At 65.4% G+C, this 57,671-nt stretch carries 46 protein-coding genes and 1 pseudogene (2 of these 47 running past the window's edge); 30 read left to right on the forward strand and 17 right to left on the reverse strand.

Annotated features, from left to right (window positions below):
* From BYZ73_RS00275 to lpdA, 5 genes are all read left to right on the forward strand, one after another.
* Window positions 1-2,187, forward strand: partial view of a YhdP family protein gene (locus BYZ73_RS00275; protein WP_112314449.1) — the 3' portion only. The gene continues 1,077 nt to the left of window position 1, outside the view; the window shows 2,187 of its 3,264 coding nt (coding positions 1,078-3,264); its start codon lies off the left edge, out of view; the stop codon is at window positions 2,185-2,187.
* The gene (gene queA / locus BYZ73_RS00280; protein WP_112314450.1) at window positions 2,184-3,293 is read left to right on the forward strand and encodes a tRNA preQ1(34) S-adenosylmethionine ribosyltransferase-isomerase QueA; all 1,110 of its coding nucleotides are present in this window, start codon (window positions 2,184-2,186) and stop codon (window positions 3,291-3,293) included. Before BYZ73_RS00275 ends, queA begins: the two co-directional genes overlap by 4 nt.
* Window positions 3,294-3,329: 36 nt before the next feature.
* Window positions 3,330-4,616, forward strand: coding sequence for an MFS transporter (locus tag BYZ73_RS00285; RefSeq protein WP_112314451.1), 1,287 nt, complete (start codon window positions 3,330-3,332; stop codon window positions 4,614-4,616).
* Between the two features lie 85 nt (window positions 4,617-4,701).
* A complete protein-coding gene (locus BYZ73_RS00290) occupies window positions 4,702-5,280 on the forward strand; it encodes a DUF924 family protein (protein WP_108023299.1) in 579 nt (192 codons plus the stop codon).
* Between the two features lie 119 nt (window positions 5,281-5,399).
* A complete protein-coding gene (gene lpdA, locus BYZ73_RS00295) occupies window positions 5,400-6,794 on the forward strand; it encodes a dihydrolipoyl dehydrogenase (RefSeq protein ID WP_112314452.1) in 1,395 nt (464 codons plus the stop codon).
* Window positions 6,795-6,895: 101 nt separating this feature from the next.
* Here the strand turns inward: lpdA and BYZ73_RS00300 are convergent, their stop codons facing one another.
* Window positions 6,896-7,270, reverse strand: a complete 375-nt coding sequence (locus BYZ73_RS00300) for a rhodanese-like domain-containing protein (protein WP_108023303.1) — start codon at window positions 7,268-7,270, stop codon at window positions 6,896-6,898.
* Window positions 7,271-7,443: 173 nt separating this feature from the next.
* Between BYZ73_RS00300 and uvrA the strand changes: the two genes are divergently transcribed.
* Window positions 7,444-10,302 carry an excinuclease ABC subunit UvrA gene (gene uvrA / locus BYZ73_RS00305; RefSeq protein WP_112314453.1) on the forward strand — a complete coding sequence of 953 codons (2,859 nt, stop codon included), beginning with the start codon at window positions 7,444-7,446 and terminating at the stop codon, window positions 10,300-10,302.
* Between the two features lie 55 nt (window positions 10,303-10,357).
* On the opposite strand, the gene BYZ73_RS00310 is transcribed toward uvrA, so the two are convergent.
* The 7 genes from BYZ73_RS00310 to BYZ73_RS00340 form a co-directional block, all read right to left on the reverse strand.
* Window positions 10,358-10,921: a hypothetical protein gene (locus tag BYZ73_RS00310; protein ID WP_146746238.1), complete on the reverse strand. Its 564-nt coding sequence runs from the start codon at window positions 10,919-10,921 to the stop codon at window positions 10,358-10,360.
* Between the two features lie 109 nt (window positions 10,922-11,030).
* Window positions 11,031-11,363 carry an excinuclease ABC subunit A gene (locus BYZ73_RS00315; protein WP_245943011.1) on the reverse strand — a complete coding sequence of 111 codons (333 nt, stop codon included), beginning with the start codon at window positions 11,361-11,363 and terminating at the stop codon, window positions 11,031-11,033.
* Window positions 11,364-11,519: 156 nt separating this feature from the next.
* On the reverse strand, window positions 11,520-11,708 hold the full coding sequence (locus tag BYZ73_RS00320; protein ID WP_170120294.1) for a YgaP family membrane protein: 189 nt from the start codon (window positions 11,706-11,708) through the stop codon (window positions 11,520-11,522).
* Between the two features lie 138 nt (window positions 11,709-11,846).
* Window positions 11,847-12,506, reverse strand: a complete 660-nt coding sequence (locus BYZ73_RS00325; protein WP_112314455.1) for a Crp/Fnr family transcriptional regulator — start codon at window positions 12,504-12,506, stop codon at window positions 11,847-11,849.
* Window positions 12,503-13,375, reverse strand: a complete 873-nt coding sequence (gene mmsB / locus BYZ73_RS00330; protein WP_108023313.1) for a 3-hydroxyisobutyrate dehydrogenase — start codon at window positions 13,373-13,375, stop codon at window positions 12,503-12,505. Before mmsB ends, BYZ73_RS00325 begins: the two co-directional genes overlap by 4 nt.
* Window positions 13,372-14,418, reverse strand: a complete 1,047-nt coding sequence (locus tag BYZ73_RS00335) for an enoyl-CoA hydratase/isomerase family protein (protein WP_112314456.1) — start codon at window positions 14,416-14,418, stop codon at window positions 13,372-13,374. Before BYZ73_RS00335 ends, mmsB begins: the two co-directional genes overlap by 4 nt.
* Window positions 14,415-15,560 (reverse strand): acyl-CoA dehydrogenase family protein, encoded by a 1,146-nt coding sequence (locus tag BYZ73_RS00340; RefSeq protein WP_112314457.1) that lies wholly within the window; start codon window positions 15,558-15,560, stop codon window positions 14,415-14,417. Before BYZ73_RS00340 ends, BYZ73_RS00335 begins: the two co-directional genes overlap by 4 nt.
* Before the next feature lie 155 nt (window positions 15,561-15,715).
* On the opposite strand from BYZ73_RS00340, the gene BYZ73_RS00345 reads away from it, so the two are divergent.
* Window positions 15,716-16,357, forward strand: a complete 642-nt coding sequence (locus BYZ73_RS00345) for a VPLPA-CTERM sorting domain-containing protein (RefSeq protein WP_112314458.1) — start codon at window positions 15,716-15,718, stop codon at window positions 16,355-16,357.
* A gap of 72 nt (window positions 16,358-16,429) precedes the next feature.
* Here the strand turns inward: BYZ73_RS00345 and BYZ73_RS00350 are convergent, their stop codons facing one another.
* Together BYZ73_RS00350 and BYZ73_RS00355 are read right to left on the reverse strand one after the other, a co-directional pair.
* Window positions 16,430-17,557, reverse strand: coding sequence for a carboxylate-amine ligase (locus tag BYZ73_RS00350; RefSeq protein ID WP_112314606.1), 1,128 nt, complete (start codon window positions 17,555-17,557; stop codon window positions 16,430-16,432).
* 108 nt (window positions 17,558-17,665) lie between these two features.
* Window positions 17,666-18,133 carry a YbaK/EbsC family protein gene (locus tag BYZ73_RS00355; protein ID WP_112314459.1) on the reverse strand — a complete coding sequence of 156 codons (468 nt, stop codon included), beginning with the start codon at window positions 18,131-18,133 and terminating at the stop codon, window positions 17,666-17,668.
* A gap of 94 nt (window positions 18,134-18,227) precedes the next feature.
* Between BYZ73_RS00355 and BYZ73_RS00360 the strand changes: the two genes are divergently transcribed.
* The 5 genes from BYZ73_RS00360 to BYZ73_RS00380 all read left to right on the forward strand — a co-directional run bounded on the left by BYZ73_RS00360 (window position 18,228) and on the right by BYZ73_RS00380 (window position 23,782).
* Window positions 18,228-21,032 (forward strand): bifunctional [glutamate--ammonia ligase]-adenylyl-L-tyrosine phosphorylase/[glutamate--ammonia-ligase] adenylyltransferase, encoded by a 2,805-nt coding sequence (locus BYZ73_RS00360; RefSeq protein ID WP_112314460.1) that lies wholly within the window; start codon window positions 18,228-18,230, stop codon window positions 21,030-21,032.
* On the forward strand, window positions 21,022-21,288 hold the full coding sequence (locus BYZ73_RS00365; RefSeq protein ID WP_342750279.1) for a hypothetical protein: 267 nt from the start codon (window positions 21,022-21,024) through the stop codon (window positions 21,286-21,288). The genes BYZ73_RS00360 and BYZ73_RS00365 overlap by 11 nt, the downstream gene beginning before the upstream one ends.
* A 222-nt stretch (window positions 21,289-21,510) precedes the next feature.
* Window positions 21,511-22,470: an AraC family transcriptional regulator gene (locus BYZ73_RS00370; RefSeq protein ID WP_108023328.1), complete on the forward strand. Its 960-nt coding sequence runs from the start codon at window positions 21,511-21,513 to the stop codon at window positions 22,468-22,470.
* Window positions 22,471-22,604: 134 nt separating this feature from the next.
* Entirely contained in the window at window positions 22,605-22,865 is a 261-nt protein-coding gene (locus BYZ73_RS00375; protein ID WP_108023330.1) for a hypothetical protein, read from the forward strand.
* A 92-nt stretch (window positions 22,866-22,957) separates the two neighbouring features.
* Window positions 22,958-23,782 (forward strand): class I SAM-dependent methyltransferase, encoded by an 825-nt coding sequence (locus BYZ73_RS00380; protein WP_108023332.1) that lies wholly within the window; start codon window positions 22,958-22,960, stop codon window positions 23,780-23,782.
* 145 nt (window positions 23,783-23,927) lie between these two features.
* On the opposite strand, the gene BYZ73_RS00385 is transcribed toward BYZ73_RS00380, so the two are convergent.
* Window positions 23,928-24,740 (reverse strand): IclR family transcriptional regulator, encoded by an 813-nt coding sequence (locus tag BYZ73_RS00385; RefSeq protein WP_108023334.1) that lies wholly within the window; start codon window positions 24,738-24,740, stop codon window positions 23,928-23,930.
* Window positions 24,741-24,872: 132 nt separating this feature from the next.
* Between BYZ73_RS00385 and BYZ73_RS00390 the strand changes: the two genes are divergently transcribed.
* The 12 genes from BYZ73_RS00390 to BYZ73_RS00455 all read left to right on the forward strand — a co-directional run bounded on the left by BYZ73_RS00390 (window position 24,873) and on the right by BYZ73_RS00455 (window position 40,170).
* Window positions 24,873-26,411 (forward strand): M81 family metallopeptidase, encoded by a 1,539-nt coding sequence (locus tag BYZ73_RS00390; RefSeq protein WP_112314461.1) that lies wholly within the window; start codon window positions 24,873-24,875, stop codon window positions 26,409-26,411.
* Window positions 26,412-26,447: 36 nt separating this feature from the next.
* Window positions 26,448-28,049 (forward strand): ABC transporter substrate-binding protein, encoded by a 1,602-nt coding sequence (locus BYZ73_RS00395; protein WP_112314462.1) that lies wholly within the window; start codon window positions 26,448-26,450, stop codon window positions 28,047-28,049.
* Window positions 28,050-28,149: 100 nt separating this feature from the next.
* A complete protein-coding gene (locus tag BYZ73_RS00400; RefSeq protein WP_112314463.1) occupies window positions 28,150-29,091 on the forward strand; it encodes an ABC transporter permease in 942 nt (313 codons plus the stop codon).
* A 1-nt stretch (window position 29,092) separates the two neighbouring features.
* Window positions 29,093-29,980, forward strand: a complete 888-nt coding sequence (locus BYZ73_RS00405) for an ABC transporter permease (protein WP_112314464.1) — start codon at window positions 29,093-29,095, stop codon at window positions 29,978-29,980.
* 1 nt (window position 29,981) lies between these two features.
* The gene (locus BYZ73_RS00410) at window positions 29,982-31,673 is read left to right on the forward strand and encodes a dipeptide ABC transporter ATP-binding protein (protein WP_112314465.1); all 1,692 of its coding nucleotides are present in this window, start codon (window positions 29,982-29,984) and stop codon (window positions 31,671-31,673) included.
* Window positions 31,670-32,839, forward strand: a complete 1,170-nt coding sequence (locus BYZ73_RS00415) for a M20 aminoacylase family protein (protein WP_112314466.1) — start codon at window positions 31,670-31,672, stop codon at window positions 32,837-32,839. The genes BYZ73_RS00410 and BYZ73_RS00415 overlap by 4 nt, the downstream gene beginning before the upstream one ends.
* 90 nt (window positions 32,840-32,929) lie before the next feature.
* Window positions 32,930-34,069: a M20/M25/M40 family metallo-hydrolase gene (locus tag BYZ73_RS00420; protein WP_112314467.1), complete on the forward strand. Its 1,140-nt coding sequence runs from the start codon at window positions 32,930-32,932 to the stop codon at window positions 34,067-34,069.
* Window positions 34,069-35,634: a gamma-glutamyltransferase gene (locus BYZ73_RS00425; RefSeq protein ID WP_112314468.1), complete on the forward strand. Its 1,566-nt coding sequence runs from the start codon at window positions 34,069-34,071 to the stop codon at window positions 35,632-35,634. Before BYZ73_RS00420 ends, BYZ73_RS00425 begins: the two co-directional genes overlap by 1 nt.
* 1,055 nt (window positions 35,635-36,689) lie before the next feature.
* Complete coding sequence (locus BYZ73_RS00435; RefSeq protein ID WP_245943012.1) at window positions 36,690-37,184, forward strand: plasmid mobilization protein; 495 nt, start codon at window positions 36,690-36,692, stop codon at window positions 37,182-37,184.
* A complete protein-coding gene (locus tag BYZ73_RS00440; RefSeq protein ID WP_112314469.1) occupies window positions 37,181-38,491 on the forward strand; it encodes a relaxase/mobilization nuclease domain-containing protein in 1,311 nt (436 codons plus the stop codon). The genes BYZ73_RS00435 and BYZ73_RS00440 overlap by 4 nt, the downstream gene beginning before the upstream one ends.
* A gap of 113 nt (window positions 38,492-38,604) precedes the next feature.
* Window positions 38,605-39,213, forward strand: a complete 609-nt coding sequence (locus BYZ73_RS00445) for a hypothetical protein (RefSeq protein ID WP_245943013.1) — start codon at window positions 38,605-38,607, stop codon at window positions 39,211-39,213.
* A gap of 753 nt (window positions 39,214-39,966) precedes the next feature.
* Window positions 39,967-40,170, forward strand: a complete 204-nt coding sequence (locus tag BYZ73_RS00455; RefSeq protein ID WP_112314471.1) for a hypothetical protein — start codon at window positions 39,967-39,969, stop codon at window positions 40,168-40,170.
* A 28-nt stretch (window positions 40,171-40,198) separates the two neighbouring features.
* On the opposite strand, the gene BYZ73_RS00460 is transcribed toward BYZ73_RS00455, so the two are convergent.
* The 5 genes from BYZ73_RS00460 to BYZ73_RS00475 form a co-directional block, all read right to left on the reverse strand.
* Window positions 40,199-41,485 carry a Fic family protein gene (locus BYZ73_RS00460; RefSeq protein WP_112314472.1) on the reverse strand — a complete coding sequence of 429 codons (1,287 nt, stop codon included), beginning with the start codon at window positions 41,483-41,485 and terminating at the stop codon, window positions 40,199-40,201.
* A 147-nt stretch (window positions 41,486-41,632) separates the two neighbouring features.
* Complete coding sequence (locus tag BYZ73_RS22600) at window positions 41,633-41,779, reverse strand: hypothetical protein (RefSeq protein WP_181497920.1); 147 nt, start codon at window positions 41,777-41,779, stop codon at window positions 41,633-41,635.
* Between the two features lie 171 nt (window positions 41,780-41,950).
* A complete protein-coding gene (locus BYZ73_RS00465) occupies window positions 41,951-42,211 on the reverse strand; it encodes a hypothetical protein (protein ID WP_112314473.1) in 261 nt (86 codons plus the stop codon).
* 32 nt (window positions 42,212-42,243) lie between these two features.
* The gene (locus tag BYZ73_RS00470) at window positions 42,244-43,149 is read right to left on the reverse strand and encodes an ArdC family protein (protein WP_112314474.1); all 906 of its coding nucleotides are present in this window, start codon (window positions 43,147-43,149) and stop codon (window positions 42,244-42,246) included.
* 485 nt (window positions 43,150-43,634) lie between these two features.
* Window positions 43,635-50,066, reverse strand: coding sequence for an NACHT domain-containing protein (locus BYZ73_RS00475; RefSeq protein ID WP_146746239.1), 6,432 nt, complete (start codon window positions 50,064-50,066; stop codon window positions 43,635-43,637).
* Window positions 50,067-50,917: 851 nt separating this feature from the next.
* On the opposite strand from BYZ73_RS00475, the gene BYZ73_RS00480 reads away from it, so the two are divergent.
* Window positions 50,918-52,009 carry a hypothetical protein gene (locus tag BYZ73_RS00480; protein WP_112314475.1) on the forward strand — a complete coding sequence of 364 codons (1,092 nt, stop codon included), beginning with the start codon at window positions 50,918-50,920 and terminating at the stop codon, window positions 52,007-52,009.
* Here the strand turns inward: BYZ73_RS00480 and BYZ73_RS00485 are convergent.
* Window positions 52,004-52,807 carry a hypothetical protein gene (locus BYZ73_RS00485; protein ID WP_112314476.1) on the reverse strand — a complete coding sequence of 268 codons (804 nt, stop codon included), beginning with the start codon at window positions 52,805-52,807 and terminating at the stop codon, window positions 52,004-52,006. The genes BYZ73_RS00480 and BYZ73_RS00485 overlap by 6 nt on opposite strands.
* Window positions 52,808-52,910: 103 nt before the next feature.
* Between BYZ73_RS00485 and BYZ73_RS00490 the strand changes: the two genes are divergently transcribed.
* From BYZ73_RS00490 to BYZ73_RS24090, 5 genes and pseudogenes are all read left to right on the forward strand, one after another.
* The gene (locus BYZ73_RS00490; protein ID WP_220086774.1) at window positions 52,911-54,044 is read left to right on the forward strand and encodes a hypothetical protein; all 1,134 of its coding nucleotides are present in this window, start codon (window positions 52,911-52,913) and stop codon (window positions 54,042-54,044) included.
* Between the two features lie 19 nt (window positions 54,045-54,063).
* The gene (locus BYZ73_RS00495; RefSeq protein WP_112314478.1) at window positions 54,064-54,519 is read left to right on the forward strand and encodes a hypothetical protein; all 456 of its coding nucleotides are present in this window, start codon (window positions 54,064-54,066) and stop codon (window positions 54,517-54,519) included.
* Between the two features lie 4 nt (window positions 54,520-54,523).
* Entirely contained in the window at window positions 54,524-56,245 is a 1,722-nt protein-coding gene (locus tag BYZ73_RS00500) for a type IV secretory system conjugative DNA transfer family protein (protein WP_112314479.1), read from the forward strand.
* Window positions 56,246-56,278: 33 nt separating this feature from the next.
* Entirely contained in the window at window positions 56,279-56,710 is a 432-nt protein-coding gene (locus tag BYZ73_RS00505; RefSeq protein WP_112314480.1) for a hypothetical protein, read from the forward strand.
* A pseudogene (locus BYZ73_RS24090) lies at window positions 56,694-57,671 on the forward strand (recombinase family protein) (its annotated part continues 78 nt past the right edge of the window); the annotation flags it as partial. The gene BYZ73_RS00505 and the pseudogene BYZ73_RS24090, both read left to right, overlap by 17 nt.

Consider the following 57,671-nt stretch of genomic DNA (forward strand, 5'->3'; position numbering starts at 1 on the left):
GGCGGCTGGCCCGAGGCGGTGGTGGCGCAGGTCCGCTTCAGCGAGGTCGGGCTCGACCCCGATGGCGTGTTCGAGCGTCCGGCGGCGTTTACGGGCGGCGCGCTCGACATCAAGTTTCAGCTCGATCCGTTCGAGGCGCGGATCGGGCAGCTGGTGTTGATGGATGGCGATGCCGCCTATCGCGCCTCGGGGCGCGTGCGGGCGCTGCCCGAGGGCTGGGACGTGGCGATGAGCGCCGATCTCGACCGGGTCGACTACCGGCGCCTGCTGGCGCTCTGGCCGGTGACGGTGGCGAAGGGCGCGCGGCACTGGCTGGACCGCGCGCTGTCGGCGGGCGAGCTTTACGACGCCCATCTGGGTCTGCGGCGGCCGCCCGACGGAACGGTGCGGGCGGCGCTCGGGGCGCGCATCCGCGGCGCCGAGGTCAAATTCCTGCCCGAGATGCCGCCGCTGCAGGGCGGGCGCGGCTATCTGGCGATCGACGACCGGACGCTGACCGTGTCTGTCGAGGGCGGCACGGTCGAGGCACCCGAAGGCGGGACGGTGGACGTTGCGGGCTCGACCCTGCAGGTGCCCGACGTCACCGAAGATCCGGCCCGCGCCGTGTTCCGGCTGAAAACCGACGGCACGATCCCGGCGGCTTTGGCGCTGACCGACTTGCCGCCGGTGCGGCTGGGCGCCCGCGTCACCCTGCCCGAGGACCCGGCCGAGGGGCGCGCGCGCCTGTCGGCGGAGCTGCGGCTGCCGCTGATCCGCGACCTTCCGCTGACCGAGATCGGCTATCGGGTCGAGGGGGTTCTGAGCGACGTGGTCTCGGACACGCTGGTCCCGGGCCGACGTCTGGAGGCCGCGGCGCTCGAGTTTCGGGCCGATGAGGACGCGGTGTCGATCGCGGGCGAGGCGGCGCTTGACGGCGTGCCGCTGCGCGCGGCCTGGACCCGGCCGACCGGCGCCGGGGCCGCGTCGCAGGTCACCGGTTCGGTCGAGCTTTCGCAACGCGCCAACGCGGCCTTCGGCCTTGGCCTGCCCGATGACAGCCTGAGCGGCGCCGCGCGCGGGGCCTTCGCGCTGACGCTTGCCCCGGATGCGCCGCCCGCGCTGACTCTGACCTCGGATCTGGCGGGGCTGGGGCTGCGGCTCGACGCGCTTCGTTGGTCGAAGGCGCCGGACCGGACCGGGCGGCTGGAGCTTGCGGCGGTGCTTGGCGAGACGCCCTCTGTCGAGAGCCTGAGCTTCGAGGCGCCGGGCCTCTCTGCGGAGGGCGACATTACGCTCAAGCCCGGCGGCGGGCTCGACGTGGCGCGGTTCTCGCGGGTGCGGCTGGGCGGCTGGCTCGACGCTTCGGTGACGCTGACCGGCCAGGGCGCGGGCAAGGCCCCGGCGGTGGCGATCACCGGGGGTACCGCCGATCTGGCCGGGGCGCCGATCGGCGGCGGCGCGGGGGCGGGCTCGGGCGCGATCGCGGTGGCGCTCGACCGGGTGCGGGTCGGCGACGGGATCGAGCTGACCCGGGTGCGCGGCCAGGTGAACGGCGCCTCGGGCCAGGTGACCGGCCTCGTGGCAGGGGCGGCGCCCATCGAGGCCACGCTGGTTCCGGCGCGCGCGGGCATGGCGGTGCGGGTACGGGCCTCGGATGCGGGGGCGGTGCTCGGGGCGGCCGGGATCTACCGGCGCGCCAGCGGCGGCACGCTCGATCTGGTGCTGAATCCGGCCGGCAAGCCCGGCCATTACGATGGCACCGCCCATATCGAGAATCTCCGGGTCGGCGGCACGCCGGTGACGGTCGAGCTGCTCAGCGCGATTTCGGTGGTGGGGCTGCTGGAACTGCTCGACGGCGACGGGCTCGCTTTCACCAATGTCGAGGCGCAGTTCCGTCTGGTGCCGGGCGCGGTCGAGATCCGCGAGGGCAGCGCCGTCGGGCCGTCGCTGGGGGTGTCGCTGCAGGGGGTCTACCTGACGGGCTCGAAGCGGATGGATTTCCGCGGCGTGCTGTCGCCGGTCTACATGTTCAACGGCATCGGGTCGGTCCTGACCCGGAAGGGCGAGGGGCTTCTGGGGTTCAACTTCTCGCTGAAGGGCAATCCCGCCGATCCCGAGGTCGGGGTGAACCCGCTGTCGATCCTGACGCCCGGCATGTTCCGCGAGCTCTTCCGTCGCCCGGCGCCGACCCTTAAAGAGACGCCATGAAACTTTCCGATTTCGATTTCGACCTGCCCGAGGCGCTGATCGCCACGCGCCCGGCCCGGCCCCGCTCGTCGGCCCGGCTGCTGGTGGCCGAGGGCGACACGATCCGCGACCTGCAGGTGCGCGACCTCGTCGATCTGCTGGGGCCGGGCGACCGGCTGATCCTGAACGACACGCGGGTGATCCCGGCGCGGCTGTCGGGCCAGCGGCTGCGCCAGACGGGTCAGGGACCGGCCGAGGCCCGGGTCGAGGTCACGCTGATGGAACCGGCGGCGGGCGGGCAGTGGCGGGCGATGGCGCGGCCGCTGAAAAAGCTGAAACCGGGCGACCGGATCCGGTTCTCCGACGCGCTCTCGGCCGAGGTCGCGGCGCGCGGAGCCGAGGACGTGACGCTGGCCTTCGACTGTGCGGGGGCCGCCTTCGACGCGGCGCTGGCCGAGGCCGGCGCGATGCCGCTGCCGCCCTATATCGCCGCCCGCCGCCCAGCCGACGCGCAGGACCGCGAGGACTACCAAACGGTCTGGGCCGCGCGGCCCGGCGCGGTCGCGGCGCCCACGGCATCCCTGCATTTCGACGAGCCGCTGCTGGCGGCGCTGGCCGCCAGGGGCGTGGCCTTCAGCCATGTGACGCTGCATGTGGGGGCAGGGACCTTCCTGCCGGTCAAGGTCGACGACGTGTCCGACCACCGGATGCATGCCGAATGGGGCGAGGTGTCCGAGACCGCCGCGGCCGAGATCAACGCCACCCGTGCGGCGGGCGGGCGGATCGTTCCGGTCGGCACCACCGCGCTGCGGCTGATCGAGACCGCCGCCGACGAGACCGGCCGGATCGCGCCCTGGCGGGGCGAGACCGACATCTTCATCCGCCCGGGATACCGGTTCCGGATGACCGATGCGCTGATCACCAATTTCCACCTGCCGCGCTCGACGCTCCTGATGCTGGTTTCCGCGCTGATGGGGGTCGGATGTATCCGGAATATTTACCTTCATGCGGTTGAACATGGGTATCGTTTCTTCTCCTATGGCGACGCGTCGCTTCTGATTCCGCCGGGTCGGGACCGGCTGGACAGCGGTCGCCCGGGGCATCCCCCCTCCGCCCCGACCGCGTAAGACCGCAAGACTGCAAGATCTCGAAAGGACGTTTCCGTGTTGAAGGTGTTGGCCAGCTCCTGGGCCCTGCTGCTGGGCATTCTTTTGCTTATGGTGGGCAACGGCATCCAGGGCACGCTGCTGGGGATCCGCGGCGGGATCGAGGGCTTCTCGACCTACGAGATGTCCATCGTCATGTCGGCCTATTTCGTGGGCTTCCTCGGGGGCTCGCGGCTGGCGCCGGAAATGATCCGCCGGGTCGGGCATATCCGTGTCTTCGCGGCGCTCGGCTCGTTCATATCGGCCGTCCTGATCCTCTATCCGGCCTGGACCGATCCCGTCGCCTGGACCATCGGGCGCGTCCTGATCGGGTTCTGTTTCTCGGGCGTCTATGTCACCGCCGAAAGCTGGCTGAACAACTCCGCCTCGAACGAGACGCGGGGGCAGGCGCTGTCGCTTTACATGATCACCCAGATGGCGGGCATCGTCGCGGCGCAGGGGCTGTTGCTGACCGCCGATCCGGGCGGGTTCATCCTGTTCATCATCCCCTCGGTGCTGGTGTCGATCTCGTTCGCGCCGATCCTGCTGTCGGTCAGCCCGACGCCGCCCTTCGAAACCGCGAAACCCATGAAGCTGCGCGACCTGATCCGCACCTCGCCCACGGGGACGGTCGGGGTGTTCCTGATGGGGGGCGTGTTCTCGGCGCTGTTCGGGATGGCCTCGGTCTTCGGGTCCGAGGCCGGGCTGTCGGTGGCCGAGATCTCGGCCTTCGTCGCCGCGATCTATCTGGGCGGGCTGCTCTTTCAATACCCGATCGGCTGGCTCTCGGACCGGATCGACCGGCGCACCCTGATCCTTGCGGCCGCCGCCACCGGCGCCGCCGCCGCGGGTGCCGCGATGCTGGTCGGCGGCAGCTACAGCGCCCTGCTGGCCGCGGCCTTCGTGATCGGCGGCATGTCGAACCCGCTCTATTCGCTGCTGATCGCCTATACCAACGACTACCTTCAACCCGAGGACATGGCCGCGGCCTCGGGGGGCATGCTGTTTCTCAACGGCGTCGGAGCGATCGTCGGGCCGCTGGTGACCGGCTGGGCGATGGGCACCATCGGGCCTTTGGGCTTCTTCCTCTTCATCGCGGTGCTGATGGCCTCGCTGGCGGTCTTCACCGCCTTCCGGATGACCCAGCGCGCCCCGGTGCCGGTCGACGCCACCGGCAGCTACGCGCCGGTGCTGCCCTCGGCCACGCCGGTCGCGGTCGAAGTGGCCCAGGAAGTTGCCATCGAGGCCGCCCAGGAAGACCAGGGACCGACGCCGCCCTCCGGCCCGGCGCAATCGCCGGGCTGACCGGTTCGACGGCTTGAACCGCCCGGCCAAATCTGAAACGATCCGGGCCAGCACGAACAGGCACCCTACGCGCGAGGAGGATCAGATGCCGCGACGCGAACAGATCATCAGGTTCTGGATGGAAGAGGTCGGCCCCGAGGGCTGGTACAAGGCCGACCCCGAGGTCGATGCCGCCATCACCGAGCGTTTCAAGAGCGACTGGGAAGCGGCCCATTCCGGCGAGTTCCACGACTGGTCCACCAACCCCGTGGGCGCCTTCGCCTTCCTGATCCTGACCGATCAGTTCCCGCGCAACATGTTCCGCGGCGACTGGCGCTCCTTCGCGACCGACGTGCTGGCGCGCGCCGCCGCCAAGCAGGCGATCGAGCATAATTTCGACATGCGCTACCCCGAGCCCGAGCGGCAGTTCTTCTACATGCCGCTGATGCATTCGGAATGCCTGATGGACCAGGACCGCTGCGTCCGCCTGATGCTGACCCGCATGCCCGAGACCGGCGCCGACAACCTGCTTCATGCCAAGGCCCATCGCGAGCTGATCCGCCGCTTCGGCCGCTTCCCGTTCCGCAATGCCGCGCTGCATCGCGGCTCGTCCGAGGAAGAGGTCGCCTTCCTCGAGCGTGGCGGCTACGGCGCCTGTCTGGACGAGATGCGCGCCTCGGCCTGAGGCGGATCCACACAGAAAACGACGCTGCCGGCCCGCCTGCGGGCCCGGCTGCGATACGCGTCGGCTTGGGAAGGCCGCATGCGGGCAAGAGAAAACGGGAACCGGAACAGGGGGGCGCCATGGCTGCGCGTAACTTCGACATGATCGTCATCGGCGCGGGGCCGGGCGGGTATGTGGCCGCGATCCGCGGCGCCCAGCTGGGGCTCAGCGTCGCCGTCGTCGAACGCGAGCATCTGGGGGGCATCTGTCTCAACTGGGGTTGCATCCCCACCAAGGCGCTGTTGCGCTCGGCCGAGGTGTTCCACCTGATGCACCGCGCCAGGGAGTTCGGGCTGAAGGCCGAGGGCATCGGCTATGACCTGCCCGCCGTGATCAAGCGCTCGCGCGGGGTGGCCAAACAGCTGGCCTCGGGCGTCGGGCATTTGCTGAAGAAGAACAAGGTCACCGTGGTGATGGGCGAGGCCACGCTGCTCGCCAGGGGGCGCGTTTCGGTCAAGACCGACAACGGCACCGAAGAGCTGACCGCGAAGGCCATCGTTCTGGCCACCGGCGCCCGGGCGCGGAACCTGCCGGGGCTCGAGGCCGACGGCAAGCGGGTCTGGTCCTACAAGCACGCGCTGCAGCCGCCGCACGAGCCGAAGAAGCTGCTGGTCATCGGCTCGGGTGCCATCGGGATCGAGTTCGCCAGCTTCTTCAACACGCTCGGCGCCGAGACCACCGTGGTCGAGGTGATGGACCGAATCCTTCCGGTCGAGGATGCCGAGATCTCGGCTTTCGCGAAGAAACAGTTCGAAAAGCAGGGCATGACCATCCGCGAGAAGGCAACGGTCAAACAGCTGGATCGCGGCGCCGACACGGTCGTCGCCCATGTCGAACAGAACGGCAAGACCGAGAAGATCGAGGTCGATACCGTGATTTCCGCCGTCGGCATCGTCGGCAATGTCGAAGGGTTGGGGCTCGAGGATCTGGGCGTCAAGATCGACCGCACCCATGTCGTCACCGACGAGTATTGCCGGACCGGGGTCGAAGGGCTTTACGCCATCGGCGACGTGGCGGGCGCGCCCTGGCTCGCCCACAAGGCCAGCCATGAAGGCGTCATGGTGGCCGAGCTGATCGCGGGGCAAAAGCCCCATCCGATCAAGCCGGGCTCCATCGCGGGCTGTACCTATTGCCATCCGCAGGTCGCGAGCGTCGGGCTGACCGAGGCGAAGGCCAAGGAGAAGGGCCACGAGGTCAAGGTCGGCCGTTTCCCCTTCATCGGCAATGGCAAGGCGATTGCCCTTGGCGAGGCCGAGGGCATGGTCAAGACCGTCTTCGATGCGAAGACCGGCGAGCTTCTGGGCGCCCACATGATCGGCGCCGAGGTTACGGAACTGATCCAGGGCTATGTGATCGGCCGTCAGCTGGAGACCACCGAAGCCGACCTGATGGAAACCGTCTTCCCGCACCCGACGCTGAGCGAGATGATGCACGAATCCGTTCTGGACGCGTGGGATCGCGCGATCCACTTCTGAGCCTCGGACCGATCGGGTATCCCGAAGACGAACGAAAGGCCCGGGCGATATGTCCGGGCCTTGTTGCGCGTCGGGACGAGTCCGCCCTTCGGGACGGGCGGTTACTTCTCGACCGGCAGCTTTGCGTTCAGCCACTCGCGGAAGGCGCCCATGCAATAGACGTCGTCAAAGCCCATCTTTTTCATCATCCGGGCCGCCTCGATGGCCTTGTTGCCGGTCTCGCAATAGATCGCGAAGCTCTTGCTGGGATCCAGGGCGGGGTCGTGATGTGGGCTTGCGGCATTGGCCTTGTGACGGATCATGATCAGCGGGATGTGGATCGCACCCTTGGCCTTGCCGAAGCGGGCGACCTCGTGGGCCTCGCGCACGTCGATCAGGGTCAGTTCGCCCTTTTCGGCGTGGACGCTGGCATCCTTGGGGCGAATCTCTTCGATATATGGGTAGACTCGCGCGATGAGGTCGAACCACTTGAACATTGTGCGCTCCTGTCCTGGATTGGTCGCCCGAAATATATGATTCCCTGCCCGAATGTTAATCCGGCATCCCGACGCAGTCAGAGGCACGGAAATGTTCGCGGCCTGTTCTCATTTTCCGGTTGGAGATCGCCCTTGGGTCAACTATTTCTTCACCAGTATTTTCGGGGGCAGCGATGGCCGAGCTGAAGCAGATCGAAGTGCGCGGCGCGCGCGAGCACAATCTCAAGAACGTCGATGTCGACATTCCGCGCGACGCGCTGGTGGTGATCACCGGGCTGTCGGGCTCGGGCAAGTCGAGCCTGGCCTTCGACACCATCTATGCCGAGGGCCAGCGGCGCTATGTCGAGAGCCTGTCGGCTTATGCGCGGCAATTCCTCGACATGATGGAAAAGCCCGATGTCGATCATATCAGCGGGCTGAGCCCGGCGATTTCCATCGAACAGAAGACGACCTCGAAGAACCCGCGCTCGACCGTTGGCACGGTGACCGAGATCTACGACTATTTGCGGCTGCTCTTTGCCCGGGCGGGCACGCCCTACAGTCCCGCGACCGGCCTGCCGATCGAGGCCCAGCAGGTACAGGACATGGTCGACCGCGTCCTAGCGATGGAGCCCGGCACCCGCGCCCATCTGCTGGCCCCGATCATCCGCGACCGGAAGGGCGAATACCGCAAGGAATTCATCGAGCTGCGCAAGCAGGGCTTTCAGCGCGTCAAGGTCGACGGCCAGTTCTACGAGCTGGACGAGCCGCCGACTCTCGACAAGAAGTTTCGCCACGACATCGACGTGGTGGTCGACCGGATCGTGGTGAAGGAGGGCATCGGGACCCGGCTCGCCGACAGCTTCCGCACCGCGCTGGATCTGGCCGACGGGATCGCGGTGCTGGAAACCGCGCCCGCCGAGGGTGACCCCGAACGGATCGTCTTCTCCGAGAATTTCGCCTGTCCGGTCAGCGGCTTCACCATCCCCGAGATCGAGCCTCGGCTGTTTTCCTTCAACGCGCCCTTCGGCGCCTGCCCCGATTGCGACGGGCTGGGGGTGGAGCTTTTCTTCGATGAACGTCTCGTGGTGCCCGATGCCGCGCTGACCGTTTATGACGGCGCCATCGCGCCCTGGCGCAAGGGCAAGTCGCCCTATTTCCGCCAGACTATCGAGGCCATCGCCCGGCATTACGGGTTCCAGCGCGACACGCCGTGGAAGGACCTGCCCGCGAAGGTGCAGCAGGTCTTCCTGCGCGGCTCGGGCGAGGAGGAGATCCCGTTCCGCTATGACGAGGGCGGGCGGGTCTATCAGGTCACGCGCCCCTTCGAGGGGGTGATCCCCAACATGGAACGCCGCTACCGCGAGACCGACAGCGCCTGGGTCCGCGAGGAGTTCGAGAACTACCAGAACAACCGCCCCTGCCAGAGCTGCGGCGGCTACCGTCTGCGGCCCGAGGCGCTGGCGGTCAAGATCGCCGGGCTGCATGTGGGCCAGGTGGTCCAGATGTCGATCCGCGAGGCCCATGCCTGGGTGCAGACGGTGCCCGAGCACCTGACCAACCAGAAGAACGAGATCGCCCGCGCGATCCTCAAGGAAATCCGCGAGCGGCTGGGATTCCTGAACAATGTGGGGCTCGACTACCTGACGCTGGCGCGGAACTCGGGCACGCTGTCGGGCGGCGAAAGCCAGCGGATCCGGCTGGCCAGCCAGATCGGGTCGGGGCTGACGGGCGTGCTGTACGTGCTGGACGAACCCTCGATCGGGCTGCATCAGCGCGACAACGGGCGGCTTCTGACCACGCTGAAGAACCTGCGCGACCAGGGCAATTCGGTGCTGGTGGTCGAACATGACGAAGAGGCGATCCGCGAGGCCGATTACGTGCTGGATCTGGGGCCCGGCGCGGGGGTGCATGGCGGGCAGATCGTGTCGCGCGGCACGCCCGAGGAAATCGCGGCCGACCCGGCCTCGGTCACCGGGCAGTACCTGTCGGGCACGCGCGAGATTGCGGTGCCGGCCGAGAGGCGCCCGGGCAACGGCAAGGCGGTGACCGTGGTCAAGGCCACCGGCAACAACCTGCACGAGGTGACCGCGCGCTTTCCCCTGGGCAAGTTCGTCTGCGTCACCGGCGTGTCGGGCGGCGGCAAGTCGACCCTGACCATCGAGACCCTGTTCAAGACCGCCTCGATGCGTCTGAACGGCGCGCGCCAGACGCCCGCGCCCTGCGAGACGATCAAGGGGCTGGATCAGCTCGACAAGGTGATCGACATCGACCAGCGGCCCATCGGCCGCACGCCGCGGTCAAACCCCGCCACCTATACCGGCGCCTTCACGCCAATCCGCGACTGGTTCGCCGGGCTTCCCGAGGCCAAGGCGCGCGGCTATAAACCAGGGCGCTTCAGCTTCAACGTCAAGGGCGGGCGCTGCGAGGCCTGCCAGGGCGACGGCGTCATCAAGATCGAGATGCACTTTCTGCCCGATGTCTATGTGACTTGCGAAACGTGTCATGGGGCACGGTATAACCGCGAAACCCTTGAGATCCGGTTCAAGGGCAAAAGCATTGCCGATGTCCTCGACATGACGGTCGAGGATGCGCAGGACTTCTTCAAGGCGGTACCCTCGATCCGCGAGAAGATGGACGCGCTGATGCATGTGGGCCTGGGCTATATCAAGGTCGGCCAGCAGGCGACGACGCTGTCGGGCGGCGAGGCGCAGCGGGTGAAGCTGTCGAAGGAACTGTCGAAACGTGCGACGGGGCGCACGCTTTACATCCTCGACGAACCGACCACGGGGCTGCATTTCGAGGATGTGCGGAAATTGCTCGAGGTGCTGCACGAGCTGGTCGATCAGGGCAACACGGTCGTGGTGATCGAGCATAACCTCGACGTCATCAAGACCGCCGACTGGATCATCGACATCGGCCCCGAGGGCGGCGATGGCGGCGGCCGGATCGTGGCCGAGGGCACGCCCGAAGAGGTCGCGGCCTGCGAGGCCAGCCATACCGGGCGCTATCTCAAGGACATGCTGAAGCCGCGCCAGGTCGCGGCCGAATGACCGTTTGCCCCGCGCCTTACCCCGCGCGCCACCGGAATGGCGCGCGGGGCATGGGTCAGTTCGACATCGCGGCGATCATGCCGACGACGCCCAGCACCGCCAGCGTGTCGGGGTTCACCTTCAGCACGATCCCGTCATTGCGGGTATAGTAGCGCGCGTTCGGGTCGAGCCCGTGGCGTTCGGGATTCTGCATCGGCCGGAAGTCCTTCGGCACATGATGGCCGACCGCCACGCCCTGCGGCATCGGCGCCGGACGGATCTCGCCGCCGCGCGGCGCCTGTCCGGTGCCCCCGGCGCCCTGGGCCGGGCGCGGGCCGGGTTGGCCCATGGCGGGCGACCCGCCGGCCTGCATCTTGCCTTGCGGTCCCGGCTGGCCCTGCTGGGGCTTGGCGTTCGGTTTGCCCTTGCCGGGCGGCTGGCCGCCGGGACCCGGCTGTTGCTGTGCCCCGGCCTGCGGTTGGCCCTTGCCGGGCGGCTGCTCGCCGCGCGGTTGGGTCTGGGCGCACTGACCGTTCTTCATCGCTTGCCCGGGCGGGCAGCCCTGCGGCTGGGCCTGTGCCAGGCTCAGCCCGGCGGTCAGGGCGATCGTTGCCGCGAGCCCGGTCGTCAGAAATCGCATCTTGTCCTCCATGATCGGCGTTCCGGGGACAATACGGCGCCCGGGTCCGGCTCCGTCGGCGGGTCTTGGGCGATGCGCCGGTTTCGGCCGACGGGTCGGGCAGCAGGGGTCAGTTCACCAGCGCGTCGATGGCGCCGATCAGGTCCAGCACCTTGCGGGTCTCGGGATCGACGCGCACGACCCAGCCGTCGTCGCGCACGTAGTAGCTGCCGCGCGGGTCAAGCCGGTAGTGGCGCGGATCGGTGAGAGAGCGATAGCGGCCGTCGACCGGGTACCCCGCAACGATGCCATGGCCAAGCTCGGCGCCCTTGCGGGCCTGACCGGGGGGAACGCAGGCCGGGCTTTTCTTGGCGAGGCCCGGCGGGCAATGCCCGGGCGAGGCGGTGGCGAGGGCAGGGGTCAGGGCGAAGGCGGTCATGGCCGCCAGCAGGATCGGACGCATGCGGGGTCTCCGGTTATGTCTCGGAACAAAACGTCCGGGCGGTCAGACGGGTTCAAGCGGCGCCGAAAAACCCGGCCGCTTCGGCGCCGATCCGCCACCCGAGCGGCAAGGGGCAGGGCGCCCCGACGCCCTGCCGCTGTCGTCCTTGCGGGCCTGTCAGTCCTTCTTGCAGGTGTTCAGCCCGATCAGCGAATAAAGCGGGCAGGTCGACATCAGGCCGGTGGCCAGCGGCACGACGCCGATCAGCAGCCATTTGCTGTAGCCGATCAGCGCGGCGATCACCATCAGCGCGCCGATGACGATGCGCAGGGTGCGGTCGATGCCGCCGACATTCTTCGAAAGCAGGGATTGGGTGGTCATGGATGGGTCCTCCGATGGATGGGTCCGACTCGTCCGGCAGTCCCGGACAGGATGGCCCCAGTTTGCCCCGGGCCGCGCGGCCCGTCTGTGACTGTGTCACCCAGCCGCGAGACGTCTGACGGATCACCGGGCCCCGTCGGCGGTGGCAAGCCGGGCCAGACCCGGCGCGTCCTCGATGGTGACGCAGCCACGGTCGAGCCGCACCATCCCCGCCCGGGCCAGCGCGTCGAGCCGGCGCGAGACGACCTCGCGCGCGGTGCCGATCCGGGTCGCGATCTCCTGATGGGTGGCGTGGACGGCGCCATCGGCCGCGCGGTCCAGCAGATCGGCGGCCAGCCGGCTTTCGACCTTCTGGAAGGCCACCCGTTCGAGCAGCGCCATCACCGATTGCAGCCGCTGCGCGAAGGCTCCGAAGACGAAGCGGCGAAAGACCGGGCTCTCGTCCATCAGCGCAAGGAAGATGTCCTTCGGCACCAGCACCGCCTCGCAATCGGTGGCTGCGACCGCCTCGCCGGTATAGTCCTCGCCGCCCAGAAGCCCCAGCGTCGACTGCACGCAGGATTGCCCCGGCTCGATGGCGTAAAGCAGGATCTCGCGCCCCGTCGGGCCGATCAGAAAGACCTCGACTCGGCCGGTCAGAAGGATGGTGAAGCCGCGCGCCGCCTCGCCGGGGCAGAACAGCACCTTGCCCTTCGGCAGCGGGCTGACCGGCAGCGTTCCAAGCCGGGCGGCGATGCCCGGCTCGATGCCCTCAAGGCCTTCGGCGCGCGCAAGCCAGCTCATCCGCGCCCGCGTTTCTCGAAGCGGGGCAGCATCGCCGAAAAGTCGCGCCCGGCGCCGTCCTCGGCTTCGACGAAGGTCGCGTAAAGCTCGGCCGCGCGGGCCCCCATCGGCGTGTCGGCATCGGCGGCTTCGGCCGCCTGCTGCGACAGCCGCAGGTCCTTCAGCATCAGATCGGCGGCAAAGCCGGGCTTGTAGCCGTTGTCGGCGGGGCTGGCCGGGCCGATGCCGGGGGCGGGGCAATAGGCGTTCATGGACCAGCTGTAGCCCGACGAGGTCGAGACCACATCGAACATCTTGTCGCGTGCAAGCCCCAGCTTGTCGGCCAGCGCGAAGGCCTCGCAGGTCGCGATCATGGTGACGCCGAGGATCATGTTGTTGCAGATCTTGGCGGCCTGCCCGTTGCCCGAAGGCCCGCAATGGACGGCCTTCTGACCCATGATGTCGAACAGGGGCCGGACCGTCGCGAAGGCCGCGTCGCTGCCGCCCGCCATGAAGGTCAGGGTGCCCGCCGACGCGCCGCCGACGCCCCCCGAAACCGGCGCGTCGACCGCCATCAGCCCCGCCGCCTCGGCCGCGGCCGCCACGGCACGCGCGCTGTCGACATCGACGGTCGAGCAGTCCAGAAGCACCGCGCCCGACGCCATCGCGGGCAGGATCTCGGCCGCGACGGCGCGCAGGATCTGCCCGTTCGGCAGCATGGTGATGACGACCTCGCGGCCCTGGGCCGCCGCCGCCGCGCTGTCCGCCATGGCGACGCCCTCGGGGGCGGGGGCTGTCAGGTCGAAGCCCGTCACCTCATGGCCCGCCTGCACGAGGTTCGCCGCCATCGGCGCCCCCATGTTGCCGAGCCCGATGAACCCGATCTTCATTGCAGTTCCTCCTCCAGTTTCAGCCCGTGTTCGCCCAGCGGCATCAGCATGCGCGCCACATCGGCGCCGGGCACGGCATCCAGCCCCGCATGTTTCCAGCGCGGCTTGCGGTCCTTGTCGATGATGGCCGCGCGGATGCCTTCAAGGAAATCCGAATGCTCCGGCGCGCGATAGGTAAAGCGGTATTCCAGCGCCAGCGCCCGGCGGATGTCGTCCGAGCCCTTCAGCCGGTGCTGCATCTCGATGGCGCAGGCCATGGCCAGCGGGCTGTTGCGCTCCATCACCTTCAGCGCCGACAGCGCAAAGTCCGATCCGTCGGCCGTCAGCGCATTGACGATGTCCAGCAGCCGCTCGCCCGCGAAAAGCGCGTCGATCCGGGGTTGCAGCGCGGCCAGCTCGCCCGGCGGCGGCGTCCGGGCCGCGCGGTCGACGGCCTCCCAGTCGCCGGTTTCGACCAGCGTCCCGGTCAGCGCGGCCCAGTCGGCCTCGGGGATGAAGTAATCGGCAAAGCCCGCGAAGATCGCATCGGCCGGGCCCATCCGGCGGCCGGTCACGCCCAGATATTCGCCCAGCCGCCCCGGCGCACGGGCGAGGATCAGCGAGCCGCCCACATCGGGCACGAGGCCGATCCCGCATTCGGGCATGGCGACCTGCGAGGTTTCGCCCACCACCCGGTGCGAGCCGTGACAGCCGACGCCGACGCCCCCGCCCATCACGAAGCCCTGCATCAGGCTGACCACGGGCTTGGGGAATTCGAAGAGCTTGGCGTTCATCCGGTATTCGTCGCGCCAGAATTTCTGTCCATAGGCATAATCGCCCCGGGTGCCGGTCTCGTACATCACCGCGATGTCGCCGCCCGCGCAGAACGCCTTGTTCCCTTCGGCGTCGATCAGGATCATCCGCACCTCGGGATCGGGCGCCCAGGCGTCCAGCGCGGCCTCGATGGCCAGACACATCTCGTAGCCGAGCGCGTTCAGCGCCGCCGGACGGGTCAGGGTGATGCGGCCGATCCGGCCCTCTTTCCGGATCTCGATCTCGCTCATCCGCGCGCCTCCAGCAACTGGCGCGCCACGATCAGCCGCATGATCTCGTTGGTGCCCTCGAGGATCTGGTGCACGCGCAGGTCGCGCACGATCTTCTCGATCCCGTAATCGGCCAGATAGCCATAGCCGCCATGCAGTTGCAGGCAGGCATCGGCCACCTTGGATCCGGTCTCGGTCACGAAGGCCTTGGCCATGGCACAGAACTTGGTGGCATCGGGCGTGCCCTGATCGAGCTTCCACGCCGCCTGGCGCAGGAAGATGCGCGCGGCCTGCAGTTCGATCTCCATGTCGGCAAGACGGAACTGCAGCGCCTGGAACCGGTCAAGCCGCTGGCCGAAGGCCTGCCGGTCGCCCATATAGGCCAGCGTTGCGTCAAGCGCCGCCTGCGCCGCGCCCAGCGAACAGGCCGCGATGTTCAGTCGCCCGCCGTCGAGCCCGGCCATGGCATAGCGAAACCCCTTGCCCTCTTCGCCCAGCAGGTTGGCCGCGGGAATGGTGCAATTGTCGAACTGCACCTGCCGCGTCGGCTGGGCGCGCCAGCCCATCTTGTCCTCGAGCCCGCCGAACGACAGCCCCGGCCGCCCGTCCTCGACCAGAAAGGCCGAGATGCCCTTCGGCCCGGCCTCGCCGGTGCGGGCCATGACGACATAGGCGTCGGAATAGCCGCCGCCCGAAATGAAGGCCTTGGTCCCGGTCAGCGCCCAGCCGTCGGTGCTGCGCACCGCGCGGGTCTTCAGCGCCGCCGCGTCCGAGCCCGAGCCCGGTTCGGTCAGGCAGTAGGACAGCACGGTCCGCAGCGGCAGCGCCTCGGGCAGCACCCGGGCGCGCATCTCGTCCGACCCGAAGGTGTCGATCATCTTGGCGCACATGTTGTGGATCGACAGGAAGGCAGCCACGGCCGGGCAGGCCATGCTGAGCGCCTCGAAGACCAGCGTCGCATCAAGCCGCGTCAGCCCCGCGCCGCCCGAGCTGTCGCGCACGTAAAGCCCGCCGAAGCCCAGCGCGCCCAGTTCGGGCCAGAGCGTCTTGGGGATCGTGCCCTCGGCCTCCCACTTCCGGGCATGGGGCGCGATATGGTCCGCGCCGAAATCGCAGGCCATGTCAAAGATCGCCGTCTGTTCCTCGCTTAGCGCAAAATCCATGGTCGCTGCTCCCCCGTCGCGAAAGAAATGAACACCCGTTTAGTTAGCGACCGGGGAGGGGGTCATGCAAGCGTCCGCGCCAGAGATTTCCTTTGCGTCAAATTCGTGGCGGAATTAAGAAATCGGTATGGAATCATTTTAATGGGGGATTTCCCTTGAAAAGGCTTTTCCTGATTTCCGCCGCCGCTGCCGGGTTTATCGCAGCGGCCTCGGCCGGGTCCGCGGCCACGATCAGCTTCGATCTTGCCGACCAGAGGGGCAGCGACCCGATGAAAACCACCGTCACGCTGGAAGACGTGGCGGGCGGCGTCAAGATGAGCTTTCTGGTGACCGATGCGGTCAACCAGGGCGACATCGCGGCGGTCTATTTCGATCTGGGCGGTGACGGATCGGTCGACTCGATCAAATGGACCGACCTTGGCCCGACGCTTGGCTTCGCCACTGACACCAAGAATGCCCAGGCCGGCAATATCGGGGCCGAGTTCGATATCGGCATCGCCATCGGCGCGGTCGGGTCCAGCGGGGATTTCTACAATTCCTTCAGCTTCCTCGTCTATGGCGCCGATCTCGACGTGACCGATTTCATCGGCCAGAGCTTCGCGGTGCGCGGCCAGACCGTCGGATCCTGCGCCAATCCGGGTCCGGCCCAGTGCAGCGGCAGCGGGTCGTCCAAGATGTTCGGCACGGTGCCCGAACTGCAGCCCGACCCGGCGCCGGTGCCGCTTCCGGCCGCGGGCGGTCTGCTGCTGGCCGGGCTGGCCGGGTTCGGTGCGCTGCGCCGCAAGCCGCGCGGCTGACAGACCCCGGGGAGGGCCGGGTCCCGGGCGGGCGCCGGCCGGGGCGTTCGTCTTGCGTTTCACGGCATGCGCTCAGAGATCGGCGCCGAATTCCTCGATCAGCCCCTGCACGACAGCGCGCATCGCGCCCTCTCGGTCGGCCCCCGCGGCCAGCGCCGTGGCATGGATGGCGCGCTGGCGTTCGGCGCTGGTGCCATGGGCGATGACGGCGCGCGCGGCATTGACCTCGTCGAGACAGCCCAGCGCCGCCGCATCGGCCTCGACCAGCTGGATCAGTTCTTCCAGCAGATCGGCGAAGGGTACCAGTTCCTTGCGACCGAAATCGACCAGCCCTTCGGACACGCCATAGCGCTGTGCCCGCCAGCGGTTCTCGCCCACCAGAAACCGTTCATAGACCCGCCAGCGCAGGTTCTCGCCCGCAAGCCGCCACAGCATCCTCAGCGTGCACTGGATCAGCGCGGCCAGCGACAGCGTGTGATCGAGCCGGGGGCACATGTCGCAGATCCGGGTCTCCAGCGTCGGAAACCGGGCCGAGGGGCGCAGGTCCCACCAGATCTTGGTCGCGTCCTCGATCAGACCCAGCCGGGTCAGCGCGCCGACGGAGCGTTCGTAATCGGACCAGCTTTCGAACCGCGGCGGCAGCCCGGTGCGGGGCAGGTTGTCGAACACCGTCAGCCGGTAGGAGGCAAGCCCGGTATCGACCCCCTTCCAGAACGGCGACGAGGTCGACATGGCCAGCAGATGCGGCAGGAAATAGGAAAACTGCGCCATCAGGTCGATGCGCTGGTCGGGATCGGGGATGCCCACATGCACATGCATGCCACAGATCAGCATCCGCCGCGCCACCGCCGCCAGCGCCCGGTCGAGATCGTTATAGCGGTCCTTGTCGGTGTGATTCTGGTCGAGCCAGTCGGCCGAGGGGTGGCAGGAGGCGGCGATCGGCGCCAGCCCGTAGCTTTCGGCATGCCGCGCCACCGTCGCGCGCAGCCGCCTGAGGTCCTCGCGGGCCTCGGATACGGTGCGGCAGACCCGGGTGCCGACCTCGATCTGGCATTGCAGGAATTCCGGCGTGACCTGATCGCCCAGGTCGGCGGCACAGGCCTCCATCAGCCCTTTCGGCGCCTGCGCCAGCGCGCAGGTCTCGCGGTCGACAAGAAGGTATTCCTCCTCGATGCCGATGGTGAAATCGGGTGCCGTGATGCCCATTGGTCGCCCTCCCGCCCGGTCCTCGGCAAGAGTGTCTGCCGGAAAGGCAGGCTCCCGCAAGCGCCTGTTCGCCTCCGGGCCGATGATCTGGCGTCGCAGCGCCTAAAGCGTGAAGTCGGCCGCCTCGGCGCCGGTCAGGCCCGGCAGCACATGCGGGTCGAGCGGGAAGACATGACGCGGCGTTCCGGCGGCCGCCCAGACCGTTTCGAAATCAAGAAGGCGCGGGTCGAGAAAGGCGCGGATCGGGCCCAGATGGCCGACCGGGGCGACGCCGCCGATGGCAAAGCCGGTCTGGGCGCGGATCAGCGCGGCATCGGCCTTGCCCAGCGGCTCGCCCGCCAGCGCCGAGGCCTTGGCCTCCGACACCCGGTTGCCGCCCGCAGTCAGGAACAGGATCGCGGTACCGCTGTCCTCGCCCCGGAAGATGATCGACTTGGCGATCTGGTCAAGCGCGCAGCCGACCGCTGCCGCGGCCTCTTCGGCGGTGCGGGTCTGGCCCAGTTCGCGGATGTCCGCGGGCAGCCCGGCCGCCTCCAGCGCCGCGCGCACCCGGTTCAGGCTTTTCGACATCGCATCCTCCTTCGGTCGGTGCGGACTATCGGCACCGCCGCCGCCCGGTGCAAGCCCCGTTGACCGGGCCGCCCGCGCGCGGCATCACTCGGCCATGAGCTTCGCATCCCGACTGACCCGCGCGCCCCTTGCCTACGAGCCCGACCGCGCCGCCGAGGCGGCCGACCGCTTCGCCGCCCAGCCGCCCGAGATCCGCGCCCTGCTGGAGGGCACGGCCGGGTGCAGTCCCTATCTGTGGGGGCTGATGACGCGCGAGGCCGACTGGCTGGAGGATCTGCTGGCGGGCACGCCCGAACCGGTCTTCGCGGCGCTTCTGGACGAGGTCCGGGGCCTCACGCTCGACGCGCTGAAGCCCGGGCTGCGCCAGGCCAAGCGCCGCGCGGCGCTGTTGATCGCGCTCTCCGATCTGGGCGGGCTCTGGCCGCTCGAGGCGGTGACCGGCGCGCTGACCGATTTCGCCGATCTTTGCGTCGACGTCACGATCCGGCGGCTGGTCGCGGCCGAGATCGCGCGCGGCAAGCTGCCCGGCCTGACCGAGGCCGATGCCGGGACGGCGGGCGGCATGGTGGCGCTGGCCATGGGCAAGCAGGGCGCGCATGAGCTGAACTATTCGTCAGACATCGACCTGATCTGCCTCTTCGATCAGGACCGCTTCGATCCCGCCGATTTCCACGAGGCGCGCAGCGCCTTCGTCAAGATCACCCGGCGGATGACCGCGATCCTGTCCGAGGCCACAGGCGAGGGCTATGTCTTCCGCACCGACCTGCGGCTGAGGCCCGACGCCTCGGTCACGCCGGTCTGCATGTCGATGGAGGCGGCCGAACGCTATTACGAGGCGCTCGGGCGCACCTGGGAACGCGCGGCCCATATCAAGGCACGGCCCTGCGCGGGCGATATTCAGGCCGGCTGGGCCTATCTCGACCGGCTCAGGCCCTTCGTCTGGCGCAAGCATCTCGATTTCGCGGCGATCCAGGACGCCCATGACATGCGGCTGAGGATTCGCAGTCACAAGGGCCTGCATGGGGCGCTGTGCCTTGAAGGCCATGACATGAAGCTGGGGCAGGGCGGCATCCGCGAGATCGAGTTCTTCACCCAGACCCGGCAGATCATCGCGGGCGGGCGCGACCCGGACCTGCGGGCCCGGGGCACGGTCGAGGGGTTGGCGCGGCTGGCCGACAAGGGCTGGGTCCCGCGCGAGATCGCCGGGACGCTGACCGAGGACTACCGCGCCCATCGCGAGGTCGAACACCGGCTGCAGATGGTCAACGACGCCCAGACCCATCTGCTGCCGAATTCGCCCGAAGGGATCGAGCGGATCGCGCGGTTCTGCGGCGCGGCCGAGACCGGGCCCTGGCGCGACGCGCTGGCCGCGCGGCTGCGCCGGGTCGCGGGCCTGACCGAAGGTTTCTTCGCCCCCGGCAAGCCCGCCGAGGATCTGCCCGAGATCCCGGAGACCGCGGCCGGGATCGTCGAACGCTGGCCCGGCTATCCCTGCCTGCGCACCGCGCGGGCGCGCGAGATCTTCCACCGGCTGAAACCCGATCTCTTCTCGCGCTTGACCAAGGCGCCACGCCCCGACGAGGCCTTCGCCGCCTTCGACGGGTTTCTCGCGGGCCTGCCAGCGGGGGTGCAGCTGTTCTCGCTGTTCGAGGCCAACCCGCATCTGATCGACCTCTTGATCGACATCACCAGCGTCTCGCCGGAACTGGCGCAGTACCTGTCGCGCAACGCCCGGGTGCTGGACGCCGTCATCGGCGGCAGCTTCTTCGAGGCCTGGCCGGGACGCGCGGCGCTGACCGGGGCGCTGGCCGACCGGCTCGGGACGCTGGGCGACTATGAGGCCCAGCTCGATGCCGCGCGGGCCTGGGCCAAGGAATGGCATTTCCGGATCGGGGTCCATTTCCTGCGCGGCCTGATCGACGCAGAGACCGCGGGCGCCGAATATGCCGATCTGGCCGAGGCGGTTCTGGCCGCGCTCTGGCCGAAGGTCGTCGCGCAGTTCGCCGCCAAGCATGGCGCGCCGCCCGGCAAGGGGGCCACGGTGCTGGGCATGGGCTCGCTCGGCGCAGGCGCATTGACCTCGCGGTCCGATCTCGACCTGATCGTGATCTACGATGCCGACGGGGTCGAGGCCTCGGACGGCCGCCGCCCGCTGGCCTCGCGCGCCTATTACGCCAAGCTGACCCAGGCGCTGGTGACGGCGCTGACCGCGCCGATGGCCGAGGGCCGGCTTTACGAGGTCGACATGCGGCTCAGGCCCTCTGGCAATCAGGGGCCGGTCGCGACCTCGCTGCAGAGCTTTCGCAGCTACCAGCGCGACGAGGCCTGGTCCTGGGAACATCTGGCGCTGACCCGCGCGCGGCCGGTGGCGGGCGACAGCGCGCTTGGCGCCGAGGTCGAGGCATTTCGTCAGGCGCTGCTGCGCGACAAGGCCGATGTGGCGCGCACCGTGGCGGGCGTTGTCGACATGCGGCGGCGGCTGGCCGAGGCCAAGCCCGCGAAATCGGCCTGGGACGGCAAGCAGGGGCCGGGCCGGGGCCAGGATATCGAACTGATCGCCTCGGCCGCGGCGCTGATCGCCGCCCACCCCGCGACCTCGGTGCCCGACCAGCTCGATGCCGGGGTTGATGCGGGCTGGCTCGAGGCCCCCGAGGCGCAGACGCTGATCGCCTCCTACCGGCTGCAGCGCCAGGTGCAGGGCGCGGCCAAGCTGATCGCGGATCTGCCGCTCGACCCTTGCAGCCTTGGCGAAAGCGGGCGGGCCTTCCTGTTGCGGGGCACGGGGCTGGCCGATGCCGGGGCGCTTGCGGCCCTGCTGGACGACCGGCGCGCTGCGGCGGCCGAGGTGATCGAGGCGGCGATCGGGCGCAGCCCGCAGGAGGACGATGATGCGGATTGAACTGGCGGACCCGCGGGGGCTGATCCGGGAATCCTACCGGATCGAGGGGATCGGCCCCTCGGAATGCCGCTCGATCTTTCTCGACTGGGCGCTGGGGCTGCCCGAGACGGTCGACACAAGCCGCGCCCTGCGCCGGCTTCTGGCCGAATACGGCCCTGGCGCGGCCGATCATCCGATGACAGCCGTGCTGCGCGCGGGGCTTGCCGAAGAACCCGCCGCCCGCCGCCGGGGCGGGCCGCGCGGCCGGCGCAGCTAGCGCCGCCCTGTCGCGCGCCCCGCGCCGGTCGGAGGGCGCTGCGTCGTGGCATTGCCAGGACCGCCGCACCGGTCGCCGACCGCCGGTTCGGCCCGCGCGAAAAGAATCGCCGGGGCCGCCGCGAATTCGTGCGATAGTGCCGCCCCATCCGAGGAGGAACACCGCAGGGGGGGCGGCCCAAGGACGCCCGTGGCGAGGGGACAGACTGGTGCGGGCACGCGCATGCTATCCGATCCGCTGACGGCGATCGTCCGGTCCCTCGATCTTGCGGGCGGCGTCTTTCTGGAGGGCGTACTGACCGCGCCCTGGGCGATCCTTGCCCGGATATCGCCGACCGATTGCCGCCCGTTCATGGACGTGCCGAAACAGGTGATCGCGTATCACATCGTCACCGAAGGCGCGATGCGGGTCGGGCTGGAAGACGGCTCGGTGCGCGAGGCAGGCCCCGGCGATGTGGTGTTTCTGCCCACCAACGCCCGGCACAGTCTTGCCAGCGGGCCGGGGCTCGATCCGGTCCCCGGGCGGGACCTGATCCTTCCGCCGGACCGGGACCGGCTGGCGCGGATCAGCTTTGGCGGCGGGGGCGATGTCACGCGGCTCCTTTGCGGGTTCATCGCCGCGAATGCCGGTCCCACGCCGCTGCTGGATGCCTTGCCGACGCTGCTGGTGATCCGCACCCAGCATGTCGCGACGCTGCAATGGATCGAGGCCTCGATCGGGATGGTCGCCCGCGAACTGACGGCCGGGCGGATTTCTTCGGCTGCGGTCATGGCGCAGCTGGCCGAGTTGCTGCTGGTCGAGGCGTTGCGCCTTTATCTGGAGCGGACGCCCCGGCCGCAGGGCTGGCTGGCGGGCATGGCCGATCCGCGGATCGCGCGGGCCCTGGCGCGCATCCACCAGAGCCTCGCGGCCCCGGTCTCGGTCGGCGCGCTGGCGGCAGAGGCCGGGATGTCGCGGTCGGCCTTCGTCGCGCGCTTCTCCGACCTCATGGGATCGGGGCCCGCCCGTTATGCCCTGGCGCAACGGATCGAGGCCGCGCGCCTGCTTCTGCGCGACACCGACCTCACCGCCGCCGAGATCGCCTTCCGCGTCGGCTACGAGGCGCCCGAAGCTTTCTCGCGCAGCTTCAAGCGCGAAACCGGTCTGTCGCCCGCAGACTGGCGGGCCGCGCAAGCGCCCTGAGCCCAGTGCCGGACCCGCCGCCGAACCCGCCGCCGCGCGGGGCCGGACGATCGGTCATGTCTTCGGGCCGTGCGGTCATTCGGAAACCGGCCCTCTGGCCGTATGTCTCGGCGGTCCAGAGAGAGGAGAGGACGATGACCTTCTGGAAACACCCCGGTCTCGGCCGGGACCGTTCGTGCGCGCCGCCCGGGGGCGGCCGCACCCGCGAGGCCGGGACGGGGCCCCTGGGCCGGTTCCGCCGCTTGATGAAGTGCCGCTCCGACCGGGTGCGCAAGGCGCGCCAGAGGCGGGGGATGGCCAAGCTCGGCGATCACCTGCGCAAGGATATCGGCCTGCTGCGGGTGCCGGAACTGGGGGGGCTGCCTTGCAGGGCGCCGGGCCTGCCGGCGACCTGATCCCCGAAGCTGTCCGGTCAGGCGGCCCTTTCAGGCGGCGTCCCCGGTCAGGCGAAAAGCGATTTGAGACATAGTTCACGGGATTTGAAATCATGGATACCAGACTTGACGTCCAACCGGATTTCCCGGCGATCAAGGCGCAACAGAATGCCGCCTGGTCCTCGGGCGACTATGCCGTGATCGGCACGACCTTGCAGATCGTCGGCGAAACCCTGGCCGAAAGCATGGACCTGCCCCCGGGCGCACGCGTTCTCGACGTGGCCGCGGGCAATGGCAACGCGACCCTCGCCTTTGCCCGCCGATGGCATCGTGTGACCTCGACCGACTACGTTGCCGCGTTGCTTGACAAGGGCAGGGCGCGGGCGCAGGCCGAGGGCCTCGACGTGAGCTTCGGCCTGGCCGATGCCGAGGCGCTGCCATTCGGGGATGCGGCCTTCGATGCGGTGGTCTCGACCTTCGGCGTGATGTTCGCGCCGAACCAGCAGAAGGCCGCTGCGGAACTGGCGCGCACCTGCCGTCCCGGCGGCCTGATCGGCCTTGCAAGCTGGACCGCCGACGGGTTCATCGGGCAGCTGTTCCGCACGCTCGGCGCGCATGTCGCCCCGCCGGCCGGGCTCCGGTCGCCCGCGATCTGGGGCGACCGCGACTGGATCGAGCACACCTTCCGCCCCGTCGCCGCCGCGATCGATGTCACCCCGCGGCAGTTCGTGTTCCGCTATCGCGCGCCCGGCCATTTCATCGAGGTCTTCCGCAGCCTCTATGGCCCGGTCCACAAGGCGTTCCTGTCGCTGGACGACGATGCGCAAGCGGCGCTGGAGACGGACCTTCTGGGGTTGATCGCACGGTTCGATGTGGCGCGCGACGGGACGATGTCGGTCCCGGGCGCCTATGTCGAATGTGTGATCCGCAAGGCGTGACGCGAAGACCGACACGGCCTGCAGCGGCGTTCCGGGCGCCGCTGCAGGGACTCGTCCGGTCCGGGCCGAGGCGGATGGATGGACAGAGCCGCCGCCTGGGGCCCGCGTCGGCAAGACGGTCCGGGATGGGCTTCCGGGCGTTCCGCTAGAGGCTGCCATTGATGGCCCGGGCGGCCTCCGTCGCCACCGGTGCGGCGTGGCGCACGAAGGCCTCGGGCGTCCATTCCGACAGCGACCCCGCAACGTGGATCGCGCCGAGCGGCGCCCCGTCGCGGCCCGCGACCGCGACGCCTATGGCAACCTCGCCCTGTACGAATTCGTCGACCACGACCGCATAGCCGTCGGACCTGGCCCGGGCGATCAGCGCCAGGATGGCGTCGGGATCGTTGACGGTCTTCGAGGTGAACTGGTGCAGGCGCGACCGCATCACGACCTCGCGGGCGGCCTCATCGGACAGCGCCGACAGCACCGCACGCCCCCCGGCGGTGCAGAAGGTCGGCACGCTGTGGCCCACGAGGGTCGCATAGAAGGTCTCGCGCTTGCTCTGCATGCGCAGCGCATAGACCAGCCGGGTCTCGTCATAGAGGCTGAAATCGACGCGCTCGCGCACGGTCTTGCGCAGTTCCAGCAGCACGGGCGTCGCCTTCTGCACCACCGGATCGAGCCGCAGCACATCGAGCGTGTGATCCAGCAGCCGGATCCCCGGCAGATAGCCCCGGTCGTCGGGACTGCGCCGCATGTAGCCCAGCTTGACCAGCGTGTGGACAAGCCGCTGGACGGCCGAGCGATCGAGCGCGGCCCGGGCCGCGATCTCGGACAGGCTGAGAGGCCCGCTGGCGTGGTGAAACGCGCTCAGCACCCGCATCGCCCTGCCGGCCGCGCGCACGAAAAGTTTGTCTTCTTCCGCTGCCTGAAAATCGGTCACCTGCGCCGGCTCGGCGCGAAGAATGCTCGCCATCAAAATCTCCGGCTTGACGAACCCAAAAACGGGCCAGTACGCTCTATTGGCAATACTAGTGTATCGACAGTCGATATACAAGCCAATGTCGGCGCAAAGACCGGCAAGGCCCACCAACAGCGGAGACACAAGATGCGGGTTGCCCTGGCCGGCTTCCTTCACGAGACGAACACCTTTGCGCCGACCCCGGCGGATCTTGCAGCCTTTCGGCAGGGGGGCGGATATATCCCCATGTCCCGGGGGGCCGGGATCGCGGCGGTCGCGCAGGGGGTGAACCTCGGCATATCGGGGGCACTTGCCGTCGCCGGGGAGCTGGGCTGGGACGCAGCCCCCATCCTCTGGACCGGCGCCATCCCCTCGGCCCCTGTCACCCGCGAGGCGTTCGAAACCATCGCCAACGAGATCGTCGCGGGCCTTGCCGGGGCAGGCACGCTCGATGGCGTTTTTCTCGACCTGCACGGCGCGATGGTGGCCGAACATCTGGACGATGGCGAGGCCGAGATCGCGCGCCGCGTGCGCGCCACGGTCGGGCCGGATGTGCCGGTCGTGGCGGCGCTCGACCTGCATGGCAATATCTCGGCGCCCTTCGTCGAGGCCCTGGACGCCTGCGTCGGCTTTCGCACCTATCCGCATGTGGACATGGCGGCGACCGGGGCGGCGGCGGCGCGCCTGCTCGACCGGATGATGCGGACAGGCACCCGGCCGGCCAAGGCGTTCCGGCAGATGTCCTATCTGGTGCCGATCCCGTTCCAGACGACGATGATGGCCCCGGCCGACGGGCTTTATGCCGAACTCGACGCCGAGGAGGCCGCCGGCGCCTGGTCGGCGTCGCTTTTCATGGGCTTTCCCGCGGCCGACATCCCCGATTGCGGGCCGAGCGCGGTGGCCTATGCCGCGACCCAGGCCGAGGCCGACCGCGCCGCGGACCGTATCGCCGCAGCCTATGAGGCGGCAGAGCCGCGCTTTGACAATCGCACCTTTTCCGCCGAGGCGGCCGTGGCCGAGGCGGTGCGGCTGGCGGCGCAGGCGACAGGCCCGGTGGTGATCGCCGACACCCAGGACAACCCCGGGGCCGGAGGCGTTTCCGCGACCACCGGGCTCTTGCGGGCGCTGATCGCGGCCGACGCGCAGGATGCGGCCATCGGGCTGATGGTGGACCCCGCCGCCGCGGCAGCCGCCCATGCGGCCGGCCTCGGCGCGACCGCGCGGTTCCGGATCGGCGGCCATCCCGGGCTGCCCGACGACCGGCCCGTCGAGGCCGTGGCCGTGGTCGAGGCGCTGTCCGACGGGTCGCTTCAGGCGACCGGCCCCTATTACGGCGGCACCCGGCTGGATCTCGGCCCCTCGGCCTGCCTGCGCATCGGCGGCGTGCGCGTCGCCGTGACCAGCCAGATCGCGCAGATGGCCGATCGCGAGATGTTCCGCTTTGTCGGGATCGTGCCCGAGCACCAGTCGATCCTGGTGGTCAAGAGCTCGACCCATTTCCGGGCCGACTTCGCCCCCGTCGCCGGGGCGATCCTTGTGGCCTGCGCGCCGGGCCCGATGCCCTTCGATCCCGCCGACCTGCCCTTCAGGCGGCTGCGGACGGGGCTGAGGTTGTCTCCGAACGGCCCCGCCTTCGACCCGGCGGGCGGCCGCGCGGACCCGGCCGCCGCAGCCGCGCGCCAATAACGCCCCAACACCGCGACGACCAACAGAGAGGATCCCATGCCGACCTTGAGACCCAATTTCCGCGGAACCCGCCACCTTGCGGCCGCGCTTCTGGCCGGGGGGGCGCTGCTGGCCCCCGCCGCCGCCTTCGCCGAGACCACGATCACCGCCGTCATGCATTCGGCGCTGCGGGTGCTCGATCCGGTGATTACCACCGCCCATATCACCCGCGACCACGGCTACATGATCTATGACGTGCTGACCGCGGTGGACGAGACCTTCACCCCCCGGCCTCAGATGGCCGACTGGACGGTCTCGGAGGACGGGCTGGTCTACACCTTCACCCTGCGCGACGGGCTGATGTTCCATGACGGCGCACCGGTCACCGGCGAGGATGTCGTGGCCTCGCTGACCCGCTGGGGCAAGCGCGACTCGGGCGGCCAGCTGATTTTCGACGTCACCGCGAGCCTGGAGGCGCCCGACGACAAGACCGTCGTCTGGACGCTGAGCGCGCCCTTTCCGCCGCTTCTGAACGTGATCTCAAAGCAATCGGCGGTGCCGCCCTTCATCATGCCCGCCCGCGTCGCGGCGACCTCGTCCGACGAGACCATCACCGACTATGTCGGCTCGGGTCCGTTCAGGTTCGTCGAGGACGCATATGAACCGGGCGTGTCGGTGACCTATGAGAAGTTCGACGACTACGTGCCGCGGGACGAACCCGCCTCGTGGATGGCCGGGGGCAAGGTCGTCAATGTCGACCGCGTGGTCTGGACGACCATGCCCGACAGCCTGACCGCCATCAACGCGCTGGCCGCGGGCGAGATCGACTATCTGGAACAGGTGCAGGTCGACCTTCTGCCGATCCTCGACGGGGCGCCGGATGTCACCGTCGAGATGCGCGACCCGCTGGGCTTTGTCACCATCGGGCGTCCGAACTTCCTGCATCCTCCCTTCGACAACAAGAAGGTGCGTCAGGCCGCGAACCTTGCGCTGAGCCAGGAAGACGTCCTGGCCACGATGATGGGCTCGCCCGACTATTACACCGTCTGCGGCGCGATCTTCGGCTGCGGCACGCCGCTGGGCGACGAGACCGGGTCGGAGCCCATCACCTCGGGCGCGCATCCCGAAGAGGCGAAGGCCCTGCTGGAAGAGGCCGGCTATGACGGCACGCCGATCGTCCTGATGGCGCCGACCGACGTGATCAGCCTGACCAACCAGCCGGTGGTCGCCGCGCAGGCGCTGCGCAACGCGGGCTTCAATGTCGACATGCAGCCGATGGACTGGCAGTCGGTCGTTCAGCGCCGCGCCCAGCAGAACCCGCCCTCCGAAGGCGGCTGGAACATCTTCTTCACCAACTGGATGGTGCCGGAGATTTCCGACCCGCTGATCAACGTCATGGTCAACGGCCGCGGGAACGAGGCCTGGTTCGGCTGGCCGTCCGACCCCGAGATCGAGACGCTGCGCGCCGAGTACGTGCAGGCCGCGGACGATGCCGCCCGCAAGGCGGTCGCGGTCAAGATCCAGGCGCATGTGATGGACAACGTCAACTACATCCATCTCGGCGAATACAAGATGCCCCAGGCGCGGCAGAACACGATCCAGAACATGATCCCGTCGCCGGTTCCGGTGTTCTGGGCCATGACCAAAGAGGCGGACTGATCCGCCGCAGGCAGAGGTGCACCGCGCGCCTCTGCCTGACGTCTTCGATTTGCGCCCGCTGGCGCCGGCTTCCACGATCTTCCGGCAAGGAGTGCCGTCCATGTTCGGCTACATTCTCAAACGGGTGCTGGCGACGATCCCGGTGATGGTCATCGTCGCGATCTTCGTCTTCCTGCTGCTGAGGCTGACCCCCGGCGATCCTGCCGCGATCCTGGCGGGCGATGCGGCGACGCCCGCGCAGCTGGAGCGCATCCGCGACCGGCTGGGGCTCAACGACCCCTTGCATGTCCAGTTCGTCACCTGGGCGGGCCAGATCCTGAGGGGCGATCTCGGCGTGTCCCTCATCTCGAACACCTCCGTTTCGGGCATGATCGCGGACCGGCTGGGGCCGACGCTGAACCTTGCGGTCATGACCATCGTGATCTCGGTTCTGCTGGCCGTGCCGATGGGCGTGATCGCGGCCTGGCGTCACCGGACCTGGGTCGATTTCCTGGTGATGTCGTTCTCGGTGCTGGGCTTTTCGGTGCCGGTCTTCGTGATCGGCTATATCCTGATCCAGATCTTCGCGATCGAGCTGCGCTGGGTCCCGGTGCAGGGCTACAAGCCGCCCGCCGACGGCATCGGCCCGTTTCTGGCGCGCGCGATCCTGCCCGCGCTGACCCTGGCCACGATCTATGTCGCGCTGATCGCCCGGATGACCCGCGCCTCGATGCTGGAGGTGCTGGGCGAGGACTACATCCGCACCGCCCGGGCCAAGGGCGTGCGCGAAAACGTGGTGCTTTTCCGCCATGCGCTGCGCAATGCGGCCGTGCCGATCCTGACCATCATCGGCACCGGCTTTGCGCTGCTGATCTCGGGCGTGGTGGTGACCGAAAGCGTCTTCAACATTCCCGGCATCGGGCGGCTGACCGTCGATGCGATCCTCGCCCGCGACTATCCGGTGATCCAGGCGATGATCCTGCTGACCGCCGGGATCTATGTCGTCGTCAACCTGGCGGTCGACATCTCCTATTCCCTCTTCGACCCCAGGATCCGCTACTGACATGGCCAAGGCTTCCCCCTCCCGCCAGAGCGCCTTTCACGTCCTGACCGGGCTGTTTTCCCTGCCCGCGGGCGCCCGGCTCGGGATCGGCCCGACGATTGCGGCCGCGATCCTTCTGGGCATCGTCGCCGCGTCGGTCTGTGCGCCGCTCTATGTGCCCTACGACCCCCTGGCGATGGACTCGCTTTCCCGGCTGCGGCCGCCCTCCGACGCGCATCTTCTGGGCACCGATCAATATGGCCGGGACATCTTCAGCCGGGTGATGACCGGCGGGCGGGTGTCGCTGCTGATCGGCGTTGGCGCGGCGCTGGTCAGCGTGGGGCTGGGGCTGGCGATCGGGCTGGTCGCGGGCTTCTTCCGCGCGGCCGACGGCCTCATCATGCGGATCATGGACAGCCTGATGGCGATCCCCGCGATCCTTCTGGCCATCGCGCTGGTCGCGCTGAACGGGCCGAGCCTGGGGTCGGTCATCATCGCGATCACCATCCCCGAGGTGCCGCGGGTGGTGCGCCTCGTGCGGTCCGTCGTGCTGACCGCGCGCGAGGAACCCTATGTCGAGGCCGCCATCGCGCTGGGGTCCTCGATGCCCAGGATCCTGATCCAGCACCTGATGCCCAACACGCTGGCGCCGCTGATCGTGCAGGGCACCTATATCTGCGCCTCGGCGATCCTGATCGAGGCGATCCTCAGCTTTCTCGGCGCGGGCGTCTCGACCGAGATCCCGACCTGGGGCAACATCATGGCCGAAGGCCGCAGCTATTTTCAGATCAAGCCGGGGATGATCTTCTGGCCCGGATTGCTGCTGTCGCTCTGCATCCTCGCGATCAACCTTCTGGGCGACACCGCGCGCGATCTGCTCGATCCGCGCCTGAAGAAGCGGGAGGGCTGAAATGGAGTTCAAGTCCAGAGATTTCTCCGATGCGGCCCGGGTGCTGAAGATCCGCGGGCTCAAGGTGGGCCTCGCCGGCCGGCCCGAGGCCGCCCCGGTGATCGACGGCATCGACCTCGACATCCGCGCGGGCGAAACCCATTGCCTCGTGGGCGAAAGCGGGTCGGGCAAGTCGGTGACCTCGCTGGCGATCATGGGGCTTCTGCCCAGGGGCGCGCTGGAAGTGCGGGGCGGGTCTATCGACCTCGAAGGGGTCGAGATCACCCAGGCCAGCGCGGCCGAGATGCGCGGGCTGCGGGCGATGCGGCTGTCGATGATCTTTCAGGAACCGATGACCGCGTTGAACCCCGTCCTGCGCGTCGGCGAGCAGATCGAGGAGGTGCTGAACATGCACACCGATCTGTCCGCCGCCGATGCCAGGCAGCGCACGCTCGACATCATGGAACAGGTGCATCTGCCCGATGTCGAGCGGATCTATCGGGCGTTTCCCCATCAATTGTCGGGCGGGCAGCGCCAGCGGATCATGATCGCGATGGCGCTGGTGCTCGACCCGCATCTGCTGATCGCGGACGAACCCACGACGGCGCTCGATGTCACGACGCAATTGCAGATCCTCAAGCTGATCGCGGAATTGCAGGCCCGCAAGGGCACGGCGCTTCTGTTCATCACCCATGACATGGGCGTCGTCGCCGAGATCGCCGATACGGTCAGCGTGATGCAGAACGGCCGGATCGTGGAACGCGCACCGATCCGCGAGCTGCTGACCGCGCCGAAAGAGGACTATACCCGCAAGCTGCTGACCGCGGTGCCGACGCTCGCCCCCCGGGCGGCACGGCCCGATGCCAGGGGCGCGGATGTGCTGAAGGTCGCGGACCTTGAAATGGTCTACGGCGGCGGCGGCGTCCTGCGCCGCGGCGGAGGCGTCACGGCGGCCAGCGAGGTAAGCTTTGCCATCGGCCCGGGCCGCACCCTCGGGATCGTGGGCGAAAGCGGCTCGGGCAAGTCCACCGTCGCGCGCTGCATCATGCGGCTGATCGACCCCACCGGCGGCGCGGTCCATGTGGCGGGCACCGAAATCTCGCGGCTTCCCCGCCGCAGTCTGCGGCCGCACCGCAAGCATCTGCAGATCGTCTTTCAGGACCCCTACCGCTCGCTTAACCCGCGCTGGACCGTTGCGCGGAGCCTCTGCGAAGGCCCCATCAATTTCGGCACGCCCAGGGCCGAGGCGCTGGCCCATGCCGCCGAACTGATGGAGATCGTGGGTCTGCCGCGCGACGCGCTCCGCCGCTATCCGCACCAGTTCTCGGGCGGGCAGCGCCAGCGCATCGCCATTGCCCGGGCGGTGGCGATGAAGCCGGATCTGCTGGTGGCGGACGAGGCCGTCTCGGCGCTCGATGTCAGCGTGCAGGCGCAGGTGCTGGACCTGCTCGACGACGTTCAGGCCAAGTTCGGCATCGCCATGCTGTTCATCACCCACGATCTGCGGGTGGCCGCGCAGATCTGCGACGAGGTGCTGGTGATGCAGAAGGGCCGCGTGGTCGAACACGGACCCGCCGCCAATGTCCTGTCCGATCCGCACTACGCCTATACCCGGACCCTGATCGAGGCGGCGCCCGGGCGGCATTGGGACTTTGCCAATTTCCGCGCCCTCGACACCGCTCCCGCCCCCGGCCCGAAAGGAGAGACCGCATGACCGTCCTGCCGAAGATCCAGGATTTTGCCGCCGAGCTGACGGCGCTCTTCCAGGATTTCCACACCCATCCCGAGCTTGGCTTCGAAGAGACCCGCACCGCGGGTATCGTCGCCGACAAGCTGCGCAGCTTCGGCGTCGACGAGGTGCATGAGGGCATCGGCGGCACCGGCGTCGTGGGGCTGATCAAGGGCAAGGGCGGCGGCAACCGCCGGGTGGGGCTGCGCGCCGACATGGACGCGCTGCCGATCGTCGAGGCCTCGGGGCTGCCCTATGCCTCGCGGAATGCCGGGCGGATGCATGCCTGCGGCCATGACGGCCATACGACGATGCTGCTGGGGGCCGCGCGCTATCTGGCCGAGACCCGCGACTTCGACGGCACCGTCGTTCTGATCTTCCAGCCCGCCGAAGAGGGTCTGGGGGGCGCCCGCCAGATGATCGCCGAGGGGCTCTTCGAACGCTTCCCCTGCGACGAGATCTACGGCATGCACAACGACCCGAATGCCGAGCCGGGCACCGTCACCGTGACGCCCGGCCCCGCGATGGCCGGGGCCAGCTTCTTCGACATCACGGTCAGGGGCACCGGCAGCCATGCCGCCATGCCGCACCAGTCGAAGGACCCGATCGTGATCGGCACCGCCCTGGTCCAGCAATTGCAGACCGTGGTCAGCCGCAACACGCCGCCGACGAAGCCGGTGGTGATCTCGGTCACCACCTTCAATGCCGGATCGGCCTATAACGTCGTGCCCGATACGGCCGTGATCACCGGCACGATCCGCTATTTCCACGACGAGGTGGCCGAGATGGCGCATGAGCGGATCCGCGCGCTTTGCGCCGGGATGGGCCAGGCCCATGGCGTCGAGATCGAGGTCGATCTGCGCAATGTCTTCGACGTGCTGGTGAACGATCCCGAGCTTTCGACGGCCTATATCGCCGCGGCCAGCGATGTCGTCGGCGCGGGCAGGGCGGCCGAGATCGCCGACCAGATGACCGGATCGGAAGATTTCGCCGACATGCTGAAACTGGTGCCCGGCGCCTATTGCCGGATCGGCCATGCGGGGTCCGTGCCGCTGCACAATCCGGCTTTCGTGCTGGACGATGCGATCCTGCCCGTGGGTGCCTCGGTCTATGCGCGCATCGTCGAAACCCGGTTGGCGCCCACAGGCTAGACACAAGGCCCGTTTCCCTTCCCGGCGGGGTCAGCCCCGCCCCTTCCCAACGGCCCCTGCTCCGGGCGCCGAACCAAGAGGTATTGCCCAATGACCAATCCGCTCGATCTGCCCTTCGATACCGACGAGATGCTGGCGGGACTGAAACCCTGGATCGAGACCGAAAGCCCGACCTTCGACGCGGCGGCGGTCAACCGGATGATGGACCTGGTCCAGCACGAGCTGGCCGCGCTGGGCGCGCGGGTCGAGCGCATTCCGGGCCGGATGGGCCTTGGCGACAGCCTGCGTGCGACGATGCCCCACCCGCGCGCGGGCGAAGGCGGGATCCTGCTCTTGGGCCATATGGACACCGTCCACCCCATCGGCACGCTGGAAAAGCTGCCCTTCCGGGTCGAGGGAGACGTCTGCTACGGCCCCGGGCTGATGGACATGAAGGGCGGCAACTACGTCTATCTGGACGCGCTGCGCAAGCTGCTGGCGGCGGGCGTCGAGACGCCGCTGCCGGTCACGGTCCTGTTCACCCCCGACGAGGAAATCGGCACCCCCTCGACCCGCGCGCTGATCGAGGCCGAGGCCCGGCGCCACAGGTTCATCCTGGTGCCCGAACCCGCCCGTCCCGATGGCGGCGCGGTGATCGGCCGCTATGCCATCGCGCGGTTCAACCTGCAGACGCGCGGCAAGCCCAGCCATGCGGGCTGGCAGCTGTCCGAGGGCCGCTCGGCGATTGCCGCGATGGCAGGGAAGGTGGCCGAGATCGAGGGCATGACAACCGATGACTGCACCTTTTCCGTCGGGGTCTTCCGTGCCGGTCAATGGGTCAACTGCGTCTCGTCGGTCTGCGATGCCGAGGTGCTGAGCATGGCCAAGACCCAGGACCTGCTGGACGAGGGCGTGGCCAGGATGATGGCGCTCAATTCCGACGCGGGCGAGGTGGTGATGGAGGTCCGCCGCGGCGTGACGCGCCCCGTCTGGGAGCCCGACCAGCCCGGCACCATGGCGATGCTGGCGCTGGCCCAAGAGATCGCGGGCGAGATCGGCTTCGAGATCACCGGGGCTTCGGCGGGCGGCGGCTCGGATGGCAATTTCACCGGCGCGCTCGGCATTCCGACGCTCGATTCCATCGGGGTCTGCGGCAAGGATCTGCATACGCTGAACGAGCACATCCTGCTCGACAGCCTTGTCGAGCGGGCGAAGCTTGCCGCGGCCCTCTACTGCCGGCTCGGCGCCTGATGTCCGAGGCCCTGTCGCGGACGATGGAGATCCGCAAGCATGTGGTCGAAACCGACCGCGGCGTGGTCGCGGCCCAGCACCGCCAGGCGGCCGAGGCGGGGGCCGAGGCGCTGCGCGCGGGCGGCGACGCGGTCGATGCCGCCGTCGCCTGCAGCTTCGTGCTGGGGGTGCTGGAGCCCTGGATGTCCGGCCCCGCCGGGGGCGGCGCGGCGCTGCACTGGCGCGCCGATACCGGCCGTGCGCATGCGCTGAATTTCGGCATGCGCGCGCCCGCCGCCCTGCGCATCGAGGATTTCCCGCTGTCGGGCGAAGGCGTGGCGGACGATCTTTTCCCCTGGGACCGGGTGGTCGAGGATCGCAACGTGATGGGCGCCAGGGCGGTCGCGGTGCCGGCGCTGGTCGACGGGGTCGAGGCCGCGCACAGGCGCTGGGGCCGGATGCCCTGGGCCGAGCTTGTCGCCCCCGCCATCGCCGCCGCGCGCCGGGGGCTGGCCATCGACTGGTATGCCGCCCTCATCATCGCCGGGGCCACCCGCGATCTGGCCCGCGACCCGGACGCGGCGGCGCTGTTCCTGACAGGCGGCCAGTGGCCGCGCGCCTTCTCCTGGGCCGTGGGCACCGAGGACCGGCTGGACCAGTCCCGCATGGCCGACAGCCTCGACATCCTCGCGCGCGAGGGCGCGGCGGCGCTGCATGGCGGCGATCTGGGGGCGGCCCTGGCGCGGGATGTGCGCGACAAGGGCGGCTATCTTGGCCTCGACGATCTGGCCCGCAACCGCGCGCGGTTCGAGACCCCGCTTGCCGTGCCCTATCGCGATGCGCTTTTCCATGTCATGCCGGGGCTGACCGCGGGTCCGACCTTCGCCCGGGCGATGGAGGATCTGGCAGCCGAGACCCTGTCCGGCCCCGACAGTGCCTGTCCCGCCTATGCCCGGGCGCTGATCGCCGCCTATCGCGACCGGCTGGGCGGGATGGGGGCCGATGGCGAAATCTCGGCCGCCCCCGGTTCGACGACGCATTTTTCCGTCGTCGACCGCGCGGGCAACATGGTGGCGCATACCCAGACGCTGCTGTCGCTGTTCGGCGCGCGCGTGGTCTCGCCCGCGACCGGGTTGCTGCTGAACAACGGCATCATGTGGTTCGACCCGGTTCAGGGGCGCCCGAACTCGCTGGGTCCGGACCGGCCCTGTCTGATGAATGTCTGCCCCGCGCTCGGCCATGCGGGCGGCCGGCGGTTCGCCCTGGGGGCGGCGGGCGGGCGCAAGATCGTCGGTGCGGTGACCCAGCTTGCCTCCTTCCTCACCGATTTCGGGATGGATCTCGAGGCCGCCTTCGCGCGGCCCCGGATCGACGTCTCCGGCACCGACCGGATTATCGCCGACGACCGCATCCCGGGCGCGACGCTTGACGAACTCCGGATGGTGGCCCCCGTCACCGTCACCCGAAAATCGATCCTGCCTTACCCTTTCGCCTGTCCGTCCGGCGTCCTGCAGGAGGCCACGAGGCGGTCTGGCGTGACCGAACCCACAAGCGCCTGGGGCGATGCCGTTGCCGAGCAGGACTGACCGGCCGTCCGCCAGGCGAGACTGACATATCCGATGCCACCGGCCTCGCCGATCTCGGCGCCCTCGAAGCCCGCCGCCTGACCGGCCGCGGCAAGCCGTCCGCGGAAGAACGGGCGCGGGCCTGCATCGCCCGGACCGATGCCATCAATCCCGAGATGGACGCCGTCGTCTTGCAGCGAGGTCGACGGGCAGGCTGATGCGGACCGCACGGCCGGGCGTCCGCTCTGTGCGCCGCACGGGCGTCCGGTGCCCATCGAGGGCATGAACGTTGTCGCGGGCCGGAACGGGCAATGGCCCGACCGGCCCCTGCGCTGGCACAAGCCGCGGCGGGTCTTCGCCTGCGCCCGTGGAGATCTGTTCCACCCGGCCGTGCCCGACGCATTGGTCGGCCGGGTGTCCGCCGTTCAGGCGCCTTGCCCCAGCCCGCGTCTCAGGTGGAGACGAAGCGAGCGGACCGCATGCGGGCGCGCACGGCATGCGCGACCCGTGTCAGGCAGCGGGCGTGGCCTTCTTCTTCAAGCCGTGGGGTGAACGGGATCTGCGTCGCGGCTTTGCCTGCCCCCACTGTCTCTGGAAGGATGGATGGCATCATTTGACCCTGAGGGCTCGATGCGCCGCTTCGGCAAGCGCGCCGCCGGTCGCTGCTCGACGGCAGAAGCCGGGATGAATGCCGGAAGGAAGCGATGACTGACCGCGCTCCGCACCCCATCTGCGTCCGACCGCGGGATCCAGAGGCGATGTTCGGCGTCGGCCGAACGGCCTGCCATCGTGATCCTCAAGCGCCGGAACATCGGGCCGATCCGCCGGAAGGATCCAACACTGGCTTGAGGTCCGCAACCAATGACAGCGGGCGGATAGGCCAGGTGGCATTCTGGCGGGGCGCATCGCCAAATTTGCAATGGCCAGATTTCGCAATGGAACCGATCTATTCTGGCGCGCCCTGAGGGAGATACTTCAAACTCCCTGAGCGAGGTTTTCGAAGAGCTGGAACGCTGGGAGGCTTACCTTAAACACCTTGATATTCCTGAGTTTTCCGAGGGGCCGGAGGTGGGGCCGTGACGGAGATCAGGACCCCGGACCTGCAAGAACCGCTTCGCCTCACGGAGGATATGCGCGCGGCGGCGCAGCAAGCTGCAGGGCACAAGAAGAAGGCGCCGCCGCCATTCTCGATACGCTTTACCTTTGAAGAGCGCGCCAAGCTTGAACAGGCAGCGGCGGGGAGGTCGCTCGGGGCGTATATCCGCCAGAAGCTCTTCGACGGGGAACTGACGCCGCGCCGCACAAGAGGCCGGAGCCCGGTCAAAGATCATGCCGAACTGGCACGGGTGCTGGGCGCGCTTGGGGCCTCGCGCCTGTCCAGCAACCTGAATCAGATCGCCAAGGCGGCTCATATGGGCGCACTGCCTGTCACCCCGGAACTCGAAGAGGAACTGAACGAAGCCTGCGCCGCCGTGCGCAGCATGCGGGGCGATCTCATGCGGGCACTCGGCTTTCCGGATGCGGAGGGGCCGTCATCCTCCTCCGCTGAAGCTCCGGAGGACGTGCCATGATTCTGAAAGGCTCCCAACGCGGCGGCGCATTGCAACTGGCCCGCCATCTGATGAACGCCGAAGACAACGAGCATGTCGAGGTCTATGAGCTGCGCGGCTTTGTGTCCGACAAGTCCCTGGCGAATGCCTTGCAGGAGGTGGTCGCCATCTCGAAGGGGACGCGCTGCCAGCAGGTGCTGTTCTCTCTCAGCCTCAACCCCCCGGTCGGTGAAAGCGTCTCGATTGCGGATTTCGAGGCGGCGATTGGCCGGGCCGAAGAGAAGCTGGGCCTCAGCGATCAGGCACGGGCGATTGTGTTCCACGAAAACGAAGGCCGCCGTCATGCCCATGTCGTCTGGTCGCGGATCGATACGGAAGAAATGAAGGCGATCAACCTGCCGCATTTCAAGATGAAGCTGAAAGACCTGTCGAAGGAGCTGTTCCTCGAACATGGCTGGCACCTGCCGGAAGGGTTCCGGGACCGGTCGGCCCGCAATCCGATGAATTTCAGCCGCGAGGAATGGCAGCAGGCGAGACGGGCGAACCAGGACCCGCGCGAACTGAAGGGGCTGTTTCAGGAGTGCTGGGCGCGCTCGGACGGGCGCGCCGCGTTCGAAAAGGCGCTGGAAGAGCGCGGGTTCTATCTGGCGCGCGGTGACCGGCGCGGCTTTGTTGCGCTCGACTATCGCGGCGAGGTCTATGCGCTCTCCCGCTGGACCGGACAGAAGACGAAAGCGCTGAACGGCAAGCTCGGGGATGCGAAATCCCTGCCAAGCGTCGAGGACACGAAGGCGCTGATTGCCGAGCGCATGACCGGCCTGATCCAGCGCTATGTCTGCGAGGCCGAGACGGCGCTCGGGGCGAAAGAGAACGCGATGGCGCTGAAGAAAGCGCAGATCAAGGAACGTCATGTCGCTGCACGGCAAAAGCTGATCGAGCGGCAGGCCGAACGCTGGGCAGCGGAAACCGTCACGCGTGCGAACCGCGTCCGCAAGGGTGTTGCCGGTCTGTGGGACTGGCTGACCGGCAAGTCGCGCAAGATTTCGAAAGAGAATGAGAAAGAGGCCTATGCGGCGATCAAGCGCGACGACCAGGAACGCGACGCGCAGCGCGAGAAACAACTCGCGGAGCGCCGCGCGTTGCAGAAAGACCTCGATGTCCTGCGCGCGAAGCATTCCGAAGAAGTGGCCGCGCTCAAGGCCGACATTGCCTCCTATCTCGATCTACGCAGCGCGGACACGCCTCAGCGGGGTGATGCGAGTGCCGGACAGTTCCATGACCGGGACCGTGTGGCGGACCGCAGCCGCGAGGGCGACTTCGAAATCTAGGGCGAGAAGGAACGCCGCATGATAGAACCGCTGAGCATACTACGCGATATCTGCAAGGTGGTTATCAAGCGAATCTGGTACGATTTCTTCTGAGTGATCTTTGGAGGTTGGGGATGGCAAAACGCCGCACGTTTGAAGAACTGGTCGGGAAAGAATTTCGCTGGCCTGAACCTGGCGATGATCCTTTCGATGTTCATGACGATGAAGAGAACCACGCTTGCATTGCAGGAGATGATTTTTCTCGCTTCGTACTGATGGCTGAGGGATACCGGCAATCCGCTGATGCGCTTGTTGATATGGCTCTCGCGGACTGGCGCGAGAAGGACATCCTGATCTATCCGATCCTGTTCCTGTATCGCCATGCCTTAGAATTGAACTTGAAGTATATCATCAACGTGTACGGTCGCTACGTTGGGATCGACCCCGTCTGGAACAGCCATGATTTTCAGGTTCTCTGGCCGCGTTTTTTGGAGGTTCTCGACCACTTCGGTACCGATGATCCCGACAAAGCGGACCAAATCGTCGGCGGTGTCATCGCGCAGTTCGGAAATGTTGACCCAGGGTCGTTCTCTCACCGATACCCCTATGACAGGTTCGGGAAACCAATTCCGCTTGTGCGCGACCGAATGAATCTTACCACGTTGAAGGATGTGATGGATGGCGTGTTTGGGTATTTTACCGGGACGGACGGATACCTGAGCGATTTGGCGAAAGCATCTTGAGCAATCACGGCGGTGATTTGGCCGGAGCCGCAAACAAACGGTGAAAAGGGGGCGCTACGCGCGCCCCTCTTGCTTGTGGTGACACTTTGCGCGGCTGGCGCAGGGCGATCCGTCCGCCGATGGGAGAGCATCTCAAGCTGCAGCGTATAGCCTGCCCCGTCCTTGTGTTTCCATGCGGCTCCGACCTTGCTCCAGTAGGATTTCCGCCCTTTCGGGCCACGTGCCATGCGAGGAATTCCGGGGCGTTGGCGGGGTGCTGGTTGGAAATCGTCTCTTTTCTGTGTGCTATGATCTTATCTCCTGTGTTCGGGGTTGGCGCTTCATGCCGTTTCGAAAGAGCGGACAGAGAAGGACGGCGGTCAGGTCCTACACGGCCTGACCACCGCGGGCGGTGGTTAGGGTGGTGCGGGCCGGACCTTGACGGGCGTCCGCGTGCGGTCACGGACGAGGTATGCGAAGAAGAAGCGCTGACCCACAGACACTGTGGGATGTCAGAACCACCCCCAAGCATGAGACGATCTGCCGATCAGGGCTCCATCGCCTCCGGCGTCTTTCACAGACGCGGTCCCCACCGGACCTTTCATCGAAGAAATCTGTCCTTCGCACAGAGCAGGGAGAGTCTGGAAACAAGGGGCAGGCCCTGCTGCACATATGTTGCGCCCGCAGGCGGTGTATCGTCTCCTGCTTCCGTGCCGTGGCCGATGTCAGAAAGGCCCGGATGTTCCGGGTCTCCTGGCAAACACAGAGGCCATCATGTCCCTGATCTTCAATTCCCTCGCCATGGAGGGCTTGTCCGACGCCGCGCTGGAGTGGCTGCGATTCGCTCTCTTTCAAATGCTCGGCTCTGCCCGGCTGACGGAAGCGGACTGTCAGGTCCTGCGCACCGCACTCGCCCGCATCGAGAATATCCTGCGCGCCCGGCGGGAATTCCATCCGCCGGAGGGACCGGCGCCATAGGTCCCCGCGCGCCTTCACCTGAGAGGGGTCAGCTCAAGTCCACGCCGTCGAGGTCTTCGGTCTTCAACCGGTAGCGGATGAGATTTCCTTCATGTAGCCCCCTGAACTGCTGGTGCACATAGGACACCACCGCGTCGCGCTCGTCTTCCGGGATGCCATGCGCCTCAGCCATGGCGAGGATGTCATCCGGAACGAACGCCTTTGCCTCCAGAACGCAGTGGCGAACGGCATCGCGAACGAAACCGCGATAGGCAAGCGCGGCTTTTTCCGGCGCTTCGACTTCGGCTCGCAAGACGCGGTACTTGTCGGCAGAAGCCAGATAGCTCTCGATATAGACCTCGCGCAGAAGCGCCACGTTGTTCAGCTCATAAATGCCGATCAACCCGTCGATATAGGTCGCGTCATCCATGGTGAGGAACGACATGGGGGCAAGGTCGGCTTTTAGAAGCGGGATGTTGGAGGCCACGCGCGACGTGCGCTTGTTGATATCGACGAAGGCCTGCAGATAGGGAATGTGAACAAGCAGGAAGAACGACTGCTCAAACGGATCGTCGATTTCTGAGGCCTTGTGGAGGAGGATATCGAACTCCTCGCCGATGACCACCGCGTCGTCGAGCGGCGTATAGCTTGAATGAGAAATACCGACCGCCATGGCACGCAGCCGTCCGGCCATCGCCGGATCGGCCAGCAAGCCATCGGCCAGTAGTGCATGGATGTTGAAAAGATCGGGGCGGCTCAGGCCGATGTCGGCGAGGTTGTTCACCACATACTGGATCGCTTCCTTGTGGTTGAGGATCATAAGCGCTTCCTTGCGATCCTTGCCCTCGGCGGCTTCGCCGAACCGGATCAGCCGCTCGGTCTGCAGGATGTCGTAGGTGTTCCCTTCCATGCGGGAAGAGGCCCAGGACAGATCGACAAGGAGTTGTTCGAGGATGCGCCGGGCGTAGGTTCCGGCGGGGATGGGTCCGCCAATCGGTCGCCCGGCCTCATGGAGCCGGGCGCGCTCAGCTTCCGGCAGATAAAAGCTGCGTCCCGGAATGTAGGCGTCGAGGAACTCCGGCTTGTAGGTCACGGGCGGGCGTCTGTTATAGGGCGTTTGCAGGTGCGCCCGGACCACCGCCGATCCGGCAATCGTGTAGTTGGTCGCGCGGCCCTTGCCTGCAACCTGCAGCTTGCCGCTATCGACCAGACGGCGGAGAGCTCGCCAGATCGTGGTGTCACTTGCCTCGCGTGCCACCTCGCGGCGGATCGTTTCGCGCTGCGAACCGGGGTGTGCGGCGATGTAGTCGAGGATGGCCTGATCGAGGGAGGGCATGAAACGTAACGGCAGCTTGGAGAAATATTTAAGTACATATAATATATGTATTCTTCAGGATACGCAAGCAATCGTTTCATGTAAAATGAAACGCAAAATCTGTCCCGTCCGAATGAAACGAGAGAGGAGGCACATGCAACGCTTATCCTATTGATAAGAAACGACCTTCTGCTCACGCCATGAAATCATTTCGCCGCCGCTGAAACGTTTGCGGCCCTGGAAAGCACAGTCCGCCTCTATGATCTTCGGATCATATTCCGGTTTTATGATCTCCACGCCATACGGATGAGCCATGAACCGGCCACAACATCCTCACGGACGCGCGTAAGCCATTGCCATCAATTGGTAATTCAAAGCTCTGAAAGCGGCCAGAGATGAGGACCTTAGGATGGAAGACGCCCGTGAGGTTCGGTAAATACAGGAAGATGCGCCCGCCCTGGCGGGCGCGAAAATTTCCTGCACCGCTCAAAACAGCCTGAGCTGCGCGCCACTCCAGCCCGTGCGCTCGGCCTCAAAATCCAGCCATGCGGAGACAAACGCGACCGCGCCGCCATGGGCGGCGACGGTCCCGACCGGCAGAAAGTGTGAGCGGCAGCCGGTCTCGGTGACGGGCAGCGCGACCCGCCCCTCCGTCATTAGCTCTATGTGATCGGCCATCCCGAATTTTTCCGGCGTGAAGGTGATGGCGATTTCGATCCCGCGCCATGTGATACTGTGATGTTCCATAGGTTGCCCTCCGATAAGGTGGAGACCGCCGCTTACGCGGCGACCCCTTCCTTGTGCTGTTCGGTGTTGGTTTGCAGGCCGTGCAGGTAGTCGGTCGCGCGCTGCGCATGGGCGGCAGCGGAGAAGATTGCCCGCTTGTCCTCCTTCAGCACCTTCAGCCAGTTCTGGATATAGGCGGCATGGTCCTCGCCCGGCTCAGGGGTCAGGGCCAGATCGGCGCAGAGAAACGCCGCGCCCAGCTCGGCAACCAGTTCCTCGCGCGCGTAGCCTTCATCGCCCCAGCGCTTGCGCCCGAAATCCCGGTCCAGCCGGTCCTTGTGCTTCGTCCAATGGGTCAACTCATGGGCCAGGGTGGCGTAATAGGCTTCGGGGCTGTGGAAAGATTCGAACACCGGCATCTGCACATGATCGGAGCCGCCGCTGTAGTGGGCGCTGTTTCCGCCATGACGAATGTCGGCGCCGGTGGCGGCAAAGAACGCCTCTGCATGCGCTATCCGCTGCGCAGGGTCGATCAACGGCTCGGGCTTGGCGTAATAGTGCTCGGGCAGCCCTTCGATCTGTTCGACGTTGAAGACGGTATAGCCCTTCATGAAGGGGATTTGCCGCTCCTCTTCCTCGCCGCCCTCCTGTTCCTCGGTTCTGGTGATGGTGCTGGCATAGACGACCAGATTGCCGCGCTCGCCCTTGCGCACATGCGCACCCATCTCTTTCGCCTGTTTAAAGGTCATCCAGTGCGGGGAGAGAAAGCCTGCCTCAACGGCGGCCCCCCAGAGCATCAGCACGTTGATTCCGTTATAGGGCACCCCGTTATGGCGCAGGGGCCGCACGATCCGCCCTTCCATGTTCCCGGCGGACCATGGCTTCAGCCATGTGAGTTCGCCCTTCTCCAGATCGGCGATGATCTTGTCGGTGACTTTCTGATAAATATCCTGTTTCATTGGCTTTTTCCTTTCCTGAATTGCCGGTTGCGCATGCAACCGGGACTAGGCCCGCGCCAATGAGCGGGGGGACGGCTGTCCAGACCGGGACCGGCGGAGGGGGATCACCCGGCCTGCACGACCGGAATGCACATGAAGGGAGGAAGGCTGGGGACACCGCCGGGCACGCCCGAGGCCTATGCCGAGGGCCTGGTCTTGACAGCCAGGGGGCCGCAGGCCCCAAAACAACGGAATTCAGGCGTCAGCCCGTCAGGGCTGGCCGTGTTCTGAAATGCGCAAGGGATGGAAGCCCACAGGCCGAGACCCGCCGTCGCCGAAGGCTATGGCGAGGGCTCGGTTCACGACAGCCCGACCCGAAGGGGTGCTCTCATCGGATTAGTTCGCCCTAATCCGGAGTTTGAATTCGTTTGTTTCCTTGGCAAACAGACGAGATCAGGCGGTTCATCATGGGTGGGATTTTAGAAAGACATGGTGAACAAAAAGATTCAGTATATTCTCCGTGACGCTTTCTTCGCATGCCAATATCTGAAATTGCCACTCATCAATCTCAGTCCAACGTAAACAGCGCGAACGCCAGTTTCGTCATCATAATCCTTATAAGAAGGCGACTTGCTGAAATTGATACTGTAGGCGAGCGCCATTCCAAGCTTTGAAAGTGACGCGTCAAGCCACAGAGGTGAGGCCCATAGAATTGCGCCTTCATTCTGAAACTGTCCGCCTTCACGATCAGGCTGCCACCCACCCCAAACCTGACTTCTCATGCACGCTTGGCCACTTTCGGTAAACCACGTTGAGCAAGCGTCGTCCGCTTTAAGACAAAGCTCGTTCGCGACCAACCTCCCGAGACGCGGGCGGTTTGCTGCACCTCTTGTGGCTAGCTCGTCTCCTTCATCGATGCCGATTGGATAGGCCTCTCGCTCCCAAATCCACGCATCGAATGGCGGTTTCTTTCTGTGATCGCTTGCGTACCCGTCCGATTCTAGCATCGGCATCCAAAGATCATGGTCCTCTTGTTTTACGAATGCCTCGGTGCTTTTTACTGCGCCACGGTTTTTTGTGAGTGTTGATACTATTCGTACATATACGCCATCTCTCGATTTCCAATGGCCATAGATTGGCACCCACTGAGAAGGTACAGCGCGGAGCAGACCAATTCTCGTAAGAAGGGTTTCCGCGCCCTGAAGGGTTTCCTTTCTATCGATCCTGGGTCCCAAGAGAGACTCAAACGCCTGTATTGGCGCTCCGTCTTTGCGGTCGGCAAGCCACGATCCTTCCTCAAAGTGGATATCATGCTCACTCAGCCATTCAACCCAAGGGCAAGAGAGTGGCGAGTCGTAGCTCGCACGCACGATAGGCTTTGTCTTGAGCAACGACGTTGCTGCCTGCAAAAGAGCGTGCATTTGCATATGCTCGCGGAATGTCTCGGTCCGGTCATGTCGATCCCTGCGGAATCGATCATGTCCTGGAGCTTGGTCCATGCTGGTGACTTCGGGCCACCGCAGCATGATCTCGCGGCCAAGCGCGTCCTGCGCTTCGTTCTGTGAGATGCCAAACAACCGCGCCAGCCCCGCGATCTGGTATTTGTCGAAGTCGTACTCGAACGAGAAGTCGGATTTTTCGGGGCCTTCTCCGGGCCACTCACCTCGTTCAGTACATCCGTGGGGAGGAATGTTGATTTCCTCCCAAAGAGGCATGAGGGAGGCATTCGGATCAGCCTCCTCACTGAGGTTCCTGAGACAACGCGCTATGTGAAGCTTGTGGATCGCATGTAGATCATCGCGAGAAGATAGCTCTACAAGCTTGGGCTTCAGAACGGCAATGCGGTCTTTTTGCATGAGGGCCGCACGAGATAGCCCCATGAGAAGCCAAAGTTGAGAATTTTGGAATGCAAGGTACTCGTTTTCGGATTTCAGGCTCTTGACCTCCCTGCAGTCAAACCGCGCCAAAAGCTCACATAGATCGTCCAGGAGACTTAGCTCAGCAAGAGACGCCACAGCACGCGCCGTGGACCATCTGATAAAAGCATCAGGATGGCCAAGAAGGTGCCAGAGCGCGTCGGCCATCACCCCTTGCTCGGTTTTTGCCGGGAGCATTCGCTCTTGGAATGCGCCTTCTCCAATATCATCGCCAATCTTAGCGGCCGGCCCCGCAAGAAGGTCCTCAAGTGAACCGAGCGCTGCTTCGGGAGAAGTGGTGGCGCAGATGCTTGCTGCCACTTCAAGCCACTCATCGCCGCTCAGCTCTACCCCTTCGTTTGCAATGGCGGATAGGACCAGGCCAATGATCAGTCGCCGGTCACCTGTTAGCGCTGCCAACCGAGAAATAGTTCGAGAGATGCCTGAATATTTAAGGTCGAAGATTTCTGAACCCCTATGCTCAAACAATCGCTCAATGAATAGGCGAGCATTGTTAGCTAAAAATATCGAAGATGATCGCCACGATTCGCAATTCTTAATAATGTGGTCGACGATGTCGTCAATCCGAAGTTGATGAACCTCGCAAAGCGCATAGGTGAAACTGATGCGTGACTCAGAGTCAAGACACGTCTCGCGCAGTCTCTCAACAAACTCTCTCTTGGCTCCGTACGAAAATGACTTGTCTTCTTCTATTTGACCGAGCGACTCATCGATTGACGAAGCCGAGCTCACATCGCAAGTCTGTACGATTTTCGCAAATCGGTAGTCCACTACATGTGCATTGAAATCTTCTTCCCGGCGGTGCAAGGGCTCGGAGGCACTTTGGTAGCTGCGAGCTTGGTCCTCTTTGCGGCGCAGGTGTTCAGATATCTCCGCCATTCGTTTGAGATCAGACAGCACTTCCTCGCTGAGGGCGCCCGGAAACTCGTCCTCTACGTCGATGAGGGCTTTCCATCCCGACGACCAGCCTCCGCCCCAATGCTCCTCAAGAAGTTTGCGTACGACTACATGGGAAATGGGAGCGCGTTGTTCGGTTTGGGATGCCCGCAGAGCGTCTGACAAGCCTCTCGCAACCTGCCACTCGTGCCAGCCATGGTCGTCACAGACCGTTAGGAGGACAGCTGCGCGCCGGGGGTCGAGCGAGCCGTTACTTGCCAGGAAACAAGCAAGTTGGGGCAGACCATACGAAAAGTCCGCAACGTCCTGATCTCCCCAGCGGATCAGCTTGTTGATGGCCGAGAAGCCGATCGATCTGGCGGCGGCACTGCCGAACAATGTCCAACCAAATTTGCTGGGCTCCTGGTAACAGATGATCTGACAGAGGTTCATAAGCCGCTGGCCCAACTCCGGCTTCAAGAAGCCTCCGTGCTGTACCTCCGCATATCGCAATATCGAGTAGACAAGATCATAGTCGTCTCCGCCCATCTGGTCTAACTGGGACAACCCAATCTTGTAGTACTCTTTGGCTTCATCGCGCCCAAGCTGGAGCGCAACCTCAGCAAGTTTGACGTCGTTTTCTCCGCGTTGCTCAATCGACTCATCTGCATTTATTTGCGCGGAAAGCGTCTCTGCGAAACTTCCCGCGACGTCGCCGAGATTGTCCCGGCGTGACAGCAAATCAAGTACTTCCAGACGTTCAGATATTGAGAACCGTGGGCCAGAAATTATCTCTACAATCGTATTTGCATCTTCGACGTCAACATAACTCGAAAGCCGGAGCAAGACCTTTGCAAGCTCTACACCAATAGCCCTAACTAGGATATCACTAGCTTCCTCGGACCTCCAATGAATACCGGTCCGAATGCTTGCCTTCCAAACCACAACAAAGTCATGCAAAAGTGTACGATCTATGGGCTTCTTCTCAAGCACCGCCGCCTCAAGGGGACGAGAAAGCGCCAAAGCGAGGTCCACCCCGTCTGCGATTCCATCGCACTCACGTTCAGAATATTGCCGTTCCCATTGTTTCTTGACACTTCTGCGAGAGTTTCTTGGCGTCCGATACACCTTTAGTCCGGCGAGGTAGTCACGAAACTCTTTACGTGATGACACCCCCCGTAGGGCCGCTGTTTGACCAACTTCGCTCGGTGCGAGGTGATAGTAGGTTGCCGAAGTCCCTTTGGTCCACGCACTCAGATAGGAGAAGAGAACGGGCGTCCAGATGCGTGATGGTCCATGCCTTTCGCCATAGTCAAAGTGCCTAGGCCGTGCGGTGGGTGCGGTTGCGAGAATCCGGGTGGCAGACTGTCGTGAGTTAAAAAGAAGCGCAACGAGGGCAGCAGAGCCTACCTCGTTCTCAAGAGAGCGAGTGTGGTCGTAGTCGCGACCTGTATCATTGAGTTTCGGATTATCCGCCGCGGTCGAACTTGAGGCCCTGGCTATCCTGCGATATTCATCCGGCTGCAAGCAGCGCCCCTGCGAGAGCAAGCTAAGCTGTAATGCAATCGATCTACAGTTCTTACTGCCCGCAAATGCAGCAATCCTATTCAGAAGACCACCATTGCTGGAAAGATCGAATTGATGAACTTGTCCGATTAGGTCCTTGACAACGGAGAAGGCAAAGCGCGGACCAAGCGTCGACAGATTTCTTGAAACGAGCTCAAACTTACCGGACACGAGCATGTGCATCAATACTGCGCTAAAGTCGCGTGCCCTAGGCCCGGAGCGATTGTAGCGCTCGTCGTCGGAACGGTTGTCTAAATACCATCTTATCCAGCCCCCTGTTCTATTTGCGTGAATTGCTGCCTCTTCTATCTCTCCTTGAAAGATATGGGACACGGTCAATCTCGCGTTTCGAGCGCCGTGCCACCCTGTACGGTCGTTGAATAGACGCCTGGAAACGTCGCGGTCACCGAGAAGGACAGCAAGTGAAGGAGAAAGCCTTATGAAGTGGTCACCTTTGGCATTCGCGGACGCTACCTCAACAAGCTTCATGATCAGTCGGAGGACGCGATCATTGTCTGCCGCCGTCACGGCCAATCTGAACGCGGCAAATAGCCTTGCCTGTCTCAAGCGACGTCGGCCATAGGCGGATTGAACACTCGTCGGATATGCCGAAGAGCCCGCGAGCAGAAAAGCCCTGTCGCTGTCATTGATGGCAACGAGGAAGTTTGGCAGAGCCTCGGCTGCATACAAGGATTGGGATTGACGCACCGACAGGCGCTCAGCAATGGCCTGCTGGGACTGGGTGTCCGTCGAGTAGGTATCATGAATATAAGTTTCGGTTGGTTCATCTCGAAAAATTGCTCCTTGTATCTGGACTTCAAGCATTGGGGCAAGATCAGAAGCCGCACTATCGACCTGAGAGAGAGGCCAGCCGAGTGCATTGGCCAATTCTTCCAACGGAACAGGGGGAGGGAGCAGTGAAATCGCTGCAAAGAACTCACGGATTTCTTTGTCTGGCCAGCCCTTTACGTGAAGGTCGGCAAAAATTCTGTCGCACTTCTGCGCGATCAATTTCTCGGCAGTTATTTCCTGCTCGCCTGCCATTCCACGAACGTTCAATTCCCAGCTGTCGACAAGATGCTCCAACACGCGGGCATTACCTCGTGACCGTGTGATCGCAGTCTGGATTTCTATGGGCGTCGCATTCGCCTTGCGCGTCCTTAGAAACTCCTTTGACTCAGACTCAGAAAATGGACCTAAGGCGAAGCGCTCAACTTGGTTTCGGCCAATTACATCTTCCATACGATGTGAGCGGGCAGTAAGTAACAGCTTCACGCCCGGTATCGGAGAGGCGCTCAGTGCTTCAAGAAGAAGCCTTGGAAAGGCCTGTTGCTTCCGGAGGTCTGCTTCAACCTGAGCATTGTCGGCCGCGTCGATGATGATGAGTACACCCCGTTTCAAAGAACGCTGTGGGATTGTCTCCGCGCATTGGGTCAGTCTTCTTAGGGCCGCCTTGATCAGTCCGACATGATCGGCGTCATATGGTAACAGGGGATCACAGTGACCACGCTTTGCGAACTCATTTACAATTTGGATCAGGCCAACGCTCGGGAGGTGGCGAGCGTGGCTTTCGATCCTGTAGGAGCCACCTCCAAAGCAATCAAACACCACGGCTTCATAGTTTTCGCTCGCTTTCGCGGCGAGGCTTTGAACAAAAACAGTCTTCCCAACACCCCCTGCCGCATGTACAAAAACTGGATTCATTGCACGGTCGATCAAATCGACGACCTGGGAAACCGCATCTCTATCAATAACGTCTTTTACATCAATAAACTGAGTATCGGCGGGAAAAAGGTCCTCTTCATGGCACGCAAGTGCATCGAGAACATCCTCTCGCTTAATCAGATTGTTGTTTTGACCCGATAGTCCGGCCTTTTCGCGCACACGTTCAGTCAAGCCAAACAAGCGATTCCTGGCCAGATAGTCTGGCCCAGCTGACCAATCAGCGACCGTCCGTTGAAGAGCTTGAACCTGCGATGGGAGACTTTGGGTTTCGGCTTGGAAGGATGTGCGGGCTAAGAGGTATTGGGCATCCACGCCTTTGGCTTCACACCATGCCCTCAGGTTTTTGTACTGCTTTTTTGCCTGCAGCGTCTCTGGAACAACATTCTTCTTAAGGCCTTCGATCCCGAGCTTCAAATGGTCGGAAAATTCGGTGTTCGTCACGAAGCAGAACGACAACTTCGCATCAACGGTGTCGTCTGAGAAGCTTTGTCGATAGTCGAGTATTGTGTCGCAGAATTTCTCGATGGTCTTTCTTAGGTAGGAAGACGTTTCTAGGCCGGGGCTCGCTCTGTATTTGAACTGGATTGTTTCGAGACGAGAGCATGACTCGAATGTGGCTCCGTTTCCGTAGTACAAGACAAGATCGGCGATTTCGTCAGCTGACGAACTCATCTCTGTAGATTCCTCAACCGACAGGCCCTCAACGGCGATTGCGCAGAGGTCGTCTTTCGGGAAGACGAGTTGCAAAGCACGGCGCGCCGTCCAGCGTTCGTGAAAGGTATGTCCGTCACGTGACGATCTTACAGTGTCATCATTCGCTATTGTTTTGGGCACAGGTCAATCTTTGCTTTTTTCGATTATCCAACCCTACGATATATGGTGTAGTCCATTCGCTCAAGCGCATCATGTGCTGTTCTGAACGAACGCATCCGGCCTGCGCGTTCTCTGAGATGCAAGAGGGTGTGGAGGGCTCCCATGCGCTCTCGGCGACTACAAGGGGGGAGAAGCAAGCGTTTCGTCCCGGTCACGGGAGTATCAGGGCTGCTCATGTGTTACCTGGTTGGTCATACAGGCGGCCAAACGGTTTCATGTGGGGTTCAGGGGCTTAGACCCCCGATCGGGTCCAGCGGCGATGCGCTGGCGGCATCCAATCCGCGCAGGGTTGGTCGGGGTTCCAGGGGGTGTGACACGCACTTTGGTCGATGGGATGGTTCCAAGGAAGGGCAGCGCGAAAGCTCCCTTCCTTCGGTCTCGATGAAGTCGTCTCCATGAAGTGGTCAGGGGTCTTGGGGGCAGGAACGCCGCCCAAGTCGATGGGGTGCAGGGGAGAGCGAAGTCTCCCTTGCGAGTGGGTTTCAAGGGGCGGTGATACGCCCCTGATCCATGGTTTGGGTGCAGGGTGGAGAGGGACGTCTCCAAGGCCCTGCTCGTGGTCAAGCGGCGAGACGGTTGGTGGCTCTGAAGGGGTTCGATACCCTGGAAGAGCCATGGCCGGGGGGATGCAACGGGGACGCGCAGCGGGTCCCCTTGCCAAGATGGTGTTGTAGTACAACACACATCTTGCGTTTCACGCTATCGCTGGATTCCGGGGGCCTCAGAGGCCCAACGGGAAAAAGTTCGAACCCCGTCGCCAGGCTGGCCTACACTCTGCGACGGGCAGGAACACTGCGGAGGAGAATGACCGGTTGAGCGGATTCGGCAAGCAGGCTTTGTTCGGGCTCCACTGTGAGCGGCTGGAGCGCCTGCTGGACCGCACGTTCGACCTCCTGCATCAGCTTGCGCGCCATCTGGAAGACGCCTTCGACTTCCCGTCCGGTCGGACGCTGGAGGTCCGAGTGAGCGAGGAGCCGGTCGTCAATGCGCGTGCTTGTCTGGAAGAGGGCGAGAGCCGGTATGGCATCGAGTTCACGCTCGGGATGATCATATGGCTGGATGGGGTTGCCGCGACACTCGCCGCGCATGTCGCGCGCGACTTCGAGGAGGCCCCATATCCGCCGCTGGCGCTCGACGCGGGCGGGGATGACTGGCGCGCGGCGTTCAAGCACCGTCTCGATCTCAGTTCGCAGCACCTGCCTGAGGACCATCACGGGGCCTGGGAAAGCTTTTTCCAGAAGGCGCTCCTCGGCATCTTCGCCCACGAATTCTTTCATATTGCGCGCGGGCATCTCGACTGGCAGCGCGCCCGCTACGGCGCGGCAGAGGTGAATGAACGCTCCCTGCGCCAGACAAAAGCACCGATCCGTTCCGATGAGGTCCGCTATCTGGAATTCGATGCCGATATCTTTGCGGCCAGGATGGTGGCCCATCTTGCCTTCGATCCTCCGGAATTCCTGATCCGCTGGCGCGTCGGGACCTCAACGGAAAGTCTGATCGAAACCCTGCTCGGCCTGACGCTGTTTTTCGTCTCCATCGAGGCGGAAGAACGGACCCTTGGAAGCCGTGCCCCGGATTATCCCAGACCGCTCCTGCGGATGATTGTCATGGCGACCTTCATGAGCAGAAGCTGGTCCCGTGCCAATCCGTCCGGAGATTTCTGGATGGAGGTCTTTGCAGGAGCGCTGTCTGTCCTCAGCCTTTTCGAAGCGCTTTATCCTGAGATCGATCTCTTGCGGACACTTCTCGACAGCGGGGAGAACACAAAACTCATGGAAGAAGCGGACCGGCTCAGCGATTTCTTTGACACGCTGCAACCGGACATTGTCGAATACGCTTTTGACGGCGCAGGGTTATGGCCGCGCGACGAAGATGAGTCGCTCTATATCGACCCGAAGTCATGACACGCCCTTTTCGGTAAATTCGATCTCGACCGCGAAGAGGCGGCGCGCAGATTTTTCCTGCGCCTCAAAATGACGCTGGAAATGGGCGAGCAGCGTGCGGTCGGGCGGAATGCCGTCCCGGCCTGCGAGGAGCAATTCAGCAGGAAACGCGCTCGGCGCCTGCGCGGCAATAAACAGATGGCGGCCAATCTCGTTGTCCTCGATCAGGAAGGACACCTCGCCGTTTTCCTCCGCGCCCGGCAGATGGATGCGCAACCGGTCGCGGTCGAATGTGCAGGGCACGACACCCCAGCCGCCGGGAGCAGCCTGCAGCGCGAGCGCAAAAACAGCGCGTGATCTCGTCGAAAACTCGATGCGGAAGGCCTGCCCTATTTCCACATGAAATTGGGGCGTCCCCTTTTCCCGACGCGCCCGGCGCACCAGAGAGAGTGAACCGGACTCATCGAGAAACAGCGCGGCGCTTGCCCGGTCCGCTTCGCGCACGAGGAGGTCGCGAAGCGACCGGTCAGGTGCGGCCCGCAGCAGGTTTTCCAGATCGTCGGCTGGACCAAGAAGCAGTTCCCGCACCCGATCCTCTGAAAGGTCGGGCAGCGCCCGCGCGTAGAGGCCTCGGAAGGCCTTCTCGGTCCTGGACGGAACGGTATCGGGCGGCGTGCCACTGCTGCCATTGACCCAGCCGCGCAACGTGATCTCGCTCCGCCCAAGCGCCGCCGCGATCTCCGCGCGGCTTGCGAACTGCCCGGTTTCGACCAGGAGCTGAAGTTTGCGCCTGAGTTCCGGCACGCTGAGTCCGATCATTCCACGAGCCCCGTTTCCATCGGTCCGATGGGGAAATGATCGGGAATCTGCCTCGCTCTGTCACCATCCTCGGCCCCGACCCCGTCCGAATTTTCAAGCGAGGATGCACATGACCAGGCGCAAACAGGACGCACAGCCGCCGCTGGAGCGGCTCCAGAAGAAACCCCTGCCACCGCACTCGAAGCTCCTGCTGCCGGTTATTGCCGGGGCATCGGGAGGCCTTCTGACCCTTGCGGTGCCCGATCTGATCGGCGCGGACGGCCTGATCGACTATCTCAAGTGCGGCGTGATCGGAGCCGCCGCGACGTTCACGGCCTATACGGTCAACCGCTTCGCACTGGAGAAGGGTGCGTTTCAGGCGGCCATTGGCTCTATATATGCGGCTCTGACCAGCACTGTTTCCGTGCTGGCGGTCGGGGCGGGATTCTTCGCTGCAACCTATGCTGGCTTCGTCAAGAACGAGACGGACCGGCTCCGGCTTCAGGACTACAACGCGGAATATTCCGCCTGGCTGGACCAACGGGTCAGCGCCGTACAAGGGACAAATAGCGGCGGCGCGACCCTGCAGGCCATTCTCAGCGATCTCGCTGCGAAGGTCGCCTGTGAAGCGACCAGTTCCTGCGTGAGCGGTGTCGGCCATGGCGGCAAAGGTCCGGCCTTTCGTAACCTCTCCGGGACCTATGGCAGCGCCGAGGCGATTGCCGCACAGCTCAGCGGCGCGGAGGCCGCGAAGGCGGATGCGCTTGCACAGCTCGGGGGGCTGCAAGGCGCGATGCGCGGCGTTCTGTCCGATGGATCGCTCTCGGCGTCCGAGCGGCGTCTGCAGGCGCAGGCAATCACCCGCGAGGCCGCATCGCTTCTGAGCGTGGTCGAGGACGACGCGCCGTCCGGCATGCTGGCCGGGTTCGGGGCGCAGCTCATGCAACGGGGCAGTTCCACGCCGCAGGATCGCCTGCTGGCCTCCTACGGGTCGCAGCTTGTCTCGGCGGCCTCCCCGGTGCGGACCTCCGGCATGACCCCGCCGCCTGCCTTTCCAATGGAAACCGGCGTGGCCGATACCCTGCGATTCATCCCGCATTTCCTGCCCGTAGCGCTGCTGGTCGCGGTCTGTGAACTGATCCTGCCGATGACTCTCTGGCTCTACACCTTCATCGATCTGCGCGTCCGGCTCGAACAGCAGGAACGCGCCGCGAAGCGGCCCCAGCGCCGCCGCCCTCCCACCAACCCGAAATCCTGAACACGAAAGGACCCTGACCATGACCAGGACGAAAAAACCGACCGCCAAGCCCCCGGCCCGCCGGGTGACCTCCACCCCCAAGCCGCCCGTCCTGCAGCGGATCGAGCCGCAGCGGATGCCGCGTCAACCGCTCGACCGCAACCGTCTGATCCTCTGGATCGGGGCGCTCGTGGTGGCCGGGCAACTCGGCCTGCCCGCGCATCTCAAGCCCTTCCGGCTGGCGGGCGAAGCGGCGGCGCAGTTTCACGGGGCACTGTTCGACGAGGTGAACCGCAAGGAACTGGAACTCACCCAGCAACAGGCCATTGCCCAGCGGATGGCCGAACTGCAGGCCAACTATGCGACCTGGAAGGGGCTCTGCTCGATGACGGGCGCGTTCGAATACCAACTCGGGGCCGCCTGCATGATGGCCGCCGATACGCACTACCAGAACGCGCTGCGGCAAATCCGTAATTCCGAGCTGATGTACCGGTAGCGCCATGGCCGGATATCGCGATCTGCCGCGCGGCACTGAGGGTCAGGGAGGCGACAGCCCCCTGGCCACAGGCCGCTGGGCGACCCCCGAAGAGATTGCCGAGTTGGCCTATGAGCCGGGTGATCTTTATCTCGGTACGCTGCCGGTACCCTCTGACGCCGCTACCGATGAAATCGACGATTTGCGGGCGCGGCAGGAGGCGATTGCCTGTGACACCGCGCGCGATCCCGACCTCCGCGCCGCCGAGATCGATACCCTGCAGGAAGAAATCGACGCGCTGTCCGAGACGGACAGTCTGGAGATTGGTCTGCGCGATGATCGCCATCATCTGATGGTCGGGGGCAGCCGCGCCGGGAAAACCCGGACCGTGCTCTCCCCCAACCTGAAACGCTATCCCGGCAGCGTGGCGGCGACCGACCCCAAAGGCGAACTGACCACCGCGACGCTGGCGCATCGTAGCGCGCCGCTCGAAGAGGGCGGGCTCGGCCAGACCTGCCATGTCATGGACCCCTACAACGTCTCGAAGCTGCCGCCCGAGAGGTGGGCAACCTTCAACGCGCTCGATCTGGTGGACAATGACGACGAGCAGGCCGTCGATGTCGCAGCGAGCCTGGCCGACATGATGATCGTGCGGGCCAATCCCGAAAATGAGCATTTCGACGACAGTGCGCGGATGTTCGTGCAAGGGCTGGTGCTGTTTGTCGCCGAGACCCATCACGGCAAGGCGAGCCGCAACCTTGTGACGGTGCGCGACTACCTGATGGCGGGCGCGCCGCTCGAACAGAAGCGCAATGCGGCAGAGATTTCGGACGCGGACAGCCTCACACCGTTCCTCTACTTGCTGGAGATGATGCGGCGCTCCGAGGCCTTTGACGGTGTCGTCGCCGGGGCGGCGGAATCCCTGCTGACGATGGGCGACCGCGAACGCGGCTCGGTGCTTTCGACGGCGCGCCGGTCCATGGAGTTCCTCGGGCGGCGTCCGATGCGCCGGGCCTTGGCCTCGTCGAGCTTCGACCTCGACACCGTGAAGACCGATTCAAATGGCGTCACGCTCTATCTCTGCCTGCCACCGCAGCGCATGCATGATTGCGGGCGCTTCCTGCGCCTGATGATGGGCATGCTGGTCGAGCGCATCTACGCCATCGAGGAGCCGCCCGCGACCGGGCATCCGGTCCTCGTCCTGCTCGAAGAGTTCCCGGTGCTCGGCCACATGCCGGTGATCGAACAGGCCGCAGGCTATGCGGCGGGCTTCGGCCTCAAGCTGCTGATCGTTATCCAGGACCTGACCCAGCTCCAGCGCCACTACCGCGAAGGGTGGGAGACCTTCATCGGCAATGCCGGATGCATTCAGGCCTTCGGCAACAACGACCAGACCACGCTGGACTATCTCTCGAAGAAGCTTGGGGAGTGCGAGATCACCCAGACCACGCACAACATCGCGACCGCCTCCAGCGCCTCGACCAGCGATGCGAGCGCGCATGCACAGATGCAAAGCCTGATGGCGGCGCGCGGCGAAGCGGGCATCATGACGGGACCGCTGGGGCTTCTCGCCGATCCCGTCTCCTCGGGCACCGGCACCTCGACGACTGAGAGCTGGAACCGCCAGACGAGCCGCAGCCCGCTGCTGCTGGCGGATGAATTGCAGGGACTTCTGGCCCGCGAGGAAGGCAGCCAACTCGTTCTGATTGCCGGAAAACCGCCGATCCTGATGCGGCGCAGCACATGAAGTTCTTGGAATGTTCGCGCAAAGAGGTGTATAATGAAACAAGATGACAAGCGGACACGTCGCGCTCAGCGCGAGGTCCGCTTTTTTGTTGCCGCACCGGGAGTGCAGGCAGAGGAATTCGAGATGTTGGATGGAATGCAGTTTTTCGAGACATATGAGCCAGACGGGAAACCGGCTGTCGTGCTCGATGTGGAAAAATACCGCCATTTCCTCGACGACTCCGCTCTCACGGAGGCGCAGAAGGACGAGGTTCTGGACCGGCTCTGGCAGATCGTCGTCACCTTCGTCGATCTCGGCTTCGGCGTCCATCCCGCGCAGCTTGCCTGTGGAAAACTCCGGCAGAACGGCGCGGAAACGCGCGCAGAGTCCCGCGATGTGCTAGACTGCTCGCATCGCGCAAAAGAACGATTTGAAGACGCTGTCCTCCGGACGGCGGAGGATGAGTCCAATGAAAGAAGCCCTTGAACGCGCCAGTCAGCAGCCAGCCCAACCGGCAGTGATTTACTGCCGGGTGTCCTCGGCCAAACAGAAGGCCGAAGGCTTCGGCCTTGAGAGCCAGGAGCACCGGTGCCGGGAATATGCTGAGAGCCGGGGCTACACCGTCGAGGCGGTCTTCCCCGATGATGTCTCGGGCGGCGGGGATTTTATGAAGCGCCCCGGCATGGTGGCCCTTCTCAGCTATATCGACGCGCAACCCTCGAAGAATTTCGTCGTCATCTTCGACGACCTGAAGCGCTTCGCCTGCGATACCGTCTTCCACATCAAGCTGCGGCAGGAATTCAAGGCGCGGGGCGCTAGCGTCGAGTGCCTGAACTTCCGCTTCGAGGATACGCCGGAAGGCACCTTCGTCGAGACGATCATGGCCGCGCAGGGCGAACTGGAGCGCGAGCAGAACCGCCGCCAGACGATCCAGAAGATGAAGGCGCGCGTCGAGAAAGGCTATTACGTCTGGAACACCCCGCCGCGCGGGCTTCGCTATGAGGCCCGGCGCGGCGAAGGCAAGGTACTGGTGCGCGATGAACCGATTGCCTCGATCCTCACCGAAGCGCTGGAAGGCTATGCCAGCGGTCGCTTCGAGACGCAGGTGGAGGTGAAGCGCTTTCTTGAGAGCCAGCCGCTCTATCCCAAGGACCTGCCGGACGGCACGATCCGCAATCAGCGGATTGCCGATATTCTGACCAACCCGACCTATGCGGGCTATGTCGAAGCGCCCTCCTGGGGCGTCTCGCTACGCAAGGGGCATCATGAGGGGCTGATCTCGTTCCAGACCTTCGAGCGGATTCAGGAGCGCCTGCGCGGCGGGGCGAAGGCTCCGGCCCGCACGGACATCAACGCCGATTTCCCGCTACGCGGTTTCATCCTCTGCGATGATTGCGACAAGCCCCTGACCGCCTGCTGGTCCAAATCCAAGACCGGACAGAAGCAT

The organism is Rhodovulum viride (assembly GCF_003265965.1).
Taxonomy (GTDB): domain Bacteria; phylum Pseudomonadota; class Alphaproteobacteria; order Rhodobacterales; family Rhodobacteraceae; genus Rhodovulum; species Rhodovulum kholense.

Excerpts from the sequence above, each read along its gene's own strand:
- BYZ73_RS00425 (WP_112314468.1), top strand. The coding sequence starts at position 34,069 with ATGTCCGAGGCCCTGTCGCGGACGATGGAGATCCGCAAGCATGTGGTC.
- BYZ73_RS00505 (WP_112314480.1), top strand. The coding sequence starts at position 56,279 with ATGAAACAAGATGACAAGCGGACACGTCGCGCTCAGCGCGAGGTCCGC.
- BYZ73_RS00315 (WP_245943011.1), bottom strand. The coding sequence starts at position 11,363 with ATGCGTCCGATCCTGCTGGCGGCCATGACCGCCTTCGCCCTGACCCCT.
- BYZ73_RS00360 (WP_112314460.1), top strand. The coding sequence starts at position 18,228 with ATGAGCTTCGCATCCCGACTGACCCGCGCGCCCCTTGCCTACGAGCCC.
- BYZ73_RS00375 (WP_108023330.1), top strand. The coding sequence starts at position 22,605 with ATGACCTTCTGGAAACACCCCGGTCTCGGCCGGGACCGTTCGTGCGCG.
- BYZ73_RS00370 (WP_108023328.1), top strand. The coding sequence starts at position 21,511 with ATGCTATCCGATCCGCTGACGGCGATCGTCCGGTCCCTCGATCTTGCG.
- BYZ73_RS00380 (WP_108023332.1), top strand. The coding sequence starts at position 22,958 with ATGGATACCAGACTTGACGTCCAACCGGATTTCCCGGCGATCAAGGCG.
- BYZ73_RS00495 (WP_112314478.1), top strand. The coding sequence starts at position 54,064 with ATGACCAGGACGAAAAAACCGACCGCCAAGCCCCCGGCCCGCCGGGTG.
- BYZ73_RS00340 (WP_112314457.1), bottom strand. The coding sequence starts at position 15,560 with ATGGATTTTGCGCTAAGCGAGGAACAGACGGCGATCTTTGACATGGCC.
- BYZ73_RS00490 (WP_220086774.1), top strand. The coding sequence starts at position 52,911 with ATGCACATGACCAGGCGCAAACAGGACGCACAGCCGCCGCTGGAGCGG.
- BYZ73_RS00335 (WP_112314456.1), bottom strand. The coding sequence starts at position 14,418 with ATGAGCGAGATCGAGATCCGGAAAGAGGGCCGGATCGGCCGCATCACC.
- BYZ73_RS00325 (WP_112314455.1), bottom strand. The coding sequence starts at position 12,506 with ATGAGCTGGCTTGCGCGCGCCGAAGGCCTTGAGGGCATCGAGCCGGGC.
- mmsB (WP_108023313.1), bottom strand. The coding sequence starts at position 13,375 with ATGAAGATCGGGTTCATCGGGCTCGGCAACATGGGGGCGCCGATGGCG.
- BYZ73_RS00470 (WP_112314474.1), bottom strand. The coding sequence starts at position 43,149 with ATGAAACAGGATATTTATCAGAAAGTCACCGACAAGATCATCGCCGAT.
- BYZ73_RS00365 (WP_342750279.1), top strand. The coding sequence starts at position 21,022 with ATGCGGATTGAACTGGCGGACCCGCGGGGGCTGATCCGGGAATCCTAC.
- BYZ73_RS00405 (WP_112314464.1), top strand. The coding sequence starts at position 29,093 with ATGGCCAAGGCTTCCCCCTCCCGCCAGAGCGCCTTTCACGTCCTGACC.
- BYZ73_RS00390 (WP_112314461.1), top strand. The coding sequence starts at position 24,873 with ATGCGGGTTGCCCTGGCCGGCTTCCTTCACGAGACGAACACCTTTGCG.
- BYZ73_RS00415 (WP_112314466.1), top strand. The coding sequence starts at position 31,670 with ATGACCGTCCTGCCGAAGATCCAGGATTTTGCCGCCGAGCTGACGGCG.
- BYZ73_RS00440 (WP_112314469.1), top strand. The coding sequence starts at position 37,181 with ATGATTCTGAAAGGCTCCCAACGCGGCGGCGCATTGCAACTGGCCCGC.
- BYZ73_RS00300 (WP_108023303.1), bottom strand. The coding sequence starts at position 7,270 with ATGTTCAAGTGGTTCGACCTCATCGCGCGAGTCTACCCATATATCGAA.
- BYZ73_RS00400 (WP_112314463.1), top strand. The coding sequence starts at position 28,150 with ATGTTCGGCTACATTCTCAAACGGGTGCTGGCGACGATCCCGGTGATG.
- BYZ73_RS00455 (WP_112314471.1), top strand. The coding sequence starts at position 39,967 with ATGTCCCTGATCTTCAATTCCCTCGCCATGGAGGGCTTGTCCGACGCC.
- BYZ73_RS00500 (WP_112314479.1), top strand. The coding sequence starts at position 54,524 with ATGGCCGGATATCGCGATCTGCCGCGCGGCACTGAGGGTCAGGGAGGC.
- BYZ73_RS00290 (WP_108023299.1), top strand. The coding sequence starts at position 4,702 with ATGCCGCGACGCGAACAGATCATCAGGTTCTGGATGGAAGAGGTCGGC.
- BYZ73_RS00420 (WP_112314467.1), top strand. The coding sequence starts at position 32,930 with ATGACCAATCCGCTCGATCTGCCCTTCGATACCGACGAGATGCTGGCG.
- BYZ73_RS00410 (WP_112314465.1), top strand. The coding sequence starts at position 29,982 with ATGGAGTTCAAGTCCAGAGATTTCTCCGATGCGGCCCGGGTGCTGAAG.
- BYZ73_RS00445 (WP_245943013.1), top strand. The coding sequence starts at position 38,605 with ATGGCAAAACGCCGCACGTTTGAAGAACTGGTCGGGAAAGAATTTCGC.
- uvrA (WP_112314453.1), top strand. The coding sequence starts at position 7,444 with ATGGCCGAGCTGAAGCAGATCGAAGTGCGCGGCGCGCGCGAGCACAAT.
- BYZ73_RS22600 (WP_181497920.1), bottom strand. The coding sequence starts at position 41,779 with ATGGCTCATCCGTATGGCGTGGAGATCATAAAACCGGAATATGATCCG.
- BYZ73_RS00395 (WP_112314462.1), top strand. The coding sequence starts at position 26,448 with ATGCCGACCTTGAGACCCAATTTCCGCGGAACCCGCCACCTTGCGGCC.
- queA (WP_112314450.1), top strand. The coding sequence starts at position 2,184 with ATGAAACTTTCCGATTTCGATTTCGACCTGCCCGAGGCGCTGATCGCC.
- lpdA (WP_112314452.1), top strand. The coding sequence starts at position 5,400 with ATGGCTGCGCGTAACTTCGACATGATCGTCATCGGCGCGGGGCCGGGC.
- BYZ73_RS00485 (WP_112314476.1), bottom strand. The coding sequence starts at position 52,807 with ATGATCGGACTCAGCGTGCCGGAACTCAGGCGCAAACTTCAGCTCCTG.
- BYZ73_RS00460 (WP_112314472.1), bottom strand. The coding sequence starts at position 41,485 with ATGCCCTCCCTCGATCAGGCCATCCTCGACTACATCGCCGCACACCCC.
- BYZ73_RS00310 (WP_146746238.1), bottom strand. The coding sequence starts at position 10,921 with ATGCGATTTCTGACGACCGGGCTCGCGGCAACGATCGCCCTGACCGCC.
- BYZ73_RS00355 (WP_112314459.1), bottom strand. The coding sequence starts at position 18,133 with ATGTCGAAAAGCCTGAACCGGGTGCGCGCGGCGCTGGAGGCGGCCGGG.
- BYZ73_RS00385 (WP_108023334.1), bottom strand. The coding sequence starts at position 24,740 with ATGGCGAGCATTCTTCGCGCCGAGCCGGCGCAGGTGACCGATTTTCAG.
- BYZ73_RS00465 (WP_112314473.1), bottom strand. The coding sequence starts at position 42,211 with ATGGAACATCACAGTATCACATGGCGCGGGATCGAAATCGCCATCACC.